The organism is Mucilaginibacter sp. P2_A5, assembly GCF_056404995.1.
Window position 1 is genome coordinate 230,686 of the sequence record NZ_JBFUCY010000003.1, and the last position, 57,671, is coordinate 288,356.

The 57,671-nt window shown below is 43.6% G+C and carries 48 protein-coding genes (2 of these 48 only partly in view); 30 read left to right on the forward strand and 18 right to left on the reverse strand.

The genetic code is table 11. The features are described 5' to 3' along the window. Positions 1 to 564, reverse strand: partial view of an anhydro-N-acetylmuramic acid kinase gene (locus AC1DXF_RS04240; RefSeq protein WP_477446449.1) — the 5' end (the start) only. 624 nt of this gene lie to the left of the window's left edge; 564 of the gene's 1,188 nt are visible here — the first part of the coding sequence; the start codon lies at positions 562 to 564; its stop codon lies off the left edge, out of view. 102 nt (positions 565 to 666) lie between these two features. On the opposite strand from AC1DXF_RS04240, the gene nagB reads away from it, so the two are divergent. From nagB to AC1DXF_RS04270, 6 genes are all read left to right on the forward strand, one after another. Further along, on the forward strand, positions 667 to 2,589 hold the full coding sequence (nagB, locus tag AC1DXF_RS04245; RefSeq protein ID WP_477446451.1) for a glucosamine-6-phosphate deaminase: 1,923 nt from the start codon (positions 667 to 669) through the stop codon (positions 2,587 to 2,589). 81 nt (positions 2,590 to 2,670) lie between these two features. Next, positions 2,671 to 3,033, forward strand: coding sequence for a four helix bundle protein (locus AC1DXF_RS04250; RefSeq protein ID WP_477446453.1), 363 nt, complete (start codon positions 2,671 to 2,673; stop codon positions 3,031 to 3,033). 25 nt (positions 3,034 to 3,058) lie between these two features. Beyond that, positions 3,059 to 4,165, forward strand: coding sequence for an acyltransferase family protein (locus AC1DXF_RS04255; protein WP_477446456.1), 1,107 nt, complete (start codon positions 3,059 to 3,061; stop codon positions 4,163 to 4,165). A gap of 3 nt (positions 4,166 to 4,168) precedes the next feature. Further along, complete coding sequence (locus AC1DXF_RS04260; protein WP_477446458.1) at positions 4,169 to 4,669, forward strand: DUF2059 domain-containing protein; 501 nt, start codon at positions 4,169 to 4,171, stop codon at positions 4,667 to 4,669. A 68-nt stretch (positions 4,670 to 4,737) separates the two neighbouring features. Then, on the forward strand, positions 4,738 to 7,602 hold the full coding sequence (locus AC1DXF_RS04265; protein ID WP_477446460.1) for a M16 family metallopeptidase: 2,865 nt from the start codon (positions 4,738 to 4,740) through the stop codon (positions 7,600 to 7,602). Between the two features lie 271 nt (positions 7,603 to 7,873). Continuing rightward, a complete protein-coding gene (locus AC1DXF_RS04270; RefSeq protein ID WP_477446462.1) occupies positions 7,874 to 10,510 on the forward strand; it encodes a ligase-associated DNA damage response DEXH box helicase in 2,637 nt (878 codons plus the stop codon). A gap of 1,267 nt (positions 10,511 to 11,777) precedes the next feature. On the opposite strand, the gene AC1DXF_RS04275 is transcribed toward AC1DXF_RS04270, so the two are convergent. Next, on the reverse strand, positions 11,778 to 12,866 hold the full coding sequence (locus AC1DXF_RS04275; protein WP_477446464.1) for an MORN repeat-containing protein: 1,089 nt from the start codon (positions 12,864 to 12,866) through the stop codon (positions 11,778 to 11,780). Between the two features lie 410 nt (positions 12,867 to 13,276). Between AC1DXF_RS04275 and AC1DXF_RS04280 the strand changes: the two genes are divergently transcribed. The 10 genes from AC1DXF_RS04280 (at position 13,277) to AC1DXF_RS04325 (ending at position 21,253) form a co-directional block, all read left to right on the forward strand. Beyond that, the gene (locus AC1DXF_RS04280) at positions 13,277 to 13,783 is read left to right on the forward strand and encodes an REP-associated tyrosine transposase (protein ID WP_477446466.1); all 507 of its coding nucleotides are present in this window, start codon (positions 13,277 to 13,279) and stop codon (positions 13,781 to 13,783) included. A 504-nt stretch (positions 13,784 to 14,287) separates the two neighbouring features. Then, positions 14,288 to 15,586: a hypothetical protein gene (locus tag AC1DXF_RS04285; protein WP_477446468.1), complete on the forward strand. Its 1,299-nt coding sequence runs from the start codon at positions 14,288 to 14,290 to the stop codon at positions 15,584 to 15,586. A 459-nt stretch (positions 15,587 to 16,045) separates the two neighbouring features. Further along, positions 16,046 to 17,164: a metallophosphoesterase family protein gene (locus AC1DXF_RS04290; RefSeq protein ID WP_477446470.1), complete on the forward strand. Its 1,119-nt coding sequence runs from the start codon at positions 16,046 to 16,048 to the stop codon at positions 17,162 to 17,164. Between the two features lie 204 nt (positions 17,165 to 17,368). Then, positions 17,369 to 17,509, forward strand: coding sequence for a hypothetical protein (locus AC1DXF_RS04295; protein WP_477446472.1), 141 nt, complete (start codon positions 17,369 to 17,371; stop codon positions 17,507 to 17,509). A gap of 52 nt (positions 17,510 to 17,561) precedes the next feature. Beyond that, positions 17,562 to 17,783, forward strand: a complete 222-nt coding sequence (locus AC1DXF_RS04300; RefSeq protein WP_477446474.1) for a hypothetical protein — start codon at positions 17,562 to 17,564, stop codon at positions 17,781 to 17,783. Then, entirely contained in the window at positions 17,783 to 18,070 is a 288-nt protein-coding gene (locus AC1DXF_RS04305; RefSeq protein WP_477446476.1) for a type II toxin-antitoxin system RelE/ParE family toxin, read from the forward strand. The genes AC1DXF_RS04300 and AC1DXF_RS04305 overlap by 1 nt, the downstream gene beginning before the upstream one ends. Before the next feature lie 356 nt (positions 18,071 to 18,426). Then, positions 18,427 to 19,107: a hypothetical protein gene (locus tag AC1DXF_RS04310; protein ID WP_477446478.1), complete on the forward strand. Its 681-nt coding sequence runs from the start codon at positions 18,427 to 18,429 to the stop codon at positions 19,105 to 19,107. Between the two features lie 542 nt (positions 19,108 to 19,649). After that, the gene (locus tag AC1DXF_RS04315; RefSeq protein WP_477446480.1) at positions 19,650 to 20,084 is read left to right on the forward strand and encodes a hypothetical protein; all 435 of its coding nucleotides are present in this window, start codon (positions 19,650 to 19,652) and stop codon (positions 20,082 to 20,084) included. 121 nt (positions 20,085 to 20,205) lie between these two features. After that, positions 20,206 to 20,607, forward strand: a complete 402-nt coding sequence (locus tag AC1DXF_RS04320; RefSeq protein WP_477446482.1) for a hypothetical protein — start codon at positions 20,206 to 20,208, stop codon at positions 20,605 to 20,607. 160 nt (positions 20,608 to 20,767) lie between these two features. Then, positions 20,768 to 21,253 carry a hypothetical protein gene (locus tag AC1DXF_RS04325; RefSeq protein WP_477446484.1) on the forward strand — a complete coding sequence of 162 codons (486 nt, stop codon included), beginning with the start codon at positions 20,768 to 20,770 and terminating at the stop codon, positions 21,251 to 21,253. Positions 21,254 to 21,638: 385 nt separating this feature from the next. On the opposite strand, the gene AC1DXF_RS04330 is transcribed toward AC1DXF_RS04325, so the two are convergent. The 5 genes from AC1DXF_RS04330 to AC1DXF_RS04350 all read right to left on the reverse strand — a co-directional run bounded on the left by AC1DXF_RS04330 (position 21,639) and on the right by AC1DXF_RS04350 (position 27,260). Continuing rightward, positions 21,639 to 22,457, reverse strand: coding sequence for a DUF4249 domain-containing protein (locus AC1DXF_RS04330; protein WP_477446486.1), 819 nt, complete (start codon positions 22,455 to 22,457; stop codon positions 21,639 to 21,641). 4 nt (positions 22,458 to 22,461) lie between these two features. Next, positions 22,462 to 25,194, reverse strand: a complete 2,733-nt coding sequence (locus AC1DXF_RS04335; RefSeq protein ID WP_477446488.1) for a TonB-dependent receptor — start codon at positions 25,192 to 25,194, stop codon at positions 22,462 to 22,464. 26 nt (positions 25,195 to 25,220) lie between these two features. Further along, on the reverse strand, positions 25,221 to 26,216 hold the full coding sequence (locus tag AC1DXF_RS04340) for a FecR family protein (protein WP_477446490.1): 996 nt from the start codon (positions 26,214 to 26,216) through the stop codon (positions 25,221 to 25,223). A 191-nt stretch (positions 26,217 to 26,407) separates the two neighbouring features. Continuing rightward, positions 26,408 to 26,623, reverse strand: coding sequence for a hypothetical protein (locus AC1DXF_RS04345; protein ID WP_477446492.1), 216 nt, complete (start codon positions 26,621 to 26,623; stop codon positions 26,408 to 26,410). A 31-nt stretch (positions 26,624 to 26,654) separates the two neighbouring features. Then, complete coding sequence (locus tag AC1DXF_RS04350) at positions 26,655 to 27,260, reverse strand: RNA polymerase sigma-70 factor (RefSeq protein WP_477446494.1); 606 nt, start codon at positions 27,258 to 27,260, stop codon at positions 26,655 to 26,657. Between the two features lie 438 nt (positions 27,261 to 27,698). Between AC1DXF_RS04350 and AC1DXF_RS04355 the strand changes: the two genes are divergently transcribed. From AC1DXF_RS04355 to AC1DXF_RS04365, 3 genes are all read left to right on the forward strand, one after another. Beyond that, positions 27,699 to 28,052, forward strand: coding sequence for a YciI family protein (locus tag AC1DXF_RS04355; protein ID WP_477446496.1), 354 nt, complete (start codon positions 27,699 to 27,701; stop codon positions 28,050 to 28,052). Between the two features lie 4 nt (positions 28,053 to 28,056). Next, on the forward strand, positions 28,057 to 29,328 hold the full coding sequence (locus AC1DXF_RS04360) for an RNA polymerase sigma factor (protein WP_477446498.1): 1,272 nt from the start codon (positions 28,057 to 28,059) through the stop codon (positions 29,326 to 29,328). Between the two features lie 161 nt (positions 29,329 to 29,489). Next, positions 29,490 to 29,852, forward strand: a complete 363-nt coding sequence (locus AC1DXF_RS04365) for a TfoX/Sxy family protein (RefSeq protein ID WP_477446500.1) — start codon at positions 29,490 to 29,492, stop codon at positions 29,850 to 29,852. 206 nt (positions 29,853 to 30,058) lie between these two features. Here the strand turns inward: AC1DXF_RS04365 and AC1DXF_RS04370 are convergent, their stop codons facing one another. Together AC1DXF_RS04370 and AC1DXF_RS04375 are read right to left on the reverse strand one after the other, a co-directional pair. After that, positions 30,059 to 30,436, reverse strand: coding sequence for a hypothetical protein (locus tag AC1DXF_RS04370; RefSeq protein WP_477446502.1), 378 nt, complete (start codon positions 30,434 to 30,436; stop codon positions 30,059 to 30,061). A gap of 213 nt (positions 30,437 to 30,649) precedes the next feature. Continuing rightward, complete coding sequence (locus AC1DXF_RS04375; RefSeq protein WP_477446504.1) at positions 30,650 to 31,693, reverse strand: helix-turn-helix transcriptional regulator; 1,044 nt, start codon at positions 31,691 to 31,693, stop codon at positions 30,650 to 30,652. A gap of 145 nt (positions 31,694 to 31,838) precedes the next feature. Here AC1DXF_RS04375 and AC1DXF_RS04380 point away from each other — a divergent pair, with 145 nt between their 5' ends. The 3 genes from AC1DXF_RS04380 (at position 31,839) to AC1DXF_RS04390 (ending at position 34,208) form a co-directional block, all read left to right on the forward strand. Beyond that, positions 31,839 to 33,293: an RtcB family protein gene (locus tag AC1DXF_RS04380; protein ID WP_477446506.1), complete on the forward strand. Its 1,455-nt coding sequence runs from the start codon at positions 31,839 to 31,841 to the stop codon at positions 33,291 to 33,293. A gap of 80 nt (positions 33,294 to 33,373) precedes the next feature. After that, complete coding sequence (locus AC1DXF_RS04385) at positions 33,374 to 33,874, forward strand: hypothetical protein (protein WP_477446508.1); 501 nt, start codon at positions 33,374 to 33,376, stop codon at positions 33,872 to 33,874. Between the two features lie 154 nt (positions 33,875 to 34,028). Next, a complete protein-coding gene (locus AC1DXF_RS04390; RefSeq protein WP_477446510.1) occupies positions 34,029 to 34,208 on the forward strand; it encodes a hypothetical protein in 180 nt (59 codons plus the stop codon). A gap of 312 nt (positions 34,209 to 34,520) precedes the next feature. Here AC1DXF_RS04390 and AC1DXF_RS04395 read toward each other — a convergent pair whose 3' ends face one another. Continuing rightward, positions 34,521 to 35,678 carry a glycoside hydrolase family 130 protein gene (locus AC1DXF_RS04395; protein ID WP_477446512.1) on the reverse strand — a complete coding sequence of 386 codons (1,158 nt, stop codon included), beginning with the start codon at positions 35,676 to 35,678 and terminating at the stop codon, positions 34,521 to 34,523. Positions 35,679 to 36,134: 456 nt separating this feature from the next. Here AC1DXF_RS04395 and AC1DXF_RS04400 point away from each other — a divergent pair, with 456 nt between their 5' ends. Continuing rightward, positions 36,135 to 36,446 carry a hypothetical protein gene (locus AC1DXF_RS04400; RefSeq protein WP_477446514.1) on the forward strand — a complete coding sequence of 104 codons (312 nt, stop codon included), beginning with the start codon at positions 36,135 to 36,137 and terminating at the stop codon, positions 36,444 to 36,446. Between the two features lie 43 nt (positions 36,447 to 36,489). Then, positions 36,490 to 36,783 carry a hypothetical protein gene (locus AC1DXF_RS04405; RefSeq protein WP_477446516.1) on the forward strand — a complete coding sequence of 98 codons (294 nt, stop codon included), beginning with the start codon at positions 36,490 to 36,492 and terminating at the stop codon, positions 36,781 to 36,783. A gap of 106 nt (positions 36,784 to 36,889) precedes the next feature. Here AC1DXF_RS04405 and AC1DXF_RS04410 read toward each other — a convergent pair whose 3' ends face one another. From AC1DXF_RS04410 to AC1DXF_RS04430, 5 genes are all read right to left on the reverse strand, one after another. Then, on the reverse strand, positions 36,890 to 41,044 hold the full coding sequence (locus AC1DXF_RS04410; protein WP_477446518.1) for a two-component regulator propeller domain-containing protein: 4,155 nt from the start codon (positions 41,042 to 41,044) through the stop codon (positions 36,890 to 36,892). Between the two features lie 650 nt (positions 41,045 to 41,694). Next, complete coding sequence (locus AC1DXF_RS04415; RefSeq protein WP_477446520.1) at positions 41,695 to 42,294, reverse strand: hypothetical protein; 600 nt, start codon at positions 42,292 to 42,294, stop codon at positions 41,695 to 41,697. Beyond that, on the reverse strand, positions 42,291 to 44,435 hold the full coding sequence (locus tag AC1DXF_RS04420; protein WP_477446522.1) for a xanthine dehydrogenase family protein molybdopterin-binding subunit: 2,145 nt from the start codon (positions 44,433 to 44,435) through the stop codon (positions 42,291 to 42,293). The genes AC1DXF_RS04415 and AC1DXF_RS04420 overlap by 4 nt, the downstream gene beginning before the upstream one ends. Continuing rightward, on the reverse strand, positions 44,432 to 44,908 hold the full coding sequence (locus tag AC1DXF_RS04425; protein WP_477446524.1) for a (2Fe-2S)-binding protein: 477 nt from the start codon (positions 44,906 to 44,908) through the stop codon (positions 44,432 to 44,434). The genes AC1DXF_RS04420 and AC1DXF_RS04425 overlap by 4 nt, the downstream gene beginning before the upstream one ends. A 150-nt stretch (positions 44,909 to 45,058) precedes the next feature. Next, positions 45,059 to 46,633, reverse strand: a complete 1,575-nt coding sequence (locus tag AC1DXF_RS04430) for a Na+/H+ antiporter (RefSeq protein ID WP_477446526.1) — start codon at positions 46,631 to 46,633, stop codon at positions 45,059 to 45,061. 233 nt (positions 46,634 to 46,866) lie between these two features. Between AC1DXF_RS04430 and AC1DXF_RS04435 the strand changes: the two genes are divergently transcribed. The 5 genes from AC1DXF_RS04435 (at position 46,867) to AC1DXF_RS04455 (ending at position 50,810) form a co-directional block, all read left to right on the forward strand. Further along, on the forward strand, positions 46,867 to 47,448 hold the full coding sequence (locus AC1DXF_RS04435; RefSeq protein WP_477446528.1) for a Crp/Fnr family transcriptional regulator: 582 nt from the start codon (positions 46,867 to 46,869) through the stop codon (positions 47,446 to 47,448). Positions 47,449 to 47,581: 133 nt separating this feature from the next. Further along, positions 47,582 to 48,421 carry an MBL fold metallo-hydrolase gene (locus AC1DXF_RS04440; RefSeq protein ID WP_477446530.1) on the forward strand — a complete coding sequence of 280 codons (840 nt, stop codon included), beginning with the start codon at positions 47,582 to 47,584 and terminating at the stop codon, positions 48,419 to 48,421. Between the two features lie 67 nt (positions 48,422 to 48,488). After that, positions 48,489 to 48,878 carry a nuclear transport factor 2 family protein gene (locus AC1DXF_RS04445; protein ID WP_477446532.1) on the forward strand — a complete coding sequence of 130 codons (390 nt, stop codon included), beginning with the start codon at positions 48,489 to 48,491 and terminating at the stop codon, positions 48,876 to 48,878. A gap of 105 nt (positions 48,879 to 48,983) precedes the next feature. After that, positions 48,984 to 49,880, forward strand: coding sequence for an NAD(P)H-binding protein (locus tag AC1DXF_RS04450; protein WP_477446534.1), 897 nt, complete (start codon positions 48,984 to 48,986; stop codon positions 49,878 to 49,880). Between the two features lie 12 nt (positions 49,881 to 49,892). Continuing rightward, entirely contained in the window at positions 49,893 to 50,810 is a 918-nt protein-coding gene (locus AC1DXF_RS04455) for a helix-turn-helix domain-containing protein (RefSeq protein WP_477446536.1), read from the forward strand. 29 nt (positions 50,811 to 50,839) lie between these two features. On the opposite strand, the gene AC1DXF_RS04460 is transcribed toward AC1DXF_RS04455, so the two are convergent. From AC1DXF_RS04460 to AC1DXF_RS04470, 3 genes are read right to left on the reverse strand one after another with little or no spacing between them, the layout of a single operon-like run. Continuing rightward, positions 50,840 to 52,528, reverse strand: coding sequence for a hypothetical protein (locus AC1DXF_RS04460; protein WP_477446538.1), 1,689 nt, complete (start codon positions 52,526 to 52,528; stop codon positions 50,840 to 50,842). Between the two features lie 5 nt (positions 52,529 to 52,533). Then, entirely contained in the window at positions 52,534 to 55,464 is a 2,931-nt protein-coding gene (locus AC1DXF_RS04465; RefSeq protein WP_477446540.1) for a glycosyltransferase family 2 protein, read from the reverse strand. 53 nt (positions 55,465 to 55,517) lie between these two features. Then, positions 55,518 to 56,843 carry a glycoside hydrolase family 2 TIM barrel-domain containing protein gene (locus tag AC1DXF_RS04470; RefSeq protein WP_477446542.1) on the reverse strand — a complete coding sequence of 442 codons (1,326 nt, stop codon included), beginning with the start codon at positions 56,841 to 56,843 and terminating at the stop codon, positions 55,518 to 55,520. Between the two features lie 269 nt (positions 56,844 to 57,112). On the opposite strand from AC1DXF_RS04470, the gene upp reads away from it, so the two are divergent. Next, on the forward strand, positions 57,113 to 57,671 hold the 5' portion of the coding sequence (gene upp / locus AC1DXF_RS04475) for a uracil phosphoribosyltransferase (protein ID WP_477446544.1). 86 nt of this gene lie beyond the right edge of the window; 559 of the gene's 645 nt are visible here — the first part of the coding sequence; it begins with the start codon at positions 57,113 to 57,115; its stop codon lies off the right edge, out of view.

A 57,671-nucleotide genomic window follows, 5' to 3' on the forward strand; every position in this document is an offset into this window, starting at 1 on the left:
TTCTTCGCCGGGTTTACTGCCCAATAGCACATCGCCATATAGGGCCAACGGTGCGCCTTCCCCGCCTGCGGCAATATGTTTTTGCCTGAAATCGCTTATGGTCAATATTCCCGTTTTTATTGCCAGGTGATCGCCGTCGCCAATTTGCAGGGTGGCATTCGGATAGCCTGCCTGTTTATGTAACCGTTTGGGTGCATGGTAAATAGTTTGGCCATGGCTGGCAATAAAATCAACTGTACTTGGTTCGATATTCCATTCAGAGAGCGCCTGAAGCACCAGTTGTCCGTGATAGTTGCCGATGAAGGCATTTAGTAAAGTCAGTTTCTCCAGGTCGATTGTTTTTTGGGCGAATACCTGCTGCACTTCTGCTTTAAAATTTTCGGGATATGGTATCGTGATGAATTGTAGTAATTCAAATTGGGTTTGTAAGCCATTGCCCGTAAACCTGCATAAAGCGATATCCAGCCCATCTAATGATGTGCCCGACATTAAGCCAATGCCGGTTTTGGTAGTTTTCTGTGCGACATCAAAAAGCTTTTGCAAATTTTGGTTTAACGGTAACATCCGGTTAAATTACTATTTGTTGGCCGTTTACAAAAGTTAAAATAATGGATACACTCCATAAATATCTGATATATTTGTTTTCAACCAAATTCACCCCATCCCATGGCCCGATTAAATTTATTGGAAGAGACCCGGTACGAGAAGCTGCCGGTAAGCGTTTATGGCAACCAGCAGGAGGCATCTATTGCCGTAGCAGGCAGGATAGCCAAACTTATCCGCGATAAGCAGGCAAAAGGCGAGCAGGCAGTGCTTGGCCTGGCAACAGGTATTACCCCCATCCGTGTTTATGCCGAGCTGGTACGCTTACACAAGGAAGAAGGTTTATCATTCAAAGATGTCATCACCTTTAACCTGGACGAGTACTATCCCATGAAGCCCGATGCCGCCCAAAGCTATGTTACTTTCATGTATGAGAACCTTTTCAGCCATGTAGATATCGAACCGGCCAATGTGCACATACCCGATGGCACTTTGGATAAAGACGCCGTAGTGGCCTTCTGCCTGGATTATGAAAAGCAGATTGAAGAATTAGGCGGTCTGGATTTACAAATATTAGGTATCGGGCGTACCGGCCACATCGGTTTCAACGAGCCGGGGTCTGCGCCAAACTCGGGCACCCGGCTGGTTACCCTGGATGATTTGACCCGCAGCGATGCCGCGCGCGATTTTGGTGGTAAGGCCAATGTGCCTACCAAAGCCATCACCATGGGTATTGGCACCATTTTTAAAGCCCGCGAAATTATCCTGATGGCCTGGAGCGCCAAAAAAGCGCCCATTGTTAAGAAAGCAGTTGAAGGTGAAATATCAGGCGAAGTACCTGCTACTTATTTGCAATTATCAGAGCATGTTGAATTTGTGCTGGATGAAGCGGCCGCATCTGAACTTACCCGCTTTGATACCCCATGGCTGGTAAAAGATTGTTCATGGGATGATAATATCCTGAAAAAGAAAGCCGTGATCTGGCTGGCTGACACCATAGGCAAACCAGTATTAAAACTTACCGAAGAAGATTATAACAACCACGGTATGGCTCAACTTGCCGTAGAGCAAGGCCCGGTTTACAATATCAATATTGATATTTTTAACCAGATACAACATACCATTACCGGCTGGCCGGGTGGTAAACCAAATGCGGATGATTCACAACGGCCTGAAAGGGCTTTGCCGGCGAAAAAGCGCTCGGTTATCTTCTCCCCCCACCCTGATGATGATGTGATTTCGATGGGCGGTACCTTTATCCGCCTGGTTGACCAGGGACATGATGTTCATGTGGCTTACCAGACATCGGGCAACACTGCAGTTTGGGATGATGATGTACTGCGGTACATGGAATTTGCCATCGACTTTACCAACAGCATTGGCGAAGACAGCGACCACCTGACTTCGTTATACGAAGAAATGCGTGCCTTCTTCCCGCAGAAACAACCCAACCAGATTGATACCCGCGAAATCCGGAATGTAAAAGGTTTTATCCGTAAAACAGAGGCGATTTCGGGTGCTCGTTATGCAGGCTTGCCGGATGATCATATCCATTTTATGGCCTTGCCGTTTTACGAAACCGGCAAAACCAAAAAGAACACCGTTGGCGAGGAAGATATCCAGCTGACCATCGACCTGTTACAAAAAATAAAGCCACACCAGATCTTCGCAGCCGGCGATTTTGCCGACCCTAACGGCACCCACCTGGTTTGCTTTAACATTATTCTTGCCGCCCTCGACCGTTTAAAGGCAACCGAAGAATGGGTAAAAGACTGCTGGTTATGGATGTACCGCGGCGCATGGCACGAGTTTGAAACCTATGAAATTGAAATGGCCGTACCGCTTTCTCCGCAGGAGGTTATCCGCAAGCGTAATGCTATTTTCAAACATCAATCCCAAAAAGACAGGCCGGTATTTCCTGGCGACGATGCAAGGGAATTCTGGGTTCGTGCAGAAGACAGGACACGAGATACTGCTAAGAAGTATGACAGATTAGGATTGGCTGAGTATGAGGCAATGGAAGGATTTAAGCGTTATAAGTTTTGAGAGGTTGTATGTTTTACGTGGTACGTTATACGTCAGATAGCAACAAGGTAATCCTATCGCCTATTTATTTCGATCCTATTTATGCAGAAATTTAAGGATTTAATTCTATGGAAAGAGGCCCATCAGCTTACCGTTAAAGTTTATGAGGTATCCAAAAAATTCCCGAAGGAAGAACTATTTGGTGTTACATCTCAATTAAGGCGAGCGGCAACATCAATCTCTTGCAATATAGCAGAAGGTTGCGGAAGATACACTTCAAAAGATTTTGCAAATTTCCTTCAAATTTCACTCGGTTCAACTAATGAAACTGATTACCTGACAATATTGGCAAAAGATCTAAACTATCTTTCCGAAGTCGATTTCGATATATTACAGGAAAAAATCAACAAAATTAGAGCAATGAATATTAACTTACTCGAAAAAGTAAGAAACAAAAACGTATAACTTAAAACGTCCAACGTATAACCTAATGATCTCGCAGGAAAAAAAAACAAGGCTCCTCTCCCTCGATGTAATGCGTGGGGTTACCATCGCAGCAATGATATTGGTGAACGATCCCGGCGATTGGGGCCACATTTACGCACCATTGGAGCATTCCAAATGGAATGGCTGTACGCCTACAGACCTGGTGTTTCCATTCTTTTTGTTTATGGTTGGGGTATCGGTTACCTATGCTATGGAAAGCAGGAAAGCAACTGTTTCTCATTCTAAACTAATTCTTAAAGCCCTACAACGCACCGCTATCTTAATTGCCATCCCCTGGATAACGCAATTGATATTTCATTGGGATCGTGGGTTTTCGCATTTGAGGTTTCCCGGCGTATTGCCCCGTATAGCCCTGGTTTATTTTATTTGTACCATCATCTATTTAAAAACGTCACAAAAAACACGCGATTGGATTTTTGCCGGCGCGTTGATTGGTTATTTCATTATCATGACATTTATCCCCGTTCCGGGTGTAGGCCATGCCAACCTGGAGCCAGCGACCAACATGGGGGCCTGGATAGACAGGCTGGTTTTTACCACCAATCACCTCTGGAGCGAATCGCGCACCTGGGACCCGGAAGGCTTATTGGGTACCTTACCGGCTGTGGCAACCGGGCTGTTTGGTATCAGGGTTGGCACCTGGCTAAAGCGAAAAGATATAGACGACAATGTTAAAGTTAGCTGGATGTTTACCTACGGCGTTATAGCTGTTGTTGCAGGGCTGGTTTGGGATTTGTTTTTCCCGATCAATAAAGCCTTGTGGACAAGCTCCTTTGTGCTTTATACCGGCGGCCTGGCTACCATTGCGCTTGCACTAAGCTACTGGCTTGTTGATGTGCAGGGGCGTAAACGGTTTACTTATCCTTTTGTGGTATTTGGTACAAATGCTATCGCAGCGTACGTGCTATCGGGCTTTATTCCCCATTATATGGGGATGATTAAAATTGGCGGTTCATCAATTTATCAAACATTTTTTGCGCCATATTTCTCCCCGGTGAACGCCTCGTTGGCAAGCGCCATATTTACAGTTATTATATTATGGCTGGTGATGTGGATATTGTATCTTAGAAAAATTTTTATCAAAATATAATAAATGAACCTTAAACTAACCCTTATCGCGTTAATTGGTATTTTACTAATAAGCACAGCAAATTCAAACGCACAAACTACCTCCGCTACTTTTAGCGCATCGCAATTAAAAGCGGCCGAACAACTTTTAATAGCTACCGGCATAAATAATCAATTTGGAGGAATTGTTGACAATATGATAAGCGCATCAAGCGCACAAATTCCCGAAGCACAACGAGGTGAATTTATAAATGTAATGAAGCGCTTCATGGTCAAATATTATTCATGGGACGCATTGAAGGTTGAATTTGCAAAAATGTACGCTTCCGAATATACCGAAGACGAGCTCAATCAATTAACGGCTTTTTACAATTCGCCGCTTGGCAAAAAGGTAGGTGCAAAAACTCCTGTTTTAATGCAAAAGGGCATGGCCTTAGGACAAAAAACAATAGCAGATCACCGGCCTGAGTTGGAGCAAATGATGCAGGATGCTTTTGCGAAAAAAGAAACGCCCGCCAAACAATAAATAGGTCCCCACAATTTGTAACTAATACTTTCGTTTAGCATCTTAGCATAATATATTCCCTTAATAATATGAATTTAAACAAACAGCTTTCTGTAGCGGCTTTAGTTTTCCTTATAGCCTCAGGAAGTGCTTTTGCACAAGTTAAAAAAAAGCCGGCACCATCGCCTAAAAGTAAACCGGTAGCATCGCAATTGCTTGCAAAAGCAGATGTATTGCCCATAGATAGTAAGGTGATCATTGGTAAACTACCCAATGGCCTAACCTATTACATCAGGCAAAATGTTGAACCTAAAAACAAGGCAGAACTTTACCTGGTAAACAAGGCAGGATCTGTTTTAGAAACTGACGATCAGCAGGGTCTTGCCCACTTTACCGAGCACATGGCCTTTAACGGCACCCGCGATTTTCCTAAAAACCAAATGGTTGATTATCTGCAAAAAGCAGGAGTAAAATTTGGCGCGGATTTAAATGCCTATACTTCTTTCAATGAAACTGTTTACCAGTTGCCTATCCCTACCGATACCGCGGCTATTTTTAACAATGGCTTCAAAATATTGGCCAACTGGGCCGGCTATGTAAGCTTCGACCCTGCCGAAATTGATAAAGAACGTGGTGTTGTTTTAGAAGAGCAGCGTTTACGTGGCAAAAACGCCCAGGAACGTTTGCAACAACAGATATTACCTGTATTACTCAATAATTCACGGTATGCATTGCGCTTGCCCATAGGTAAAGAAGATATCCTTAAAAACTTCAAGCCCGAAACAATAAAAAGCTTTTACCATGATTGGTACCGCCCGGATTTACAGGCTGTAATTGCTGTAGGAGACTTTGATCCGAAACATGTTGAAGAACTGATAAAACAAAACTTCGCGGGCCTGCAAAACCCGGCTGCCGAAAAACCACGCACCAAGTATACCGTGCCTGCTACCCCGGGGACTGCTGTTAAAATAGCTACAGATAAGGAGTTCCCTTATACGCTGGCCGAAATTATTGTAAAACACCCGGGTACTACCGTTAAAAATACGGTTGATTATATGCAGACCGTTAGGGTGCGCCTGTTTAACCAGATGCTGAATGCCCGTTTAGGCGAATTGATGCAAAAGCCGAATCCGCCGTTTTTATTTGGCCGTTCAAGCTATGGGGGCTTTTTGGGCGAACAGGATGCCTTTACTTCAATTGCCGTTGCAAAAACGCCTGCGGAGTTAGAAAGTGCAATTAAAGCCGTTGTTGCCGAAACAGAACGAGCCCGTAAATTTGGTTTTACCCTTACCGAACTGGAACGTGCTAAACAGGATGCTCTTGTTCAAATGGGGAATGCCTTTAAAGAGCGCGACAAAACACGATCAGCAAACTTTGTACGTGAGTATCAGCAACACTTTTTGGAAGGCGAAGCAATCCCCGGTATTGAGTATGAGTACAATTTTTATGTAAACAACATCAACAAGATCACTGTAGATCAGATGAACGCCTTGGCCGGTAAATTTATTGGCGACCAAAACAGGGCTGTTATTGTTGAAGCCCCCGAAAAAGACAAAGCCACCTTACCAACCGAAGCTACATTATTGCAATGGATAAGCGCGGCCGGACAAGGTGTTACCGCTTACATAGATAATGTATCGTCGGAGCCATTATTGAGTAAATTACCGGAGGGCACCAAGGTTGTCAATACGGTTGCCGATTCGTTAATTGGTACTACCACTTTAACCCTGGGCAATGGCCTTAAGGTGATATTAAAACCAACCGATTTTAAAAACAACCAGATCCTCATCAACGGTTATGCCTTTGGTGGTTCGTCGCTGGCAAGTGACGATGATTTTACGTCTGCTAATTTGGCTTCTTCAATCATCAGTAACAGTGGTATTGCCCAATTTAACCAGGGCATGCTCGATAAAAAAATGGCGGGCAAAAATGTGAGCATTACGCCTTACATCAGCGAGTTTGCCCAGGGCATCTCGGGTAATTCCTCACCGGCAGATTTTGAGACGGCTTTACAATTAATATACCTGTACTTTACCCAGCCACGTAAAGATAACGACATCTGGCAATCAACAATTGCCCAAACAAAATCTGTATTGATCAACAGGGGGCTCGATCCGCCGAGTGTATTCCAGGATACGGTATCAGCTACGTTAAGCAACCACAATTTCCGGGGGATGGTTACCACGCCTGAAAGGCTGAGCAAAGCTTCATTGGATAAAGCCTACAGCTTTTATAAAGCCAGGTTTGCCGATGCAAGCAATTTTACCTTCACCTTAGTGGGTAATTTTGACGTAGAAACGGTAAAACCATACCTGGAGCATTATTTAGGTGGTTTGCCATCAACCAATAGCAAAGAAACCTACAAAAACCTGAACATTCAACCACCGGCCGGTGAGATCAGCAAAATAGTTAACAAAGGCCAGGCCGAGAAAAGCAACGTTCAATTGGTATTCAGTGGCGATTATGAGTACAACGACGCCAACAATATCCAGATGGACGCCCTGGAGGAAGTACTGAACATTAAGCTAATTGAGCGCCTGCGTGAGCAGGAAAGCGGTGTTTATGCGCCTGGCGTAAGGGCCGGTTACCATAAAATCCCAAGCGGCCGGTACAGCATCACCGTTTATTTTGGATGCGCACCAGAGAATGTAGACAAGATGATTGCATCTACATTGGATGAAATAGCTAAGCTTAAACAAAATGGCGCCCAACCTACCGACATCCAGAAATTTGTCGCCGAGGAAGCCCGCACCACCCGCGAGCAAATGAAAGAAAACATTTTTTGGGCCGGATACCTGGCATCGTCAGCACAAAACGGCGAAAACCCAGACCAGATTTTGCAGCATGTAGGTAACCTTGAACAGGTAACTGTACAAAGCACCAAAGATGCAGCCAACAAATACCTGAGCGGTAAAAACTTTATTAAACTGATTTTACTGCCCGAGAAGAAATAATTTTCCCTGCTGATATTTAGCAACGCTCTGCCGTATAAACTGGTAGGGCGTTTTTTTTGCCCTTCAGCCTAATGAAAGTTGATATAAGTACTGACACACCTTTTTTGAAGTCATTGGCAGCTATTTATTTTTGAATTGATTGATTACAGGCCAATGGATGATAATATTATAACGCCATTCTTTAAGTAGCTAACCGGATTTATCGCTTAATTTGCTGGTATGTAATTGGCGCCCCAAATAACCAAACGCATATATAATTGTTAAGCAAAGGATGATTACAAAAGGCAGGCAGGTTATACAGCAGTGGTACAAGCAAAAAAAATGGCAGCAATTCCCCTTTCAGCAGGAAATGGAGGCGGCTTACCTTGGGGGCTATTCCGGCTTGCTCAACGCGCCCACCGGCAGCGGTAAAACGTTTGCCCTGTTTTTGCCCTTCCTGGTCGATTTTATTAACAAACACCCCGATACTTACACCACGCAAAAAAATAATGGCTTGCTCATGCTATGGATAACCCCATTGCGTGCGCTCACCAACGATATCCGCAAAGCCATGCAGGAAGCCTGCGACGAAATGGGCCTGCCCTGGCAAATTGCCACCCGAACCGGCGATACATCGGCAGCCGAGAAAGCCGCGCTCAAGCGTAAATTGCCCGAAGTGTTGCTTACCACCCCCGAAAGCCTGCACCTGATGCTGGCCCAAAAAGAATACCCCAAATTGTTTAGCCAACTACAGGTGGTGGTTATTGATGAATGGCACGAACTCCTGGGCACCAAACGCGGCGTACAGGTGGAGCTAGGGCTGTCCCGCCTTAAGGCAGTTGGCAGTCGGCAGTTAGCAGTTGGCAATGTTCGATTAAATGAAAATGGGCTATCTGACAATTCAGATAAGATTGATCTGCAAACTGCCCACCGCCCACTGCAAACTGCTCACTGCCAACTCAAAATCTGGGGCATCAGCGCCACCATAGGTAACCTGGAGCAGGCGGCCGAGGTTTTGCTGGGCAATAATTTTCCACTGGATCAGATCAGGATGGTGCGGGCCAACATGGAGAAGAAGCTGGATATCCAGTCTATCATCCCCGATAACATCGAGAATTATTCATGGGCCGGCCATATTGGTTTAAAGCTGCTGCCGCAAGTAATGGAAATTGTGGCCAGGAGCAAAACCACGCTCATATTCACCAATACGCGGTCGCAATCCGAGATCTGGTACCATGCCATTTTAGATAATTACCCGGAGTATGCCGGTATTATGGCTATGCACCATGGCTCGTTGGATAATGAGCTGCGCAACTGGGTGGAGCAGGCCCTGCATGCCGAGGCATTGAAATTGGTAGTATGCACGTCCAGCCTTGATCTTGGGGTCGATTTTCGGCCGGTAGATTGCGTGGTGCAGGTTGGTAGTCCCAAAGGCGTTGCCCGTTTTATGCAGCGCGCCGGGCGGAGCGGGCACCACCCCGGCGCCGTATCAAAGGCGTATTTTGTGCCCACCCACTCATTGGAGTTACTGGAAGGCGCCGCGTTGAAAGCCGCCATCAAACGCGGCATATTTGAAAGCCGCGACCCCATGCTACTTACCATGGACGTGCTTATCCAATACATGGTTACGCTGGCTGTATCCGACGGTTTCAGGGCCGATGAACTGTTTAATGAGGTAAAGGGGACCTACGCCTTTGCCGATCTTACCCGCAACGAATTTGGCCAGTTATTGGAGTTTATAACCACCGGCGGCAAAACGCTGGCGCAATACGACGAGTTTTTAAAGGTAGAAATAGAGAACGGCCTGTACAAAGTAAACAGCCGACGGGTAGCCATGCGACACCGGCTAAGCATAGGCACCATCACCAGCGAACTGAGCATCCGGATAAAATGGCTCAGCGGTGGCAGCCTGGGCACTATCGAAGAATCCTTTGTATCAAAGCTTAAGCCGGGCAATACCTTCTGGTTTGCAGGCCGGAGCCTGGAATTTATCCGGGTAAAGGAGATGACAGCCTATGTCAAAAAATCAAACTCCACCAAGGGTTTAATACCCAGCTGGAATGGTGGCCGGATGCCCCTGTCGTCGCAATTGGCTGCCGTGTTCAGGGATAAGCTGGACGAGGTGGCGCATGGCATCGAAAAAGATGTGGAGGTGCTTGCCCTCAAACCTTTATTCAAATTGCAGCAGGAGTTATCGCATCTGCCACAAAGCCACGAGTTTTTGATCGAGTCGTTCAAATCGCGCGAGGGGCACCACCTGCTGTTTTATCCTTTTGAGGGGCGACTGGTACATGAGGGGATGGCATCATTGCTGGCCTTCAGGATCAGTAAGACCAGGAATGCCAGTTTCAGCATCGCCATGAACGATTATGGGTTTGAGCTACTTACCGACGAGGATGTACCCATTGAGGATGTACTGGAAGATGCCAGCTTTTTTTCGATAGATAACCTCATTGATGATATTCAGCATAGCCTGAACGCCAATGAGATGGCCCGAAGGCGGTTCAGGGATATAGCCCATATCGGCGGGCTGGTATTTACCGGCTACCCTGGCCAACAGGTGAAGAACAAGCATTTACAGGCCTCAACCTCCCTGCTGTTCGAGGTATTTAGCGAGTATGAGCCAGACAACCTGTTGGTGCGCCAGGCTTATAACGAGGCGTTGGCCTTCCAACTGGAGGAATTCAGGCTGCGGGCGGCTTTGCAGCGGATAGCCACCCAAACCATCATCCTGAAAACCATTGAGCGCCCTACCCCGTTTGCCTTCCCCATTATGGTTGATAGCCTGGGCCGCGAACGGCTCACCACCGAAACCATGGAAGAACGCATTGCCAAAATGGCCCGCAGCTACGGCGCCGAAGGCGTTGGCGAAGTTGATGAAACCCGCAAAAACCGCAAGCCCGGTATCACCCGGAAGAAGGGGTTTTAGTGGTGGCCGGCATGCACACGGTGTTCCACCGGAACGCGTGGATCGCATGGAACGCTTTGGAACGCATATGCACTGACAATCAACATGTTGCATTTTTGTAAAATACCAGCATGGAACACCTTTCTATTTGTGTATCAACGAGTTGATATTTTAAGGGCGAAATACTGTCTTGTCCTAAATTTATAAAAAGGTTATACAGGTTCCATTTATATCGTCAAACATATCGCTCAATAAACAGCAAAAAATAAGCCGGTTAAATTCAGATTTCCGGTAAAAAAAGTTCATTTTTTTTCAAAAAAATTACAAAAATCCACACAAAAATACGATTGAGGTTTTTGTCAATCCTGAGTGATAAAATCCGTGGATTCTGAAGGGGGATGACCTCATAAAAGGGCTGTCATGCTGAGCCTGTCGAAGCATAGTGGGCAAAGGCCTCTCCGCGCGACCGTTCGACAGGCTCAAGGTGACAGGCCTACGCATCCTCGTAGCTACCCTTGACAACTCAAAAAACGGAAGTCATCCCGTCTGTTAGCTAACGGATCGGGATCCCACAGGACAGGTGACCCGCATGAAGTACACTTAGCATGTGGGGTGCTGATCCGTTAGCTAATGGACGGCATGACATTGGGGATTAAATCGTTGTCATTTCCCCCCTCATAATCTCACAAAATCCATGAAGGTTTTTCCCATCACGAAAACTACGGCCTTATGCTAAATCGTTATTTTGCAGTAGTTTTCCTCCGCCGCTGCCGAAGATAATTAACAAATAAAAATACCTTCGGCAGGTAAATACATCATCGCATATTTTTATATTTATGAGCAATAAGTCACCTCAAAAACCTTGTCGCCATGGCCTCAAAAATCAGCTTCAATACCGGTAAAATACCGCGTTTAAATACCTTTCAGCCTGTGGTCGGTGTTATCACCGCACCACCTCCGGTAAGTTCGTTTTGTCCCAAGCTTTAAGTCATTATCAAAGCAATATTTTTTTTGCTTATTTTAGGAGATGCAGAATGGGATAGAGTTTTTTACGGCCACTTGTTTAAACTGGCAGCCTTTATTACAAACAGAAAGTCATAAACAAATTATTCAGCCGGTGGTCGGTGTTATCACCGCACCACTTCCAGTTGGCCTTACGGAAACCCGGTATTATATAGATTTGCAACTAAAGCATATGTAAAATACAAACTTTGGCTGGTGCGGTGATAAACACCGACCAGAAGCTAAATGGCGTGCATTTAGCATGTGGGCGGGTAGGGACAATTTGTTACAGTTCCTTTTCGACATATTGCCCCAAATAAAAGTATTCTTGCCTATAGTAAGAACCTGTGATATCAACGAACTTTTGGTTAGGCAAATACCTGTAATTTTTCATTACTTTTTCCCCTGGCTTGACGACAAATGAATCGTCTACGTACTCTATCACATCCCTGTCAAAAGGATGTATTTTTCTGTAGCCTTTAATATAAATATTGTGTGCGGTATTATTTATAAAGCCTGGCACATCTTTGTCTTTGAGATTTAGTTCATCGTGAGTTTCTTTGCCATCATATTCTGATTGGATACCCACATATCTATTATAAGTGACTCTGTCAACGCCGAGATATAAAAATGTTATTGTGGTAGGTGCCAATTCGTCTACCTTTTTATATTTAGCAAAATTCGTATCCAGGTGATGCGTCATTACTTCCAGTGGAAAACCCTGGTAACTGCCGTCATCGTATTTTGTGTCGCAATAGCACAACCGTGTTAACCCATCTTTAGTACGCTTTCCCAAACCGTGCATCTTGTGAGTTTCTGTATTGACAATAAATGTTTCATTGTCCCATGTTAAGAATTTCACCAGTCCACTCACATCTCCATTAGCAAAATTCCCCTCATAAGATCTGATCGTAAATGACCTGTTTTGTGATCCCCAATAGTAGGTGCCATGCCCTTTAAACCCATTTTGAGAAAACATACCCCGATAGAAATCGCCAACTGAGAAAATAACAGTTCCGTATCCATCAAACTTCCCATCCTTAAAATCCCCTTCGTATTTGTATTTAGACGATTCCTTTTTACCGTGACCATTTTGGCAGTCGCCGCTAACGCAGACTTCCGCATCACTTGTCGGAAAATTCATTTTATTGGCCGAGTTGTTAGTCGACTTTGTTGCTGAATTATTTGTGTTGGTGTTAACGCTGTCTTTATTGTTATTAATGTCGAGATTTGTGTGAATGTCTACTTTAACAGCTTTTTTTGCCTGATCTATGAACTTCTTGAAGATTTGTGAATGTGCAGTTTGGCCGAAAGCCACAAATAGCAAAAAGCACACTAAACAAAAACAGTAAATTCTTGGGGAATAATTTTTCATTGTAAATTGATACGGTTAAGTTGTTGATATTTAAACTGCAATATCCCATTTAAATGCCAATAGTAAGGTAATTAACAAGTTAATATTTCACAATATAATTTTTTAATATTAAAATGTCGAGCACAATTTTTTTTATTCAATCCCCCGGCTGCCGCAAGCGTTTTTCGCTGCCGCAAGCCTCCAGGCTTGTGACCCGCTGATAGGTAAACGCTATGCTAAGCAATGAATACAAAAACTCCCGGATGTACGTTTCATCCGGGAGTTTTTGTATTTTTAAACGGTGCAAAGGAGTAATGCGAAAGTATTCAGCCTGTGGTCGGTGTTATCACCGCACCACCTCCGGTAAGTTCGTTTTGTCCCAAACCTTAAGTCATTACCAAAAGCAATATTTTTTTTGTTTATTTTAGGAGATGCAGAATGGGATAGAATTTTTTACAGCCACTTGTTTAAACTGGCAGCCTTTATTGCAAACAGAAAGTCATAAACAAATTATCATGGATAGTTTAAGGTTTTTGGTTGATGATAAAAGGATCTGGTTGTATGGATATGTAATTATGGATAACCACATCCATATACTTTGGTGCAAACAACCGGAATGGCTGGATAAAAATGTGCAACAACACTTTAGCAAGTTTACAGCGCAGCAACTCAAATTTAGTATAATTAATAATTCGGCTAATCTGGATAGCTATAAAAGTACTCAGGCCGATAGAGCGTATCAGTTTTGGGAAAGACGGCCCTTCAAGGCTACAATGTACAACCGTAAAGTGCTTGAACAGAAATTGGATTACATTCATTACAATCCTGTTAAAGCCGGTTTATGCCAGTATCCAGAAGATTACCTGTATTCTTCTGCATCATACTATTTACTAAATCAAGACAACGACTTGCTTACGCACTATATGGAACATATTTGAGCGGATTTAAGGAATACGAAAAGCCAACTGGAAGTGGTGCGGTGATAACACCGACCACAGGCTAAATGTCGAGCACAATTTTTTTTATTCAACCCCCCGGCTGCCGCAAGCGTTTTTCGCTGCCGCAAGCCTCCAGGCTTGTGGCCGCTGACAGGTAAATGCTAAGCAATGAATATGCAACTCCCGGATGTTTAATTCGTCCGGGAGTTTTTGTATTTTTAAACGGGGCAAAAGAATAATGCGAAAGTATTAAGGTTAACAACAAACATTGTTGATTGTCCTAAAGGCATGGCGTATACTTAGCATATGGGCGCACAGGCCCCGAGGCTCGGCGGCGGAGAATTCTCGGTCAGCCTGATAACACCGGCCACAGGCTGAAAAATCAATCTTTAGCCTTGATCAACAACGAATCTTTCTTGCTCATTAGTTATACTTGTGTACATAAGCAATGATTGATGAACATTATATCATAAACAGCTAATAATACATTAAACCAACCGTATCATGAAAAAAATCTATTTAACTTTTGTTGCATGTTTTGCAATAATCTCCTGCTCATTTGGTCAATGGACCAACGTGCCAGGAACCGGTCACTATGTGCTAAACTCGGGGAATGTTGGGATTGGGATTGGGAATTCCACACCAACAGGATTGCTCACGGTTGGCGGCGGCCGTTCCGCACCAGCCTGGGGAGTGAGTGGGATTAATTTGCAGGCGTTAGGTGGAATTTATACCGATTCCACTACGCTTGCCACTTCAACTGTCTCAACCAACGCGATAAATTCCTTTGGAATCCCGACGCTGGCAGCCACTAACTCAAGTGTAAATTATACAAATGCAGCCACGGTTTATATTTCCGGTGCGCCAAAAGCAGGAACAAATGTTTCTATAGCAAACCCGTATTCGCTCCTGGCGTTGGGTCGATCCTATTTTGGTTCGATAAATATCGGCGCTAATACTTATGCTTCCTCTGCTGCCAGATTACTCATTGGAGGTGGTATCAACCAGCCCGCCTGGGGAACAAGCGGGCTTGGCATTCAAGTACACCTGGCAAATGGCGTTATCGACAATAGCAGTTCAGGCTTAGTTGCTAACACGGTTATTAATTCGTTAAGCTCTACCGCGATTTCAGCCACAAATCCGACTACTTATACCAACGCGTCGACCTTGTATATCGGGGGAGCGCCAAGAGCATCAGCAAATGTTGCAATAACGAATGCTTATGCCTTAGATGTATCGGGGCCGATTAGTTTTTCGTCGGGTAGTTTGCATTTTAATAGTTTAATTCCAAACGTGAGCGTAAACGGAGATGCCAAATCTTTACGTTTTCAAACCAACACGACTAATTCAACAGAAGGAATTGATTTCTATAATGCAAATACAAGTAACGATCTCCTGTTTATTAGAAATGACGGAAACGTAGGTATTGGAATAAGCACTCCAAAAAACAAGTTAGATGTTAATGGCACTATTCATAGTAAAGAGGTAAAAGTTGATTTGAACGATTGGGGCGACTATGTTTTCAATGAGAAATACAAACTCCCAACTCTTAGCGAAGTAGAACGCTATATCCAACTGAACCAACATCTGCCTGAGATTCCATCGGAGCAGGAGATGGTAAAGAACGGACTTAATGTAGCCGAGATGAATAAGCTGATGATAAAGAAGATAGAAGAACTGACCTTATACTTAATTGAGAAAGATAAGAAAGAAAAAGAACAGGAAACAATTAATCAAAAACTACAAAATCAAATCAATCTACTTATGCATCAAGTTACTGAACTATCCCAAAAAGGTCAATAAATAGAAAACAGCAATTGCACCTCCGGCTCCGGCTCCCGCAAACGTTTTTCGCTGCCTCTTGGCTTGTGCGCCCACTGACAGGTAAACGCCTTACACGGTAATAAATATACAACACCCGGATGTTTAATTTCATCCGGGTGTTTTTGTATACCGGCGGTTCGCAATAGGGATAGCAGCGAATACCGGCCTCGCGCTTAATGCCTGGGGCCGTATAAGCGAATAGCCCGGGCCGCAGGCATTGCCATAATTTTCAAGTCACAAAACATTGTTCGGGAAGAAAGTGCCGGGCAGCGCCTGCGATATTAAAGTGTTACCTGCGCTATTTTAACCATCGGCGGTGGCAGCTAAAGTATAACCATGAACTAATATTGCCCTCTTCCTTTGATTATACATAACCTTTAAGTACCTTGGCTATACCCAACACTTAAATCTGCATCCAATCACAAAATTCAATTCAATATGAAAAAGCTGCTTCTATTGTTGCTTACCGCGCTGGCGTTGCCGGGCTATGCTCAAACCAACTCCATACTTGTATTATCAGATGTGCATGTTAATTTAAGCTTAGGCAATGATAACTCCTATCATTTAGACGCCGACAGTACGCTTTTTCTTTCGGCAATTAACAGTGTTGGCTCCCAAAAATTTCCCTTCATCATTTTGCCCAGCGATATGCTGTGGCACGAGAAAGGGCAAACAAAAAAACATGATACTACCATCATGAAACAAACATTTAAGTATGTGCTTGACCATTTGAAGAAATTAGATAAAAATGCGGTTATTTTACCTGCCCTGGGCAATAATGATTGCATTAATCATGATAGTTCTGACAGGGCGACCAATGCCTTGTTTTATAAAGCTATGCTACGCCCGATAGACCATAACCATGCGATATACAGGGATTTTATGGATGGTGGCTATTACAAATACAGCAAAGGCGATTGGACGTTCATTATGCTTAACACGGTGATTTTTTTAAGTTCGGCATCCGACCCGGATTTAAAGGCAAAAAAAGAATTATCATGGCTGGGCGCGGCGTTACAGGATGCTAAACGGACGCACAAAAAGGTTTGGATGGTTTATCATGTTCCGCCTGGAATGGACAGGTACGGCAATACACCGTCATGGCACAATAACGTCGAAAACATGTATCTGGACACCATAAAGAAATATGCCCCGGTTATCAGGTTTCAATTGGCCGGACATACCCATATGAACGACTACAGGCTAATAACAAATAAAGGAAGGTTAATTTCCTACATCGATATTGCTCCGGGACTATGTTCAAGAAATGGAAACAATCCCGCTTACCAGGTTATACAATATGATAGCATGAGTAAGGTTGTAAACAAAGTGAATACTTACTACACAGATTCTTTACATCGTGACTGGCATGCCTTCAGCTTTAAAGATTTCAGTTTTAAATTCCTGATGTCGGCCTATGATACTGCAAGTGTGGAAGGCAAGCGTTTTGTAGAAAACTATTTCACAAACAGGAAGCAGAAAGCGCCAAAAACCGGCGAGGCTGTAATAGCCTGGGACCCGCGCTTCTACAAACAATCAACAATTAAAATAAAGTAGTTTTTACAAAGCCGGGATTGTTGGTGCATCATTTTTCTTGGACTTCGTTGGAGTTGTCTCCATAGGTGTTCGGAAGAAATAAAAAAAAGCGCAGGGAATGCGCGATTCCTTCCTTGGGGAAGGAGGAGGTAGGGGTTAAATCAGGCGGGTAGGATTTGGAAGCGTTTAACAAGCAAAAGATGGCATGGCTTAATTGGTATAAAAATGAAAAAGAGCTTCCTGGTAATATTACTGCTGAATATCGCGCTATACAAAACTTCTTTTGCACAGCACTTTAAAGTTAGCATATGGGCGGGTAAGCCAGGCGGCAGCGAGTGGCGGAGATTACAAATCCCGGCGATGTAATATATTAATTAACGACTTTTTCAACTCAAGTACAATTTCTTATATTTGTAATATGACCATCGTAGTTAACCCCCATAACCCACAGGAAGAACAGGCTTTACTGGCATTTCTGGATAATATGAAGTACGACTATAGCCGGGAAGATGAAACTTTTATTTTATCTGAAACCCAGCAAAAGGAGATATTGGCACGCGACAGGGAGTACGAATCCGGAGAAACCGAAACCTATTCAATCGACGAGATCATCGCTCACTTCAACATCAAGGAAAAATAGTGTACCACCTGCAAGTTCTTCGCAAAGCGAGGGAAGACATGCAAAAATCTGCCGAATGGTATGAAGAACAACAAGCCGGCCTAGGCGACAGGTTTTTGCTGAAAGTGATTAGTACATTCAGATCGATTGAAACTAACCCTTTACATTGCCAGGAAAGATTCTCAAAAAAATTCAGGTTCGCCAAAGTACACGATTTTCCATTTGTAATTGTTTTCAAAATTAAAAAGCAATTGGTTGTTGTGAATTCGGTATTTCATACCAGCCGAAATCCTAAACGGTTTGTTTAAAAAGTATTAAATCTGCATTTATTGTTGCTTTGTTTCAGACTCTCCGTTTTTTGTGTTCCCCGCCGCACTTTGTTGGCGCCGTGTCCATAGGTGTTCGGAAGAAATAAAAAAGTGGAGAACGTGCGATTCCTTCCTTGGGACGGAGGAGCCAGGGGTTAGATCAAGCGTTCACAGGTGCATTTTACAGCCGTATGGTACTCCCCTCACCATCGGGAGGGAACTAAAAATCTTCCGAACACTTATAGAAACAAACTCCAGCAACGGCTTTGGATTTACCTGATGCCGACTAAAATATTTAACTTTTATTAACAAAACAGTTTAGCAAAAATCAAACTGCAGATAGCTATATTGTACCAATGAAGCTAACCTTATTAACCCTTTTGATAGTTTTTGCCAGTAGGGTAACTGCAATAGCCCAGGATAAAATGGTTATAAAAACAGACTATGGGGGCACTACGGGGTATGAAGATTGCGATAGAGAAATATCTTCATTAAATAAGCTACCTCATTTTATAAGGGTAGATATTGATAGCCTGTTAAAACACACCTTAGGAGAATTTGCTGCCGGAGTTAAGTTTTCGCATGGACAGATTGTAAATGTAAAAAAGTATTTTTCCAAAGACGATGGACAGCCATCCGACTATAAATGGGTGGTCCCGAAATATGACCTCAAATTTGCCTTACAGGATACTACAATAGGGATAACAAACTATTGCCTTGAAATACGGCTTGATCAATATGGCCAGTTACTTAAAATAAACTGGCCGGGAAGGGGTTATAAATCCAAATCCATATTTTTAGACAGGAACCTAATCAAGGATTTTGCGTTAAGCAAGGCGGCGGACTTGAATTTTTATCAAAAAGGTTACGAGGTTAATTTCCAGTACGATAACCAAAAAGAACAGTTTTATTGGGTATTTTTATTTCCTGCTGATTTATCGAATAAAGACAATAAACAATACTATTGTATTGAAGTTAACTGGGCTAACATGAATGATTTTATAGTAACCATAGTTGACAAAACTATCTTTTATTAACCCTTCATTCAGCCTGTGGTCGGTGTTATCACCGCACCACTTCCAGTTGGCCTTCAGCCTGTGGTCGGTGTTATCACCGCACCACTTCCAGTTGGCCTTACGGAAGCCCGGTATTATATAGATTTGCAACTAAAGCATATGTAAAATACAAACTTTGGCTGGTGCGGTGATAACACCGACCAGAAGCTAACTGACTTCAATGATTGTTACGTTGAACGTGCAGATGTGGATAATCAATTAGTGTTTATTACCGAGAATAAGGTTCATTGGCAGGATGTTGAATTTGTGAAGGTTAAATAAAGGTAGCTTGTTACCATAGACGCGTAGCTGCAACAGGGCCCGCATGGTAACAAAAAATGCCGCATTGCCTGGTTAATAAATTGCTCCGGTAACCTTAATCACCGTAGTTATAAACTACAAGCATACCCATTCGGAAATCGAACAATGGAAGACTAAAGGCAGCAGGGGAAACGAAAAGAGAAAGAAAAAAAGCCAGGGACGAATTAAGGAAAGAACTTAATAAAGAGTCAGGATAATAAACGATGAAAATTATATTAAGCGTGATTTTGTGCGTCTTATGTCAAACACAAAACCAATTAGAGGTTGGACAAAAGCTAAATAAAGACATAAAAATAATTGACTATAACCAATACATTATGGATAGTTCTGGAAGTATCAAAAAGGGATATGAAGTTTTATACAACCACTGTAAATTTAATATCACATTTGATACCGAACATAAAGTAGAAGCTATATTCACAAATGACAGGAAGTTTTTAACAGATGACAGTATCAGGGTTGGAATGTTATATGGCGACATTAAGCAGAAACTTGCCGGTAAAACGCCTCATATTCAACCTGGGTGGGCACATTATTGCATATCTCAATCAGGCTGGAAGATTGCCTTTGATTACAATTCTATTGTTTGCGATACATCAAAAGTAACTTTTATTTTTAAGTCTAAAAATGTTAGATAACCTTTTAGAGCGTCGTATGGTACAAGCAAAGACGGTACCGAATATGTTTACACCAAGAATGGCTGGAATGCAAAACCAACCAAAATGAAATTAACAGATTTACAATCAAAAATTCCTATATATGGTACTATTAAAGGCATTGTTAGTTCTGATAGCGGCTGTTACCAACCCAAGCCTTAAAAGCGTGGTACCCAACAATAACGAAGTTTGTGAAAACAAGCAATTAATGTTCTATAGCAAATCAGATACTGTTGTTTTAAAAGAGAAAGAGTATGCGGTCAAAATAAACCCAATCGGCTTTCAGTTCGTATTTCTGAATAAAGCTAAATTGAAGAGGATTTATAAACTTTACGACCCCACTTTTAGGGCATGTTTAGACGGGAAATTAATTGTGGCCAAAGGAATATTTGTACTTAGTTCCGCTGTACCAGAAGGGGTGGACTACTTCTTTACATTTGGTAAAGACAAGCGAATTCTTAAATATGATACCTTACTATTCAGGAAAGCCCCTTGTTGTCCTTAGTATTCTCCTTTGGTGCGACGCGTATCGCGGGTAGCCAGCTGACAGGTAAAAAAAGCTATGTAATGAATTAAAAAGTCCGGATTTGAACGTTTATCAGGGCTTTTCTTGTAATCTGGTGCGGTTAGTACCAGATACAGGGGCTTTCTAAATAAATAGGTTTATGAAAAAAAAATTAAACGAAAAGCAAGAAGCGGAATCCATATTTATAACCAAATGGTGTTTAACCATTATCGATTTTATATATTCTAATAATTCAGTTAATCCTCATCTTATCAAGCTTAGAAAGCAAGCCTTTAGCGATGAAACAAAAACAAAGTACCTGGAACAAACTAGCCCTGGAATATATTTAAAGGGAATAAGGCAAGCGTATATAGATGTTAATGAAATGGCCAAAGATGCACCAAGACAAATATTAGAGGAATTGAATAAGATACTTCGTAATAAGTTCGGGAAAGATTTAAGTACCTATTCACAAAATATTTCAAGCCGAATTGAAGAAATATTAAAACGAGGAAAAATTATTGATGACGATGAGTTTAAAATTGTGGAGGAAAAAGTAAGTGAATTATGTCAGGTTGATCCTCAGTTACTCGAAGTGACTACTTTTAATAATTTACTGTCGGTTTACCATGAATTGAGAAGGTAGAATTTATTGTATCAAAGTTCTGGTTCCTCTGTCGCTGCCGCAAGGCTCCAGCCTTGTGGCCCGCTGATAGGTAAACGCCATGCTAAGTAATAAATATGCAACACCCGGATGAAAATAAACATCCGGGTGTTTTTGTATACCTGCAATTCGCGTTAAGGATTGCAGTGAAAAGCCCACAGCGCGGGCAAGCCGGGGCGGCAAAAGCAAAGCGAGGACTTGTAACGGAAAGCCAGACCGCCGCTTCTACCAGCGGGGGGGAACGCCCAGTTTTAAGTCAAAAGTAAAAATTCAAAAGTCGAAAATTCTATTGCGGGGTGGCTGACTGATTAGCCGGTGTATTTTGGGCCCGCGCTAAATATCAACATTTCTGCCCTCCCCCCCCCTTTTACGGCGCGGTCATCGTTTTCCTGGAAATTGGGTGTACGCTAAAATAGCCCAAGGCGCCGCCGGTAACGTTGCTAAGCGGGTTGGCCGGGGCGGCGTTGTTGCCGTCGCCGGTGGCGCCTGCTGTAAGGCTGAAAAAGTATTTGTACACGGCGGGGTCGATGCTTTGCATCTCGATGGTAACCTGGTTGCCCGGGCGGATGTCGCGGGCCGGGTCGTCATTATTGTTGTCGAAATTAAGGCGGGTGTTTACTTCCTGGCCGTTGGTAAATTCATCGTTATCCAGCAGTACCGATTCTTCTTTGCGGTTGTTTACGTATTGCACAAAACGGTAGTAGTTTTTGGTAGCCACCGGGTCGTGGTATTTTACGGTTACAAATTTACGGATGCTGCCATCCTTATTATTTTCAAAATCGCTTTTAACCAGGTAAATGCTATCCAGGGGCACAGCAGCCGGCATGGCGCAGGTTGAAGCGAATGTTTTGCCCGCAACCTGCACATTCAATTTATAAATATGGCCGTAAGCACCTTTCAGGGTGTTGTTTTTATAAATACCGCCGCCCGCTGCGGTAAGCGGGTAAACGGTATTATCGTCGGTAATGGTTACCTGTGCGCCATCAATACCTACTATATCGTTATTATCGGTAAAGTTTTTGGTTTGGCTTAGGGTTACTTTGCACCCGCCGGTTTCGTTGGTGAGCACGCCTTCAACAACGTATTGTGGCGTGGTATCTTTCAGTGTAAGGTTGATCGCCTTTTCGCACGAGCATAGCGCTATGGCAAACAGGGCGGGTATCATATATTTTATAGTGGTGTGCATACAGTTAAAATTTAAAGTTATAGGTGATGGAAGGCACAAAGGTGAACAGGGTAGTCCTCACGGCTTCGGTGCGGCTGGCATCATCTTTATTATTGCGGAAATAAATGCGATAGGCATTATGGTTACCCAGGGCATTGTACAGGCTAAAAGTTAAGTCCGTTTCAAATTTGCTGGTCTTTTTTAACTGGCGGGTGGCGCCAAGATCAAGCCGGTTGTATGCCGGCATCCTGTCGGCATTCCGGCTGGTGTAGTAGTAATAATTTGCCCCATCCACCTGGTACTTGCCATTGGGGAAGGTTACGGCATCGCCGGTGTAGTATATAAAATTGGCCGATAGGGTCCACTTTTCGGTGGCTTTGTACATGGCTACAATGGCCAGGTCGTGCGTGCGGTCTTGCCGGGCATTGTACCATTGGTTGTTATTAATGCCATCAATCCGGCGTTCGGTTTTGGCCAGGGTATAGCTTACCCAGCCGGTTAAGCGTCCTGTTTTCTTTTTAAACAGCAACTCGGCCCCATAAGCGCGGCCTTTGCCATAAAGTAGTTGGGTTTCAATAGCCTGGTTGGTAAAAATATTGGCGCCGTTGCGGTAGTCGACCTGGTTTTGCATTTTTTTATAATAAGTTTCAAAGGTGAACTCATATTTATGGTCGCTAAAATCGCGGTAATAGCCTACCGAAAACTGGTCGGCCAGTTCGGGTTTAATAACGTTGGTGCTGGCCACCCATTTATCCGTTGGCGAACCTGAGTTAGAATTAGAAATAAGGTGCAAATTTTGCGCGTTACGTGCATATGATGCCTTTACCGAACTGTAATCATTGAGCGAATAGGCTGCAGCGATGCGTGGCTCGGGGTTAACATAGGTTTTAACCGCCTGCCCTGATGAATAGTGTTTTGAACCGGTGATGTTTCCATCGGCATCAAAGGTATAATAATCGCCCTGCCCCAGGATGGTAAAGGCCGACAGGCGAACGCCGTAAGTAAGGTTAAAACGATCAGACGCTTTCCAGGTATTGGTGGCGTACAGCGAATTTTCAAGCGCGTACCTGTTTTGCAGGCTCTGCGATATAATGCCCGAGTTGCCGGTTGATGAAATTTCGCCGGGCTTAATGGTATGATAAATGGCGTTAAAGCCAAAGCTGATGGTGTTTTTATCGCCGGCGTAGTATTGCAGGTCCTCTTTCAGGTTAAGGTCTTTTATTTGCGAATAGATCAGGAACTCGTTTACATCCTCTTTTATATTGATTTTGTAATCATAATCGCTGTAAATAAGCGAGGTGTTTGAAAACAGCTGGCTGTTAAAAATGTGGTTCCAACGGAGTGTACCGGTGGTATTGCCCCAGTTAATGCCTGCTATATCGCTGGCCTTTAGTACATCTTTACCAAAGTATCCGGATAAAAATATCCTGTCCTTATCGCCCAGGATATAATTGGCCTTGGCGTTGATATCATAAAAATACAGCTGACTCTTTTTGGCGATAGAATCTTTAGAAAAAGCCAGGAAAGCATCCGCATAAGTGCGGCGGGCCGAGATAAGGAACGATGATTTATTTTTTTGGATGGGGCCTTCCACATTAATCCGGGCGGCTATCAGCCCAACGCCGCCGCTTACGCCAAGCTTTTGGTTGTTGCCCTCATTCATTTTAATATCCAGCACGGATGATAGCCTGCCACCGTATTGGGCCGGCATATCGCCTTTATAAATGCTGATGTTTTTGATGGCATCGGAGTTAAAGGTTGAGAAGAACCCCAACAGGTGCGATGCGTTATAAACAGGCGCTTCATCCAGCAGGATCAGGTTTTGATCAGATGCGCCGCCGCGTACATAAAAGCCGCCGCTGCCTTCGCCCGCCGATTTGATGCCAGGCAACAGCTGAATGGTTTTGATGATATCGCGTTCGCCCAGTAAAACCGGGATGTTTTTGGTTTCCTGCACGCTTAAATGTTCAACCCCCATTTGCGGGCTGGCCAAATCGCGGGTGCCGGGTGCTTTGGCGCTGATGGTAACTTCCTGCAAGGCCTGTTCATTATTATCCATGCTGATATTGAGCTGTTGGCTGGCGGTGAGGTCTACTTGCACAAAAGCGCTTTTTTGACCAATAGCGCTGATGGCCAGCTGATGATTGCCGGCCGGCAGGGTAATGGAGTAAAAGCCGTACTCGTTACTTGAAGTGCCCTGGCTTGCATCGGGAACCCTGATGGTGGCGCCAATAATGGTTTCGCCGCTTTGTTTTGATTTAACGGTACCGCTTAGGGTGAATTTGCCGCCTGCCACGGCGGCCGGCAACTTTTTTATTTTAGCCGCATCATATTTAATCATGATGTCCTGGTCCAACACCGAAAAGCTGAAGGGGGCTGATGCAAAAGCTTGTTTTAATACATCGCCTAAAGGCTGGTTTTTGGCATCGATGCTGATTTTTGCCGGGCTTTGCGCAACGGTTTGGTTATAGGTAAACCTAACACCGCAGGCAGCGGTTATTTTATCTAAGGCTTGTTTAACCGGTTCATTATTTATGCTGATGGTAACGGATTTATCCAGCGGGCTTTGCGCATAAACCTGTTGACTTGCTATAAGTAAAACGATGGCGCAAAGTAACGTTCGGAACAGGATAGGTATTTGCAGTACAGCGCAAATCAACATGGATAACCATGTGGGTTTGGTTTTATTCATTTTGTGTAGGTCTTTTAAATGTGGGTAAGCCGGTAAAAAGCTTACGTGGTTTGAGTTGATTTTCATACCCGGTAATTAGCCGGATCAAAAGGTTAATGTTTAGCTATAATTTCCCGGATGTAGTACTGGTTGCCCACTTTTTGCCAGCGGGTGTTGTCCATTACGGTACAAAGCACATCAAGCTCGGTGCCGATAAGGCGTGTGGTGTTTAGGTGCCCGTAGTATAAACTATTGGCAATGCGCGGGTCAACGTTTATCTGCACGCCATATTGCCTGCCAAGTTCATCGGCAACATTTTGCATTGATGCACCTTCAAAATCATAATTGCCATTGCGCTGGCTAAGGAATTTTGCGGCATCGGGATAGTTTTCTTTCACGAGCGAGCCATCTGTTTTATTAAACACTGCCCTTTGCCTGGCCGTCATGATTTGCTGCCGGCTTTTGCCGCCGGCCGATGTAAGCACGCCCACCTTGCCGCTTATTACGGTAACTTCGGCCGTTTTTGCGTCGGTGTAGGCCCTTACATTAAAGCTTGTACCCAACACAACGGTTTTGATGGCACCCGATTGAATGATAAACGGATGATTGGCATCGTGCTTTACGTCAAAAAAGGCTTCGCCATCCAGTTTTACCAAACGCTGTGCCCCCCTGAAATTATCCGGGTAACTGATGTGGGTTGAAGGGCTTAGCCATACCCTGGTACCATCGGGCAAACTGATTTGCCTGTGCTGGCCCGCTTTGCTCAATAAATCCACCTGTTTTACCGGGTCGATAATATCAAGGATGGCGTTTTTGTAAAAGGCCGCGAAGGCAACCAATACCACAATAGCCGCTGCAGCAGCAATGTTGCGCCATAAGGGAATTACCTTACGTTTTGGTTGCGCAGGCGCTTCCATTTGCGATGCAATACGATTAAAAATGCTATCCTTAAGCTCATTGATGCCGGAGTGCCTGCTGCCCGCAAGCAGTACTTCTTCATCATTAAACCCCTGGTACCACTGCTCAAACCAGGCCATTTCTTCGGGAGTAATGGTGCCGTTTTCAAGCTTATGGGCAAGCTCTTTAACATCGTAGGCTTTGTTTTCCATCGTAAAATATATCTACCTTTTGTACATATAGTCAACGGCGGGGCCGGATACCCTTAGTGAGAAATGAAATTTATTTTGAGGGGGAGTAAGTTAGGGGAAATATGAGCGTTTTATTTTCGCGCAAAGATCGCAAAGGCGCTAAGAGAAAATAAGTAAACCACTTTGCGCCCCTATTATCTTGCATGGGACATTCAAGAAACAAGCTTTTTGGATGCTGTTTCCCAATCCAACAGTAGGTGAGGATTTGTATCAGATTTGCTTTTCCTATCCTTAACTAATTTTTGATATTCAGAGGGAATAGCCATATCATCCTTCCAAATCATCTCATTGAGTTCGAGTTTTTCGGAGGGTGATAATTGCTTTACAGCATCCATCAATTGTTTCAGTGATAATTCTACAGTTATCATAAATCAAAAATAATAAAATCATTACCAAGCCCTACAAAAACCGATCTGCATTGAGCAATATGAAAGCCAATACGGGTGCCGATACGCCCAGGGTTTCCCTTAATTCGCGCAGGGCTTTGCTCATGTGTGCTTCTACTGTTTTTTGCGATATGTTCAGTTCGGCGGCAATTTCGGCGTAGGTTTTATTTTCGTCGCGGCTGAGCAGGAAAACAATGCGGCATTTTTCGGGGAGCTGGCTGACGGTTTTCTCTAACAGTTGCCGCAATTCTTTTTCATGCAGCCAGTCGGCAGTGCTATCGGCAACAATTGGCGATGTCATGGTAAGCTCATCATGCTGCAATTGCCTGCGGTATTGTTTGGCCAGGTGGTTAATCACTTTATATTTTACAGCAACAGCAAGGTAAGTAGCCACCGTATGTGTAAGCTGTAGTGTAGCCCGCCGCAGCCAGATACTTAAAAACACTTCCTGTACCACTTCTTCGGCCTCGTGCTCGTCGTCAAGGCGGTGCAGGGCAACGGCATAGGTTTTATCCCAGTAACGGTTGTACAGTTCGGTAAATGCACCGCGGTCATCCGTCCTGATCAAATCCAGGAGCTGCTGATCGGTATAGGGCTTAGCGAGGGTCAAAATGGGCATGTTTTACGCATAGGATGCCCCAATTTGTTATTGGGTGATGTGTTGGATATGACAAAGGTAAATGGCTAAAGTTACACTAAACGTAAATAATGGTAATTTTATATGCGTTACCACAAAAAATATCGGGCCCGGCGTTTGCCACACGGTGATAAACGTATCCTATGTAACATAACGGGCGCGGTCATGATCGTTCATGTAGCCCATCCATACACGGAAGATTATACTGTAATACGTTTCTTAAACTCCTTCGAACGACATGCCCTTGTTTTGTTTTCGTTGTTTAGATACGGGATTTTTTAAAATGCTACATTTATTTTTCGATTACAAATTTGGTGTATCTTGAACCGGTAATTGAAATTAAAATATTTTTCTGGCCAACTGTCCTATTCCATAAAACCTGGTCGTCTTATAGCTTTAATCACCAAAATTTAAATCATCATGAACGAATTTTTATTGATCTTCAGACAACTTGAAGAAACCGCAACTGAGTCACGCTCACCAGAGCAAATGCAGGCAACCATGAAATTATGGATGGATTGGCTGGGCAGCATTGCCGCTCAAAACAAACTGGTAAGTAACGGCAACCGCCTGTACGGCGGCACCGGATCGGTAGTAAAGCCGGGCAACGTAGTTACCAACGGCCCTTATGTTGAAATAAAAGAATTGATAGGCGGCTACTCCATGATCAAATGCGATACCTTGGAAGAGGCTACCGAAATTTCAAAAGGCTGCCCCATTTTGCTGGTTGGCGGCAATGTTGAGGTACGCCAGATTGTGCCCATGAATATGTAATTTTATGCTGCCACCTCCTGCACCGGGAGGTGGCATTATGCTTGCCATGAACAATACCCAACTGCTGCCACATTTATTCCGTACCGAGTATCGCAAAATAGTATCGGTACTATACAAGCACTTTGGTTTTGAACATCCCGAAATTGCCGAAGACATTGCCAGTGAAACTTTTTTAAGCGCCGCCGAAACCTGGGGGCTTAAGGGTTTGCCCGATAATCCCATAGCCTGGCTTTACGCCGTAGCCCGCAACAGGGCAAAAGATTATTTGAAGCGGAATAAGATCTTCGACCAAAAGGTTACCCCCATTTTGCAATCGGCACATGCAGACTGCCCGGAATTTGAGATTGACCTATCAGACAAACACATTAACGACAGCCAGCTACAGCTGATGTTTGCCATTTGCCAGCCGGTATTACCCGCCGAGGCACAGGTGAGCCTGGCATTAAGAATTCTTTGCGGGTTTGGAATTGATGAAATTGCCGATGCTTTTTTATCCAACAAAGCCACCATCAACAAGCGGCTGTTCAGGGCGAAGGAAAAGCTGCGGGAAGAAAAGGTGAAGATAGAATTCCCGGCCAGGGCAGAAATTGGCAAGCGCCTGCAGGCCGTTTTAACCACCTTATATTTATTGTTTAACGAAGGCTATTACTCTACCAGCCAGGATATCACCTTGCGTAAAGACCTTTGTTTAGAGGCCATGCGGCTCACCTACCTGCTCATAGAAAATGAGTTGACAAACCTGCCCGAAACTTATGCCCTGATGGCGCTGATGTGCTTCCACTCCTCGCGTTTTGACGCCCGTACCGACGAGCATGGCGAGATGGTACGTTATGACGACCAGGATACCAGCCTTTGGGTTGATGAGCTGATTGATAAAGGAAAACACTACCTGGAACTGGCATCCAAAGGGAACCAGGTAAACAAATACCACCTGGAAGCTGCCATTGCCTACTGGCATACTGTTAAGGAGGATACTATAGAGAAATGGGAAAGCATCCTGCAATTATACAACCGCCTGCTCCAAATTGCCTATTCGCCCGCCGCAGCGCTCAACCGCACCTATGCCCTGTACAAAGCCCGTGGCAAACAGGATGCCATTGTTGAAGCGGAAAAACTCAAATTGAACGACAATCACCTGTACCATGTTTTATTGGGCCATTTGTACAAAGATGCTGATAACACGCTGGCCATAGCCCATTTGCAAACCGCGCTAAACCTGGCCAAAACAGCAAGCGAGAAAAACCGGATCAAAAAAGATTTAGGGCAATTAAAGTAACCCGAGTTTCATTAATTTTATACCTACATATATGATAATATCTATTACTTTGTTAATCATGCAATTACGGATAGTCTTTAGCCGAAAGTCTTAAGTTCTCAGTAAAAAAAGAATAAATCCGACTTTTGACTCAAGACTTAGTACTATTAACTTAACACAACATGGCCTACAACGAACAATTAACCAACCGCGTGCGCGAAGCATTAAGCGAACAGTCCAAAATTGACGAGATTAAAATGTTCCAGGGTTTGTGTTTTATGGTTGATGATAAAATGTGTGTTTGCGTACGCGACACCGGCCTGCTTTTCCGCATTGGCCAAAACCAGGCAGCCATTGAATTAGAAAAAGGCGATTGCCGCCAGATGATAAACGGCGATCGGGTAATGAAGGATTATGTTTGGGTTGATGGGGATGACATTAGCGCCAATAAAAAGTTTAGCCATTGGATAGGTTTGGCTTTGGAGTTTAATAAGGTAGCGAAGGCATCGAAGAAACGGGGAGAGAAGGTGAAGGGCAAAAGGTGAAAGGTTAAAGGTGCCCCCCGATAGTCGGTTTACTCCCCCAGATGATTGTCCTCACAGGCATCTCCCCAACATGCCATCGGCTTATCTGGCCAAAACATACCGCCGGAATAGCGGTTTGTGAAGACACACCCCCCTGGGGAAGGGCTAAAACCGCCACGATACGCGTGCGCCAACTTGGAGCCAAAATCAAATATCTCCATCCTACCTTATTCGTAAAGAAAGGAAAATGATTTATTACACTGTGGATCTTCCTTCAAGAACAGAATATATAAACTGTCGCCAACCGCATATTTTTCGTTAGTTGTAGATCCAAAATAAGTATTCCCGTCCAATTTAAATAAGTAGTTGATTTGTATAGTACCTTTTCCGCCCACTTTATATTTATCGGTAACTATTCCCCTAATTTTATTATTTTCAGATTTTAGTTTATTATTTAACAGCGTTTGTTTAAGCGAACTCCAAACCAGCCAACCACAACTTACGATGAATAATATTGCAGGAATATTTATCTTAAAACCTTTTATAAATACATTCAATCCTGAAATTTCAATCGTCGATTTATTTACATCTTTTCTCTTTTTCATCACCGTTGTTTTTGTAAATCGTTGTCATTTGCTCGTTTTCTGATTTTTTGCTTTACTACAGCTTTTCCCCCCGATGACTGTGTCCTCACCGGCATCTTCCCGACATGCCGTCGGCTTACCTGGTCCCCACATACCGCCGGAATAGCGGTTTGTGTCCCCACAAACCGCGGGGGAAGAACTTCACGAAATTTTACAACTCAGCGTCTCACTTTATTATTCTTCCGAACTATCCTGTATAGCCGATGGCGTTTCGTACCTGTTCAAAGATTTTTGTAATAATATTTTCATCTGTTTAACCAAAATTCTTGGCCCCAATACTTTTATTTTTGACCCGAAACCCAGCAGTTCGCGCTCCAGTTCAAAATTCATGATCACGCGGATGGTAAAAACTTTGCCGCCATTCTCTTCGCTCACTACTTTTTGGGTATGGTGCAGGGGCTTGGTAATCACGTAGGGCGCGTTGGCATCGTCAATCCAAAATACCACTTGCGTATTGCGCTGTCCCGGCGATTTGGTTACGCCGATAACATCATTATAATAGCTGCCAAAATCTATCGATTTATTTTCGCGGTACTCGTCGGCATGTTCTTCTATAGCTTGAATCCTGTCCAACGCCAGGTTTAACATTTGGGCGTTTCTTGTATGTGGCATACCCAATACAAACCAACGGTTGCGATACTCTTTAAGCAAATACCCGCTAAAGCAAAAGCTACTGGCTTCGCGTGCCTTGAATGATTGATAAGTTACGCACATGGTTTTTTTAGCTACGATGGCCTTGCGGATAACCTCGATATACTCCAGCCCCTTCAGGTTGTCGTTTTTTTCAAAATCGATAACCGGGGTGCTGTGTGTTTTTTGGGAATAGATTTTATCCTCCAGCTTGCTCACCATTTCGTTCAGGTCGGTAAAGTGATTAAAGCCTTTAAACTGTTTTAGCAGGCTTGATACCTCGCTCAGCACTTTTAAATCCTGCTGGTTGATGGGGCTGTTGGTAATGCTGTAATTTTTATCGGCATAGGTGTAGTATTTTTTATCAACCACAATAATGGGAGCCTCGTAGCCCAGCTTATTGCTGCGCATCATCTCGATATCGGCCTGTACCGATCGGCGGCTCACCCCTTTATCAATACCTTCAAATTCATACAAGGCATCCGAGCAGGCATCAATTAAATCATCAAGCGTCCATTTTTTATAGCGGTTTTGCAGGCAATTGTCAATGGTGCGGTAGCGGATAAGGGCATTGCGGTTTACAGGCATGTTTGTTGATTTCGGAATTGGGATGTTCGGTTTCGGATTTATTTTTGAATTTATTTTGCGATGAATTTATGATTTATTTTTTACTGCGCAAAAAGACTGCGCAGTGGCTGTTTTATTTTGTATCATCAAAAAGATAATAATGGTCATGGAAAAAGAAAAGATCAGCAACAACGAGCTAAAAAACCTTGGTATTAATGACGTGGAGATATTGGTAAGCTTTGGCCGCGTGGCATCGGGCTTATTAAAAAACGAGGTAATGAGCAAAGCGGATATACTGGCCAACCTGGAAGCCTTAATTAACGACCCTGCACCCTACCTGTTTAACAACGATGGCAAATTTAAAAACCTTGCCGAAAGTGTTATCGCTTTGCGTAAAGAGGGGAAATTTTTAAAACAGGAAAGTAACGCATTTAAACTAAAAGAAGAAACTGCCGATTTTCCGGTTTGGGGATTGGAACATATAGAGTCAGGTGCACTGGCCCAAATGCGTACCGCTGTAAAACTGCCTATTGCCGTAGCCGGCGCTTTAATGCCCGATGCGCACCAAGGTTATGGCCTGCCTATTGGCGGTGTGCTGGCCACCAGGGCCAACACCATTATACCCTTTGCGGTGGGCGTGGATATTGCCTGCCGGATGTGCCTGAGCATTTTTGATTTGCCGGCCCAAATGATAGATATCGAAACGGATAAATTAAAAAACATGCTGGGCGACCATACCTATTTTGGTATTGGATGTACCACCAAATCGCATTTCGATAGCTCGTTGTTTGATAGCAATACCTGGAAGGAAACAAAAGTGATCCGTTCATTGAAAGATAAAGCTTATGCGCAATTGGGGACAAGCGGAACAGGTAACCATTTTGTGGAGTGGGGCGAGCTAAGTATTGCCGATGGAGCTTTAGACGGAATACCGGCCGGTAATTACCTGGCTTTACTATCGCACTCCGGTTCTCGTGGTTTTGGTGGTAGCGTAGCCGGCCATTACTCTAAAATAGCCATGGACAAAACCAGGCTGCCGGCCGAAGCCAAACACCTGGCCTGGCTTGATTTGGATAAGGATGAGGGCCAGGAATACTGGATTGCCATGAACCTGGCCGGCGAGTATGCCAGCGCCAACCACCACGAAATCCATAGCAAGGTAGCCCGCGTGCTTAACCAGCAACCGGTTATGATGATTGAAAACCACCATAATTTTGCCTGGAAAGAAAAGCTGGCCGATGGTACCGAAGTAATGGTGCACCGTAAAGGTGCAACCCCGGCAGGCAAAGGTGTGCTGGGTATCATCCCGGGATCTATGAGTACGCCCGGTTTTGTGGTACGTGGTAAAGGCGATGCGGCCAGCATCAATTCGGCATCGCACGGCGCGGGCCGGTTAATGAGCCGGAGCGCCGCCTTTAAAACATTGGATAAAGCAGCCATTGCCGCCAACCTGGTTGATAAACGCATCACCCTGATAGGTAGCGATATGGACGAAGCCCCAATGGCCTATAAGGACATCCACACCGTAATGGCCGCCCAAAGCGATCTGGTTGAAGTACTGGCCAAATTTGAGCCGAGGATTGTGAGGATGGCAGATGCAAGGGAGAAGCCGGAGGATTGAGGCATATCCTGTACAATTATTAACAAATTAATTCCTAAACCTGCGTTGGTTCGTTTCACGGGCCAGCGCTAATTTTATTTATGATGAAACCTATCCCATCAACTGCCGAAATATTGGCTTATAAAGTACTTAACAGAAATGGGGGCGGAATATGGATCAACTGGGCTGTTGATATGCTAATAGCAGGATTTGATACTGAACACCTGGTAGAACTCGCCGGTGCAAGCGTTCATGATAGTCATTTTGAATTGCAGGCTTTGGCTACTAAAGCTTTACATGAATTAAACCTTGATTATACAGATAAGCACCAAATAATCAGGAATTATGCCAGTTATTCAATCTTGCTTTCTTTAGATGGGACTACGCCGCCGATAAAAGTATTAAACATTTTGTATGACATCCATTTCGAGCTCGACGAGGAATCATATCTTGAGCACTTTACTCATCTTTATTATGCTAAGGAGGAGGAGCTACTTAATAATGGCGTTCAATGGTATTTCACATCCATAGACAACAGCGATATCGATTCTATCATCCACGATTATTTTGTTCAATGGCTATTAAAAAATCCCGTTAAGTGAGGACAGCCTGTTTATTGTGGATTGACTTTTTCCCTTCGGCAAGCCATATTATTTAATACTATTTTTTCTACCTAACCCTATTGTAAATGAGCAATTTTCTACTTAACTTGGTACTACCAATTTCAAATAAACCAAATAATCAGGAGAAGTCGTCATGAAGAAAAAAGTAAACGTAGTTGATCAGCCTGAGAAGGCGGAAGCTACAAAATCTGAATCAGTACCCTGCCAAAGTCTTAACCCCAAAATGTACCGCGATCACACGCGTTGCGACCACTCGTATGGGCGGGTTAATAAGTTCCCGTTCGGCAGCAGCCACGGGCCGTTCTCATTTTAAGAAGAACTTTATAACGACCTCTTTGCGCAGGCAGGCCATCCCTTGGTCTGTGTGTTTAAGGGTGCACACTTAAGTGCTTAAAAAGTATGCGCCCTTAAATTTTTAGTCTTAAGTTTTATTGTGATGTAAATCGTGTAACGTTGGATAGTCGTAAGTCTAAAGCCTTAAGTTCTAAGTCAGAAAGAATAGATTAGCTTTTGATTATACACTTTAATACTACTAAACGGACGGCCTTTCGTCGACATCCTCAGGTTCTACATCAACAAGAATAAATTGACTTTGGACTTAGAACTTAAGGCTTAAGACTTAGCCCTAATTCCCTCCAACCGGGTCGGGCTTAGCCGGATTGGCCGGATCATAAACCGCCACCCCTACCCTCGAATCGGCGCAGCCATAGTACAGGTACCATTTCTTTTTAAAGTAAACCATCCCCTCAATAAACACCGTTCCGTTAACATACTGCCCGCTTTTTTCGAAGGGTTCCATCGGCCGCAAAAAAGGCAGATCAAGTCGGGTGATATTCTTAGACGGATCTTTACTATCAAACAAGGCCTGCCCCGCGCAGTACGAGTTTGGGTTAAACCTGGTATCCCGGCCTTCGGCAGGTTTGTTTTTTCCGTTATAAAATAAAATGATACCCTTGTCGGTCATTAACGCGGGCGGGCCGCACTCGGTAAGGTCGCTGTCGAAAAAGCCGGGGCGTGGCGAGATCAACTGTTTCAATTCCATATCTTTATCTACCACCGGCGCCCAGTCAACCAAATTGGTTGATGTAGCTGCGTATACATGCTGCTCGCCCCAATACAGCCAGTATTTGCCATTTATTTTGATAATCACCTGTTTGCCATTCACCACCTTAGTGAGTATGGATGCTGACTTACTGGCAATATTAAAAAACTTGCCATGGTAAGCCGTTTCAAAAATAGGCCCGTGCTTTTTCCAGTGGATGAGATCAGTAGATGTAGCTACGCCCAGGTGGGGCAGTTTGCGGTTCCATTCGGTATAAAACACAACGTAAGTACCGCCAGGGGTAACGGCCACCCGCGGGTCTTCACAGCCACCGGGCCATTCATAGGGTTTAGCCATATCATTGGCCGGGTAAAGCACCGGGGCTTTTCGCCTTGTAAAATGCAGGCCGTCGCTACTCTCGGCATAACCCAGCCGGGATGTGCGAAAACCGATGCCAATACCAAACTTATCTTCGGCCCGGTATAAAACCACTACCTTGCCATTTTTAACCGCTGCACCAGGATTAAAGGTATCATTGGCTTCCCAGGCCACCGGCTTTTTACTCATCGGGTCAATAAACGTCAGGTTGGTGTCGGGCGAGATAATAGGGTTCAACTTTGCTGGCCTGGCAAAACCGCCGAAAGCCCAGGCTGGCAATACATTGGTTGCGGCTTGCCCAAAACATGCCTGGCTTAACAGCAGCAAAACAAAAGCCCTGGCTATTTTTAAAACTGGTTTCATAAACGGATTATATTGGTTTACAATAGTACGTGGTATTACGGGGAATAAAAATTAAATGTTTGAGGGGGATAGCTATTGGTTAATCCTGATATGTATCGTGTTACATAAGCATCGGCTTTGAACGCTGGCCAAGACTCACCCGCCAGCCCCGACTTCGTCGGGACGGCACCCTCTCTGCTACGCAAAGAGGGGCTTGAAAGCGGGTTATTAAAAGGCTGATAAAACAATTCATCAACTTTCAAGCCCCTCTTTTCTGCGCAGCAGAAGAGAGGGATGTCGGGCGTAGCCTCGACAGGGTGAGTCTTCGCCGCCATATTAAAGCGCCGTTCATACACCTAATAAAATTATAATTCATAACTTTTCTCCCTCACTACGCAAAAAGACAGCGCACTCCCTCTTTTACTTTGTATCATATTACAAAACATCAATAAATAATTATACATTAAGCGGAACGATTTGCGTTACCAAAGCACGCTGGCGCACGGCAAAAGCTACGATGCCAAAAACATGATGCACACCTTCCGCCTGCTTAATATGGCCGAAGAAATAGCCCTGCACCAACAAGTAATGGTAAAACGCAACGACCGTGATTTTTTACTCAAGATCCGCAACGGCGAATTTGAGTTTGATGATCTGATGAAAATGGTTGAAGAAAAAATGGAGCGCGTAAAAGCAGCCTATGAAACATCAAGCCTGCCCGAAAGGCCGGATATAGATAAAACCGAATTGCTTTTGGTGCAGATGAGAGAGGCTTTTTATAAAGGCTGAATTTTAATAAAAATTAAATCGTAGCTTAAAGTGCGAAGAAAATATGGCTATAGATTTTTATGACTTGTTGGACGGGAACAGAAAAAAGATATTATTTGAAATCAGCCAGGATGATTTTGATGAAATTGAATTTGTTTTTTCATATCTCAAGAAAAAAACAGGGGTGTATATAGATGCCTATAGCAAAGGCAGAATTTATAGGGACCATGTTGAGATGCTTGTTTCTTTTATGACCGAAATCATGAATGAATCAGATCCGACCAAAAGAAAAATTCTATCTGAAATAATAGCAAAGTTTAAGACCGTTGATAAGGGATTTTTAACGGAAGGTGATTAAATGCCCCCGGCAGGCAACCCTGTATAATAGGTATAATAGCCCTGAACTATTTGGAATATTATTATTTGCCAACTACCACCCCCGCAAATCACTATATAATTAACATTCAAAACTTGCCTGGCTTAATATCTACCTTATCCTTCAAAGCCCATTTTTCCAGCTTATTCACCAGGTCATCCAGTTTAAATGGCTTGCTTACATAATCGTCCATGCCGGCATCCATACAAATTTGTAAATCGGTTTGCAACGCGTTGGCTGTCATCGCAATAATAAAGGGGCGTTCGGGGAAACGTTTTTTTATTATTCGCGTGGCTTCCAGGCCATCCATTTTGGGCATTTGCACATCCATTAAAATAATATCGAATGTTTTTTTATTAACCAAATCCAGGGCTTCTAATCCATCTGCCGCCAACTCGGCTTCATATCCCAGTTTACTCAAAACCTTCATAATTAATTTTTGGTTCATCTGGTTGTCTTCGGCAACCAAAATATTCAATGGGTACCTTTCCGCAAAATTATCGGGCAGCTTATGTTTGGCCGCATCGGCCTGCAGCGGTTCATTGCCAGTTGGGCTTATATGTTTGCCAAGTTCCTTTACAATGTGTTTATATAGATTATTTTGCTTGGCAGGTTTGGTTAATATCGAACAAAAAAGACCTGGGTTATCTTTATGGAAAATATAACTTATCGAGCTTAAAAGCATTATTGGTAAGTCGGGATACTTAGCACGTATTAAAGTTGCCAGTTCAATTCCATCCATAAACGGCATTTGCATATCGGTAATAACCAACTTAAAATCGTGCTGTTGCGCCAATATATCAAGTGCCTGTTCGCCTGAATTGGCTACTACCGGGCTTAGCTGCCACTGCTCCAGCTGGCCTTTTAAAATCCGGCAATTGGTATCGTTATCATCAACAATTAAAATCTCGCTTTTCTCAAAGCCATTCATACTGTGGGTTATTTGCACAGGGTCTTGCCGTAAACTCCTTTGGGTATGAATATTAAACCTGAAAGTACTCCCTTTATCAATTTCACTTTCTACACCAATCTTACCACCCATTAGCTTCACCAGCTGTTCGCTTATAACCAGGCCAAGGCCGGTACCACCGTATTGACGGGTGGTTGACGAGTCAACCTGCGAAAAGGCTTTAAACAACCGGTGCAGCTTATCGGCAGAAATACCAATACCGGTATCTTTTATCTCAAAGCTTAATTCGATGTGGTCATCTTCTGAAGCATTAAGCAGGTGAACTGCCACATAAATTTCACCTTTTTTGGTAAACTTAATGGCGTTACTTATTAAATTGATCAGGATTTGCCGAAGCCTTAAACTATCGCCAATAATTTGCGCCGGCACATCATAATCAATCTGGTAAACCAGGTCGAGCTTTAAGTGGGCGGCCTTTAAAGCAAAAACGTCAAAAACTTCTTCAATACAGGTACGCAGGCTAAAGTCTTTTTCCTCCAGCTCCATATTGCCCGATTCTATTTTAGAGAAATCTAAAATATCGTTAATTACCGCCAGCAAATCTTCGCCACAGGTTTGTATCGATTCGGTAAAAGTCCGCTGCTCGTCATCCAAAGGTGTTTCGGCAAGTAAGGAAGCCATCCCGATCACCCCGTTCATAGGCGTCCGGATTTCGTGGCTCATGGTAGCCAAAAAGATACTTTTAGCCTTGTTTGCCTCCTCGGCTTCAAGGGCCGATTTTTTTTCCACTTCTATTGCCCGGGCCAGCTGCTCGGTGCGCTCCGCTACCTGCCGTTCAAGCTCGGCTTTCTGTTTTAATATAGAACGTGTGCGGATAATATAAAATGCCGGGCCGCTAGTAATAAAAGCTAAAGCCACAATTAATTTAAACCACCAGGTGAGCCAAAAAGGAGGCGCGATATAAATAGTAATGGCTGTGCCTTTGTTATTCCATTTTCCGTCGTTGTTTGATGCCTTAACCCTGAATGTATATGTACCCGGATCAAGGTTTGTATAAGTGGCCGTCCGCTTATTGCCAACGTAGTTCCAGTCCTTATCAAAGTTATCCAGCTTATAAGCATATTGATTTTTTTCGGGAATGGTATAATTCAGGGCCGCAAATTCAAATGTAAGTACCGAGTGTTTATAGGAAAGATTTATAGCGCTTGTTTCACTGATATCTTTTTGAAGCGGCGAGTTTTTATCGCCAGGGATAACAGGTTTGTTAAAAATCTGTAGCCCGGTTATATAAACAGGAGGAATAAAGTCATTATCTTTTAAACTATCAGGATAAAATGTGCTGAATCCGTTTACACCGCCAAAAAACATTTGCCCGTCTGCCGTTTGAAAACCAGAGTGGCCTTTAAACTCATCGCCCTGCAACCCGTCAGAAATACCATAGTTTCTGATAACTTTAGTTTTGGGGTTAAACCGCGAAATTCCTTTGTTGGTGCTTAGCCAGAAGTTGCCCTTACTATCTTTCAAAATAGTATAGATCACATTATTGGGCAAGCCTTCCCTTTCGGTGTATATTGTAAATGTTTGGCTACGCTTGTTAAAAAGGTTAAGCCCGCCGCCGTTTGTACCTATCCATATTTCACCGTTATCCGTTTCGGTAACCGACTCGATTGTATTGTTTGATAAACTGCGTTTATTCCCCTCATTGTGCCTGTAATGTGTAAAACGGCCGGTTTTAGGGTTTAATATATCCAGACCGTTATCGGTACCTATCCACATATTGCCCTGTTTATCCTGGTATACGGTAGTAACAATATCGCTGCTTACGGTGTTATCATCCTGCGGATTGTTCCTGTACTGTGTAAAGAGGCCCGTTTTTACGTTATAATAATTAAGTCCCCCTTTCCAGGTACCTATCCATATGTTGCCGTCATGGTCTTTATACATATTGTTGATATCTGAAAGGGAAAGGCTACGCGGATTATTTGCCTCGGGCATGTGATGGATGAAAGTTCCCTTCTTTTTATCAAACAGATCAAACCCGCCAATGTGGTAGCCAATGCCTATAAGGTTTTTATCTATTGGTATTATTGCCATTGGATAATTATTACTTATAGTGTTGGTGTTATCATCACTATGCTGGTAATGAACAAAGGTTTTTTTCTTCCGGTTAAATAAGTTGAGGCCACCCCCATCGGTACCAATCCAAATATTTTCGTCACTTCCGTCGCCGGATATGGCCAGCACATTATTATTGCTTAAACTATTGGGATTGTTTGGATCCTGGCTATAGGAGGTGAATTTATTACCAAACGCAGGCAAAAAGTTAACCCCGCCCGAATAAGTGCCTATCCAGGTGTTCCCCGCATCATCCTTATATAAACAGTAAACAGAGTTACTGCTAAGGCTGTAATGATCATTTGCATCAAATTTGTAACAAACAAACTTTTTGGCCGGATAATCGAGCACACTTATGCCGCCATTTTCGGTCCCAATCCACAATTTTCCATTGCTTTCCAACATCGAAAGGATGTCATTGTGGCAAATACTGTTACTATTATTGGGATTGTGTTTAAAATTTATAAATGAATCGTTTTTACTATTATACAACGCCAGCCCGCCGCCATGTGTACCCACCCAAATATTACCCTTGCTATCTTTGTATACGGCTTTTATCCAACTGGCGCCAATACTGTTGCTGTTTGCAGCATCATGAACATAACGGATAAACTTACCGTTTTGGGGATTAAAATGATACAAACCATCATCAGTTCCTATCCATAACCAGCCATTATTATCTTCGGTAACCTGGTATATAAAATCGTTAATTATACCGTTTGTGGCTTTATCTGTATGCGTAAATTGCTTAAATGAACCGTTTGTAGCATTAAATAAATATAAACCCTTACTGGTGCCCAGCCAGATTCTTTTTTTGCTATCCAGAAAAACAGACTTGACGGAGAAAGTTAAATGATTGGAGTAATGAATAAACGTATTTGTCGCCCGGTCAAATCTCTCAAGGCCGCTATCGGTCCCAATCCATAAATTACCGGCGCCATCTTCCATGATAGCCAATACATAATTATCAATAATGGTTGTCTTGTTATTCTGGTCGTGCTTATAATGGGTAAATTTATAACCATCATATTTATTAAGGCCATCTTCGGTACCAAACCACATAAAGCCATGGCTGTCTTTAATAATGGCAGCTACATGGCTTTGGGAAAGACCTTCATTTGTACTAAGCTGTTTGAATTTAAGGTCGCGTGTTTGCGAATAAGATAATCCGGAAAAAAGCTGGTATAAACATGAGATAAAAAGAAATATTCGCCTCATTTTGTTGTATTGATACTTTTATTGCAGATTAATTTATAATTAATTCATTGAAAATTTTAAGTCCAGACAAATATTATCGGTAAAATAATGCTCTTGAGTTGTGGGGGATTGTTTGGTCAGGAATTTATTTTAACAATTCTGCTGCGAACAGGCTGGCACTTAATATCGATAGGCCCTTCTTTAACATTTCTAATCAATCCCGAATTACCCAAAAGATTATTTTCAAGTTAGTTCTGGTTGCTACTCATACGGTGTTTGAGCCAAATAGTTTCATATAATATCATATCAGGCCATTATCAAATTAATTAATTATTTAACTTACAAGCTATTTGCGGTAGGTTGCATTCACATCTTCAACAAAAAATATAAAAAGGCGGGTAAGTTTGAACATTCCGTTAAAACAGGAGCAGCCACCTCCAGGCGTTGCTGAATGGCCTGATAAGAATGAGGTTTATCAAATTAAACAGCTTAAGCTTCCGGCTGTCAGCGTGTGAGGTCATAACAATACTTGAAACAGTGCAGCAAACGGGTGCCTGTTAACCGCCCTAAAGCAGAAAAAAAGCATTAAGTTTTTGTTGCGATGGTTGTTGCTGTTTAATAATATCGCCCGTGTTGGTCATAAACATCAACACAGGCTATTATTATATTGGTTATTTGGCCGGCGCGTAGGCGCCTGTTGTAAGCCAGGTTATCCATGCTTTTTTGAATGCGGCATGGCTCATGGGCGGAAGCTTGCGGCCTTCGCCCGGGTTCCAGCCAGATAATACCAAGCCATCATCCGCGTGTGCTATCAGTTTTTTCAGGTCCTTATGGCCGTTTTGTTTTGGATCTATCAATTGCTTAGCTAATTGACGCGGCGTTCTGCCCTGGAAAATCATCTTCATATCTGCCGGTGGTAAATGCCAGTTGGGGTTACCCGGCGGCGTATGCAGGCCCGGCGTGTTGGTTGGCTGATGACAGTTGGAACACTTCATGGCATAAACGCCCTTGCCATCAGTACCCCTTTGTGGCGACATGGTATGCAAATGGCTATCATCGCCTTGCAGCGGAATGTTTCCTGATGGGTGGCAGTTCATGCAGCGCGCGCTCATTAATACCGTATACACCTGCTTAAAGGCTTTAACAGAGGCAACGCTATCTTTGATGATCACCGGCCCATTGGCCAGTTTAGCTTTGTCGGCCTTAAACGATAGTAGCACCGTTGAGCCTGTGATAAATAAAGTAACACTGATAAAAATTAGTTTTTTCATGCCTGGGTTAGCTTATGGTTCATGATAGGCAAATTATATATCCGTTTACCGGTAGCAGCAAAAATGGCGTTTACAATAGCCGGGGCAGTTGGCGGCACAGCGCATTCACCGGCGCCACCCATTTTCTCGTTGCTGTCTGCAATAAACACATTAATTTCCGGCGACTCATTCATCCGTGCAATGCGGTAATCATAAAAATTGTTTTGCTGTACTTTGCCGTTTTCCAGCGTTATTTCGCCATATAATGCCATGGTAAGGCCAAAAATAATGCCGCTTTCCATTTGCGCTTTCACACCATCGGGGTTAACAGCCAGGCCGCAATCTATGGCGCAATCAATTTTATGTACGCGTACCTGCCCATTGTTTATACTCACCTCGGCAATAATGGCAACATAGCTGCCAAAAGCCTCATGTACAGCAACACCTTTATATCGGCCATGCGGCGCCGGCTTTTCCCATCCGCCCTTATCGGCAACCAGGTTAAGCGCCGCCAGGTGACGAGGATGATCTTTAAGCAACGCACGGCGGTAATCTACCGGGTCGCGGCCTGCGGCGTGTGCCAGTTCGTCCAGCATGGTCTCCATAACATATCCGGTATGGGTGTTCCCTACAGAGCGGAACCAGAGGATAGGTACTACCTCTTTGGTGGTATGCAGCCCTATATAATGATCTGGTATACCGGCAATATAAGGTGAACCTTTAACCCCCTCTACAGACGTATCATCTACCGGGGGTGGCGGGCCAAACATAGGAGCGCCCCCCATAATTGATTGCCCCACAATATTATGTTTCCAGGCAATGGGCAATCCCTGCGCATCTAAACCAACCTTAACATTATGCACACAAAACCCGCGGTAATAACCACCCTTCATATCATCTTCGCGTGTCCATACCATTTTTACCGGCTTACCGCTGGCTTTGGCAATATGAACAGCTTCGGCAACAAAGTCAGATGTTGGCGTAGCCCGGCGGCCAAAGCCGCCACCCAGGAAAGCAACATTTATTTTAACCTGTTCGGGCTTCATACCCAGTATTTTGGCTGCTGCTGCCTGGTCAATACCAGGCATTTGTGTGCCGGTCCATATCTCGCAGCTATCTTTTTGTAGGTTCACGGTACAATTCATAGGTTCCATAGGGGCATGCGCCAGGTATGGAAATACGTATTCGGATGAAACTATTTTACTTGCTTTGGTTAAGCCAGCCGCGGCATCGCCTTTTTGCTGGGCCGCCAACCCGTTGGTAGTTGCCAGTTTTTTATATGATTCTGTTTGTTTAGTGGTGAACAGTTCTGCACCGGCCCCATTATCCCAGGTTACCTGCAAGGCTTTACGGCCGCGCTGCGCCGCCCAAAAATGATTGGCAATTACTGCTATACCTGTGGGGATTTGTACTACCTGTACAACACCGGGAACCGCCATCGCTTTGCTGACATCAAACGATTGCACTTTACCGCCGAAAACAGGCGCGTGCGCCACAACCGCGGTTAAAAGGCCCGGAAACTGGATATCTATGCCAAATTTAGCTTCGCCATTAGTTTTTACAGAGGCGTCCATGCGGCCGGCACCTTTGCCAATGTATTTCCAATCTTTTTTTGGCCGTAGGGGTACCTGCTGGGGCACCGGCAAAAGGGCCGCTTCTGCAGCCAGTTCGCCGTAAGTGTATTTTTTGCCGGCGGCTATAACATGGCCCTTTTCGGTTTTACAGTTTTCTACCACCACGCCCGATCGTTTGGCCGCCGCCTGGGTCAACAATACACGGGCAGTTGCACCGGCATTGCGATACCTGTCAAACTCCGACCAGGTAGAGCTGGAACCGCCGGTTATCTGGATGCCATAAATGGTATGGTTATAGGACTTGCCAACACCACTGTGTTTAACAGTTACCTGGTCAAGGTCTACATCAAGTTCGTCGGCCAGTAGCATTGGCAGTGTGGTCCATATTCCCTGCCCCATTTCCACATGGCTTAGGTATACGGTTATGGTATTATCAGTTGCGATGTTTAAAAAAGCATTGGGCGCGAAACCAGCGTCGGCCGTTGTTTTACCCAGCGCGGCCAGCTTGTTGGCTTGTGGTATGGTAAAAGAAATAAGCAGTCCTCCGCCCAAAATGGTACCCGACTGTAAAAATGCGCGACGGTTCATGATTTTACTCCTTCCCGCTGCATTTGCGCAGCTTTATGTATGGCGGCCCTTATTCGCGGATACGTACCGCAGCGGCAGATATTGCCCGACATGGCATCATCAATATCCTGGTCAGTTGGGTTGGCATTTTCCCGCAGCAATACCGCCGCCGACATCAGTTGGCCCGACTGGCAATAGCCGCATTGCGGCACATCCAATTCGGCCCATGCTATTTGCAACGGGTGGTCATTACCTTTTGAAAGCCCTTCGATGGTTGTTATTTGCTGCCCGGCCGCCCGGCTTACTTTGGTTACGCATGAGCGTACGGCTTCGCCGTTCAGGTGCACGGTACAGGCGCCGCATTGTGCTACGCCGCAGCCAAACTTGGTGCCGGTAAGGCCTGCCAGGTCGCGGATAACCCAAAGCAGGGGCATATCCGGATCGGCGTTCACCACTTGCTGTTTTCCGTTAATAGTAATGGTTAAACTATCCATATTGACAAATTTGGAAGTAAGTTGAAATACAAGATAAAGTTAAGTATCTGAACGTGTTACAGGTTACAATATTCAAACCAAAAGTTACAATATTCAAACAATTGGCGATGAATGGACTGAGGGGGATTGCGTTGTGATAAAAAACTCAGCCTAAATAAATTGCAGTTTTTCTTCCTCCAGATCAAGGTACAACAGGTGCCGACGGATGATTTCTTCGTCAATATTCACATCTTCCTTATTCTTGTTTATCAGCCATTTCCTTTGCAGGTTCAGCACATCGCGGTAAACGGCTTTAGATTCCTCTGTCATCAATAAACCATCAGCTGATTGATCGTTATTTTGCCACTTAAGCGCCATTTGCTGAAGCATTGGCTGCCTGCTCACTTGCTCGCAACAGTTCGAATTTAAATATAGCAGCGCATGCTGGTTTAACTGTTTCCTGATATCGTTGTAAACTTCTTCATCGGGTGCCACTTCATCGGGGTCGGTTAAGTTCAGTTTCCTGATCAGGTAAGGCAAAGTTAAACCCTGCAATAATAAGGTGGTTAAGATGACTACAAATGTGATGAACAAAATAAGGTTCCGCTGCGGAAAAGCCGATCCGTTGGCCAGGTAAACCGGTATCGATAAAGCGGATGCCAATGACACCACGCCACGCATACCCGACCAGCCAATCAAAAAAGGAAGCTTAAAACCCGGGTTTCTCGGATCGGCAACAGTAATAAAATTCCGGGCTACCAGGGTAACCAGCACGGCGGCAAAGGCTGATAAAATGCGCCCGGCAATTAAAACCCCGGTTACCAATAAACCATAACCAATAGCTGTAGCAATGGATACGCGTTCGAGCCCGGCCGTGATTTGGGGCAGATCGAGCCCTATGATCATAAATACCAAACCGTTGAGCACAAAGCTAAGACTGTCCCAAACGTTTAAACCGCCCAGCCTTGAACTGCTGCTCAGGTACCGTAACCGGTAGTTGGATAGCAGCAGGCCGCCACTCACCACAGCCAGCACGCCCGAACTGTGTACGGACTCGGCAGCTATATACATGATATACGGCGTTAACAGCGATAATGCGATATCTGTATTGGTATCGGTTGGCAGGTATTTATGTGTTTTCATAAACATATAGCCAACAATAAGGCCAATGCCTATACCGCCTGCCAGCATCCACACAAAGCTTAAAGCAGCCTGATGCCAAACAAAGCTGCCGGTTGCCACCGCTATCAGCGCAAAGCGGAAAATGATGAGCGAGGACGCATCATTTAAAAGACTTTCACCTTCCAAAACATATGATAGCCGCTTGGGTACTTTTACAAATTTTAAAATGGCCCCCACGCTTACCGCATCCGGCGGCGAAACTATTGCCCCAAGCAAAAAGCCCAGGGCCAGCGTAAAGCCGGGAATAAAATGATTAACAACCAACGCTACCGCCAGCGCTGTAAAAAACACAACCAGGAAGGCAAAACTTCCGATAATCCGCCGCCAGTGCCAAAGCTCTTTCCATGAAATATGCCATGCCGCATCATATAGCAGCGGAGGTAAAAACAAAATAAAAATCAGTTCCGATTCGATATGCAAGGTAGGCAGGCCCGGGATAAAACTGATCCCCAATCCGGCCAATACAAGCAAAACAGGATAGGCAACTTTTATTTTCCTGCTTAGCATGATTAATAATAATATCACAATAACCAAGCATAAATAAAACGGAAAATCGTCCAGCATTTGTACAGGAGTTAAACAATGGACCAATTTATGAAAAATGCCATTGTGATTTATGGCTGGTAAACAATTTCTGTTAACTGGCCGGTCTTAATTGAAAACAGCCAGGCCTCCGTACGTATTTAGTTCAATATAATAAGTTAGCGTTATCTTTAACCGGGCATTTTTATCCCAGTGTTGATTTAAATAGCAGATTGCTGCTTAAAACGACATTAAGAATTTTAAGCCGATATGCGATGACAACCCTTCTGAAAAAAAATATAAACACGCACACCTCCCTTTCGGATGCCGAAATGGAATCGTTCTGTGATTTGTTTCAACATAAAACCATTAAAAAGAAAAGCTTTTTATTACGTGAGGGTGAAGTTTGCAAATTTGAAGGCTTTGTTGTGAAAGGGCTTTTTCGCGTTTATCATATTGATAAAAATGGCTTCGAACAAATACTATATTTTGCAATGGAAGATTGGTGGATAACGGATATTGACAGCTTCACCAATGGTTTGCCATCTCAACTTTATATTGAGGCGCTGGAGGATAGTGAAGTGCTTTTAATTTCTAAAAAGGATAAGGAATTTGCCTACATAAATTTGCCTAAAATAGAGAAGCTGTTCAGGGTGATGACCCAAAAAACACATGTTGCCTTACAACGCAGAATGATTGACAACCTGGGTAAAACCGCCGACCAGCTTTATCTTGACTTTATCGAAAAATATCCGGGCCTGTACCAGCGCCTTTCTAACCTGCAAATAGCTGCCTACCTGGGCATCAGCCACGAGTTTTTGAGTAAAATAAGACGGAAGATTGCCGGTAAGAAATAAGCCTTATTTCATTTATTGAACTTGTTCAATGTTTTTGAGCTGTGGATGATAGCATCTTTACAGCATCATTAAAAACGATAAAATGAAACGCATTATTTATACAATATTCTTAACAATCTTAATTTCATTCAAAATGGACGTACAAGCACAAAGTTTCAAAACTATTGAAACAGGCAGTTTTAAACTCGAGGTTTATAACGCATCAGAAAACAGTTTTGGAGTAGCATCAGTCATCGTATCGGGAAAAACCGACGCGGTTTTAATCGATGCGCAATTTACATTGGAAGATGCCGAAAAGGTTGCCGGCGAAATTAAAAAATCAGGTAAAAAATTAACAACTATTTATGTTTCCCACGGCGATCCTGATTTTTATTTTGGCCTGGAAGTATTCAAAAAATATTTCCCCGAAGTTACCGTTTATGCGGCGCCAGCAACAGTTGAGCATATTAAAGCTACAGCACAAAAAAAATTGGAAATTTGGGGCGAGCGGCTGGGTAAAGGCATTACATCCAACGTTGTTTTGCCGCAGGTATTAAAAGGCAACAGCATCGAACTGGAAGGTGAGAAATTAGAAATTATCGGACTGGAAGAATTTCCTTCCAAAACCTTTGTCTGGATCCCATCGGCCAAAGCGGTTGTGGGTGGCATTAACGTATTTGGAACAACTTTCCATCTTTGGATGGCCGATGCGCAAACAGCCGATGCCCGTAAACAATGGATAAATGTTTTGGATAAAATTGAAGCGCTGCACCCGGCCATCGTGGTTCCGGCGCACGCCAAATCTGAAAGCGCATTTGACCTGAACGCTGTGCAGCATACTAAAAGTTATATCCAGGCATATGAAGAAGTTTTAAAAACCAACAAAACTTCCGAAACATTAATTGCCGCCTTAAAAGCAAAATATCCCGCGCTTACTTTTGACATCGCCTTACAAATAGGCGCAAAAGTAAATACCGGCGAAATGAAATGGTAAAATTAATAATCATGTTAGGCCTGGCGATGCTTTTGGTATGGCCGGCTATTTTTTAAGCAAACAAAAAATGACAAATCTTGAAATTATAAAAAGCACTTACGAAGGCAAAACTTCGGAAGAGAACGGAAAAAACCTGGCCAAATATGTGGCCGATGACCTGGCCTGGACAGAAGCCAAAGGCTTTCCGTATGCCGGAACTTATATCGGTTTGGCAAATGTTGAAAAAAACGTTTTCAGCCGTTTAGGAAGCGAATGGGTAGATTATAAGTTTACGCCCGAAGATTACGTGGCCAGCGATGATAAGGTAGTTGCCTACGGCACGTATACCGGTACGTACAAAATTACCGGAAAATACTTTGAAGCAAGGGTAGCCCACGTTTGGAAATTAAAAGATGGAAGAATTACGAATTTTGAACAGTTTGTTGATAGCCAGCCGGTAAACAATGCCCTAAAATAGCAGGCCAACTATCTGCCATCATTTTTTGGCTACAACAACAGTAGATTTGGATACACCTTACCATTTTCTGCGACGGAACTTTGACCTAACAAAAACATTACGACAATGAAAATTATAGTAACAGGTTCGTTAGGACACATCAGCAAACCGCTCACAGAAATTTTGGTACAACAAGGGCATTCCGTCACCGTCATCAGCAGCAAACCCGAAAAGCAAAAAGACATTGAAGCATTGGGCGCCACCGCGGCCATAGGCTCGCTGGAAGACGCCGTTTTTTTAACAGCCACTTTTGCAGGTGCAGATGCAGTGTACACCATGATACCGCCAGCCAATTACTTTGACCACAACCTTGACCTGGCGGCTTATTGCGACACAATAGCCAATAGCTATGTGGATGCTATTGAAAAAGCAGGCGTAAAACGTGTAGTCCACCTCAGTAGTGTTGGCGGCCATTTGGATAAGGGCTCCGGCATTATCGTTACCCATCATCAGGCAGAAGTTATATTGGGCAACCTGCACGATGTTAACATCACTTTCATGCGGCCAGTTGGGTTTTATTACAATTTATATAGTTTTTTAGCTACCATAAAAAACAAAGGCTTTATCGCGGCGAATTATGGTGCCGATGAAGATTTGATATGGGTTTCGCCTATAGATATAGCCGCCGCGGTAGCCGAAGAATTGCAAGCCCCGGATGGCAGCGGCAAAGTACGGTATGTAGTAAGCGACGAACTTACCGGCAACCAAACCGCAAGTATTTTGGGCGAGGCTGTCGGCATCCCCGATTTAAAGTGGATACTGATTGGCAATGAAGAAATGCAAAGCGGGTTAGAAGCAATCGGCATGAACCCGGCCATTGCCGCTGGCTTAACAGAAATGTTTGCAAGCCAGCATAGCGGCGTATTAACCGAAGATTTTTATCGTAACAGGCCAAAGGTTATGGGCAAAGTAAAGCTGGCAGATTTTGCAAAAGAATTTGCGATTGCCTTTAATCAAAAATAAGTATCTTGTATTATGCCCAATATGCACCCGAGGCGTTTTAAAACCATAAGCGAATTCCACCGGTTTAGGGAATTGCCTAAGCCTGCGCATCCGTTAATCAGCGTGATAAATATGGAAACAGTTGGGCAGGTGCCTGCCGGTGAAATGAGTTTAGTAAAGGATTTTTATTCTATCGCACTGAAAAGGAATTTTAATGTGCGGATGAAATATGGGCAGCATGAATATGATTTTGACGATGGGGTGATGTTTTTCATGGCGCCTGGCCAGGTTTTCAGGATCGAGGTTGAGCCTGATACTACATTAAAACAGTCGGGGTGGATGTTACTGTTCCACCCTGATTTTTTATGGAACACGCCTTTGGCCAAAATTATCAAGCGGTACGAATATTTTGATTATTCGGTAAATGAGGCCCTGTTTCTGTCAGAGAAAGAAGAAACTATAATCACAGGCATCATGCAAAACATTCAGCAGGAATATCAATCAAACATTGATAAATTTAGCCAGGATATCATCATCGCCCAAATTGAATTGCTGCTCACCTACTCCGAACGGTTTTACCAGCGCCAGTTCATCACCCGTAAAATTGCTAACCACAAAATCCTCGACCGGTTGGAAGCCATCCTTTCCACGTATTTAAATAGCGACACCCTTATCCAAAACGGATTACCTACAGTGGCTTACGTTGCCAGTGCATTAAATGTATCGCCCAATTATTTAAGTAGCTTATTAAAAGTATTAACGGGACAAAGCACCCAGCTGCATATTCACGATAAGCTGATAGAAAAAGCGAAAGAAAAATTATCCACCACCAATTTATCAGTCAGCGAAATTGCCTACGAATTAGGATTTGAACATCCGCAATCGTTCAGCAAATTATTCAAGACAAAAACGAATGTTTCGCCTTTAGAGTTCAGGCAGGCGTTTAATTAATCTCAGTAGGTTATATCTGCCTTATGTCCCTATCTCAACTGGCTGCAAAATTTAGCCATCGATTTGGGTGTCATACTCCAGTCAGGAGCTTTAATGCTGCCCCAGGCTTTGGGATTGTCATATAAGTTAAAGTAGCATATGCCAAAAACATGCGGATTGGCATTTATTGTTTTGGCGGCATCGGCAAGCCACTGGTCCTGAAAACTTTCTGGGCCTTTAACGCCAAACTCGGTTATAAATAAAGGCTTATCCAAAAACCTCATCCTGAAATACTTCCGGTTAAATATGGTACTGAATGCTTCCTGCTTATCGGGGTCGGTAATGTTTTTATCGGGCAGGCCATAAATGGCAATACTTATATAATCAACAACATCGCTGCCGGGCCAAAAATCGGCCGATCCTCTGTCGCCCGCGGGGCCCCAAACCTTTTTTACATTTTTGCCAGGCCCGCCGTTAAACTGCATAAAATAACGGTAGGCGGCAATGTAGGTAACCGGGTCCTGGCTTTGCCATGCATAACGGTGAATTGGGATCTCCATTTCGTGCATCCATCGCAAATAAACCGTTTGGCCTGTGGCCGAAATGATGCTGAATAATTTTTTAATCTGCGAATCAAAAGTACCATTCAGTATTCTTTCTAAAGTAAGGGTATCGGCTTTGTGGGCAGCATCTTTCCAGGGTTCCATGGTAACAATAACGTCATGATGCCGGCCGGTAGCCTCCAAAAACTTCTTTTCAAAATCGCCACGTTCTACCTCGCCCAAATCGGTAAATAAATGCTCTGCGCTAATAGCTTTTTGATTAAGCAGTCGTTTATTTGGGTCAAATACACCAACCATCAAGGCTTTCCTTATAGGTTTAATTTTGCAGCTATCTACATAATTACTATCTGAGTATACCGTTTGGCGATATTTGTTCACGTACGCTTTCTCTTCGGCCAACCACGATGGTTGGAACGCACCTTTTGTAATATTCCCAGCATCCGCTATTAATACCGGCTTATTAATAAACCGTAAGCGGTGCAGTTTTTGCCTGATCATTTCCTGTGGCGTTTTAGCAAGCGGATAATAACTAACGCTATATTCGGATTTGCTGCCAAGGGTGATGCTTACATAATCAACATATTTATTGCCAGGCCAGTATTCGGTATCGCCGGGATAGCCAGATGGGGTCCACACCACCTTAGCACTGGGCGCATATTGCTTTAGCTTTTTTGCAAAATAATTAAACGATGTGATATACGACCCGGGCGATTGGTATTGCCATGGATAAAAATTTGTGGGCACTTCCATCTCAGGGTTCCAGCGGATGTATGCCTGGTGCGGCGCTTTTGAAACTATGGAGGCTAATTCACGTATCTGATCATCAAATTCCCCTTTTTTTAATTCTGTTAAAACGTTGGCGTTGTAGTTAACGCCGGATAGCCAGGTTTCTACAGTTAACATTACATCGTGCTTTGCCAGCTCGTTTTCGATGTCGCCTTTGTCTGTCCAATGCGCGGTATTCCGCCAAACAGCCTTGTATGATGCTACGTTACGGGGTTGTGGATCGCTGCCTGCATTGTTAGCGTAAAAAACGGCAACCAAACGCTCATCTGCCGGGTAATAAATATTAAGATAATACGACCGGTACCAGGGGTTAAGCAGCCAAAGGGCCACAACAAGCAATGCAATGCCCAAACCAATAAATAAATAACGTTTTGAACGGGTACTTTTCAAGGCTGCTAATTTTTAAGTGGCGTATTTAGCGTAACATAATCGTCATTAACATTATTGCCGCTTACCGCTATCATGTATAAACGGTAACTGTTGTTGTTTGGCGGTATATTAACATACACAATGGCACCTTCGCCAACCTTGTTCATGTTTGTAGCGGTACCAAGGGCATCAATTTTAACCAGGTACCATTCAAAACGCAGGTCGGTTTTTAAATAGGCGGCAATATTCCATTTATTATAAGCGTATACCAATGCGCTATAAGGCAATGATGCGCCCGCATTGGTTGTTAAAGCAGGTTTCAAAATCCTTACAGGCGGCAAATTATTAACAGGTTCGGTACCATGCCAGGTTGTGCTTATTTGATGAACATAGGGTTTATTACGGCCCCATACATCTTTTAAACCATCAAAAGTGGTAATTGAGCCACTTTGCTGATCCTGCCAGCTGGCATAAAAAATGCCTCCCTGCGGCCATATAACATCTTTTAAACTTTTTGGATTGGCATTGCTAATAAAGTATGGGGCGCCAATATCGGCGGTAACATATTTTAACGATCTCTTATCGTCTATAATAAGTCCAAAGGCATCTATAGCCGGTATTTGCGCGTGCAGTAAATTTACAGTTGCGGCCAATGCCGGTACCGATAACACATCAAAAGTTACGGGCCTGGCCGGATCGGCAAGTTTTATGCTGGTAACCAATTGCTTTAACCACTTAATATAGCGGTATTGCGCATAATATAATTGGGGTGCGCGGTAAAACCGGTTTAATTGCTGATAGCTGCTATTGCTCAAATTCCAGGCGGTAATGCTGGCGTTATCTTTATTTTTGTTTACCGTTTTTAAAATAAGCCTGGCTATATCATTTAAATTATTGGTATCATCAATAAAGTTTTGGGCATCGGGAATCCAAAAACCGTAATGAATTTTAAGCCCCCGCTGCGCGGCGGCATCAAAAGTTGAATGGTCATAAATATTGGGGCCATATATTTTTACGGTGTTTACACCGGCCTTACGCATCTCCGTAAAATCGTCAATAATTATTTTTTTTGTGAGCGGCGATATGTTTTTATACCAAAAGTGCCCTTTGGTATAAATGACACCCCTAACATCCGTAAAAAAATGCGGGTTTAGCAGCATGTTTTTAACTTCGGCAAGCTTGTCCTTTTCAGTGTTAGCGCTATCAGCAGGTAACAGGGCCGGCCTGGCAACCGGCGCATATAATTTGTTTTGATTAACAATTTGCCATAACCCTGCAGTATCTGTGGTGCTATTTTTTATAATGGAGTTTTCGCCGTTGTGCAAAACTCCGTAGCCGGTCCCGCCATTATCTGCAGCATTGTCTGTATTTTCGTTTGAAACATAAATGCTTATGCAAATAACAAGTACTGTGAGTATCAGGCTAACTTTTCTTACCCCGGTATAAACTTTCCTTCTTAGTAACCAAAAATATTTTTTGCCTGTTTTTAGGTTACTTGCTATGTTGAACATGGTGCTATGGTTGCCCAAATACATTTGCAGCTTGAGCTCAGAACTGGCTATAAGCATAAATACCATAAACATGCAATTAAGCAGTGCAATTGCCGACATAAAAAAGGTAAACGGGCTCCAGTCGGTATAAAGGCCATAAGCGATAGCCGCCAATGAAACTACCAGCACCATGATATTGGGCAGGTTGTTTTTCAAATTTTTCTCGTCCTTAACATCCTTCGGGGTAGGAATATACGGCACATTTTTACGGATGATGGTATAAACAAACCCCAATATAAAAATCCACCAGGTTCCAATAAGTAAAAGCCCGCCAACTGCATGAAATCCCCTTTCGTTATCCTCCATTACCCATTCCTGCACAAAGTGCCGTATTAAAACAACCGAAGTAATAAACGGGACGCTGATAACCAAAAAATCCGAAAAATCAATTTTTAACGGGTATACGTTCATAAACAACGATAATACCGGGATTAAAAAATTGATTAAAAAAATAAAGCCCGATAAATAGAAAAGCGGCAACAACCCGTAATGGATTTTTTGCCGCCAGGTAAATTTTGTAAACAGCTTAACGTAGGAAGTAACCAAAAGCTCGAACACCCCGCGCGACCATTTTATTTGCTGTTTGTAATAGGCTGATAATGTAGCCGGCACCAGGCCACGGGCCAGCACCTGTGGCACGTAAACAGATTTCCATTGTTTGGCGTGTAGCTGCATAGCGGTATGCATATCTTCGGCCAGTCCGGCAGCATGCCCGCCAATTGACTCCAGCGCGGTACGTCTGAAGGTACAGTTGGCGCCAATTGCCTGTACGGTACCATAGCTGTTCATACACATCATCATGGGGCCGTAAAAATGGTAGGTTTGTTGAGCCGCGCCCTTTGATATCCAGCCAATATGTTGGTTGTAATATGCCTGCACTACCTGCACATAACCTATTTCCGGATTATCGAAATGCGATACGATGGGATCAAGGAATTCCGGGAAAGGTACGTGATCAGGGTCGAGCACCAGGCACAACTCGCCTGACGATTGCGCCAAAGCATTGTTGATATTACCTGCTTTGGCATTTGTTTTTTTTACACGGGTAACATGGTGCACCCCCAGTTGCTCACAAACCTCCTTCAGGTACGGATCGTTGGCTTCATCGCATAAATAGGTTTCATGGGGATAAGTTATATTTTGGATAGCAGTAAGGGTTTCCAAAATCATTTCATAAGGTTCGCCCGCGCAAAATGTTGTGAAAATATCTACCGTATATTGCCTGGTTATGGGTGGTGTATTCGGCACGCTGATAGCCCAATAGTGGTACCATTCATAAATTACTTTAAAAAAGGTGTAAACAAAAGTTACAATAAGCAGCCAGTAAAGTGGCTTATAACCAATAACTGATGTCTGGAGTAAGCTATACATGAAAAAAAACATGCAGGCCAGCCCTATCATTATCATTAGCCTTAAATTAAGCAGCTGCTTTTTTGAAGGCGGTTTTATATTACTACTATTCATGGATTATTCAGCACGTAAAAAGGCGTATTAGCAGTTGCAAAATAACCGTTATTATTATAAACGTACACGTATAAACGGTACGGCCCCTCATTAACAGGCGTTTTAAACTTTACCATCCGGCCGGTATTTTCAATAAATGAGCCTTTGATATCTTTGGGCGGTTTTTCGCTAAAAATACCATTTGGCTTAAACCAATCTTCGGCAAGCAGTTGCCATTTATACGTTAGTTTAGCGGTATCCGTTCCATTCATATAAACTTTGGCATAACCTATGGCTTCGGGGGCCAACAAAATATTATCGCGCCCGCCTTTATCGTTCAACAGCATATATTTTACATCCGGCGCCTTAGCGGGCGGCTTTTTACCCGTCCATAAGTATTGCATGGTATTAACTATTTCGGTTTGGGCCCCGTGCTCATCAAAAAAGCTGAACCAGGTTGGCGTAAGCTCCTGTTTTTGCCCCCAGTAAAAAACCATCGAACCTAAAAACCTTGGGTTATCTGCCGGCATATAATCACGGTAAGTGGCTAAATATTGCTCGGCTTTTTTTGTGCTGCTATCTTCAACGTAAGCGCCCCATGCATTTTGCTTGGCGGCTACCCATGGCCCTTCAATAGACCATTCGGCTACTAAAAACGGACCGCTCCAAAGCCAGTTATATTTTTGCAGGTCCCGCTTTAAGGTTTGTATGGAGCCAAAAATATTGAAGGAAATAAAATCAATATTTGTACGATACCTTATATTAAAGATATTTTGTTTTTGAAAGGTCATAACCGTTGTGGTAACCGGGTGCTGCGGATCATTCTGGTGAATAACATCAACCAGCTTGTTAAAAACGGTATAAAACCTGTTAAACCGGGGCCTCAAGGGGAATGTAAGCTCGTTACCCAGGCACCAGCACAAAAGCGCCGGATGGTTTTTATATTTATTAATTACAGCAGTAATCTGTTTGGTAAAAACAGTGGCCTGTGGAGTATTGTAAAACTCATCCATCTTTAAGCTTGGCGGCATGGGCAAACCCACTATTACCGCTAAATTGTTGGCCTGTGCCGAATCTAAAATATTGGCCAGGTGCACGGTATCCCAAACCCTTATGGTATTGCCGCCCGCTTCTTTTAAACGTTTAAGATTAGTATAACCAGCCGCCCCTTTTACCAAAAAAGGCTCGCCATTGCGGTATAAGGTATATTTACCATTTTCATTTTTAATGTAAACTGTTTTACCGGCATTATTAACAGGTTGCGTGTTATTACAGGCAAAGGAAAAAAAGCATGATACTAAAATTAAATAAGTGACTACTAATCTGAAAGAGTAAAATTTCATAAATTTTAGGCCAATACGCTTAAAAATGGAGTTTTGGTTGGTGATTAAGGTTGATTGCAGACGTTATATTTTTGAAACTAAACATACAGCTTTTTACGGGATTTAAACGTTTTATGTTGTGATCGGGTTTTAGCTGCGCCAATGGTTTTAAAAATTCAATAGCGGCCGGTTCAATACCACAATCTGTTTTTTAATTAAACAGGTTGCTACAAAACACTTACGCCAAAATAAATCAACCGGTTTTCATCTTAAATAGCTTAATTTTAAACATGATTTTCGTACTTAACAAAACCAATACTATTGCCAACCAGTTTTTGGCCGAACTACGCGATGCCGAAATACAGCAGGACAAAGCCCGCTTTAGGCGTAACCAGGAAAAACTGGGCGAAATTTTGGCTTATGAGCTGAGCAAAACCCTGCATTACCAACCTAAGGAGGTGCAAACCCCTTTAGGCATAGCCAACATCAGTACCCCTGCCGACCAGCCCGTGTTGGGTGTCATCCTGAGGGCCGGGCTGCCATTTCACCAGGGCTTTATGCATTATTTCGATCAGTCGGAGTCGGCATTTATAACCGCCTATCGTAAGGTAAAAAGAGGAGGCTCGTTCCTGATCCAGGTAGACCACATTTCGACCCCGAACCTGGACGATAAAATCCTGATCCTGTGCGATACCATGCTGGCTACAGGCCAAAGCCTGGTATCTGTTTGTAAGGAGCTGATGGCACAATACAACATTAAAGAGCTGCACATTGCCGCCGTAATTGCCAGCACTGTGGGCATAGCGCATGTACGTGCCAACCTGCCTAAAGCCAAACTATGGGTGTGTG

What these genes read in the sequence shown, in the direction of transcription:
- AC1DXF_RS04465 (WP_477446540.1), bottom strand. Translation starts at nt 55,464, where the DNA reads ATGATAATGATAGGGCTGGCCTGCATGTTTTTTTTCATGTATAGCTTA.
- AC1DXF_RS04285 (WP_477446468.1), top strand. Translation starts at nt 14,288, where the DNA reads ATGAAAAAAATCTATTTAACTTTTGTTGCATGTTTTGCAATAATCTCC.
- AC1DXF_RS04440 (WP_477446530.1), top strand. Translation starts at nt 47,582, where the DNA reads ATGGACGTACAAGCACAAAGTTTCAAAACTATTGAAACAGGCAGTTTT.
- AC1DXF_RS04250 (WP_477446453.1), top strand. Translation starts at nt 2,671, where the DNA reads ATGCAGAAATTTAAGGATTTAATTCTATGGAAAGAGGCCCATCAGCTT.
- AC1DXF_RS04340 (WP_477446490.1), bottom strand. Translation starts at nt 26,216, where the DNA reads ATGGAAAACAAAGCCTACGATGTTAAAGAGCTTGCCCATAAGCTTGAA.
- AC1DXF_RS04395 (WP_477446512.1), bottom strand. Translation starts at nt 35,678, where the DNA reads ATGAAACCAGTTTTAAAAATAGCCAGGGCTTTTGTTTTGCTGCTGTTA.
- AC1DXF_RS04320 (WP_477446482.1), top strand. Translation starts at nt 20,206, where the DNA reads ATGGTACTATTAAAGGCATTGTTAGTTCTGATAGCGGCTGTTACCAAC.
- AC1DXF_RS04405 (WP_477446516.1), top strand. Translation starts at nt 36,490, where the DNA reads ATGGCTATAGATTTTTATGACTTGTTGGACGGGAACAGAAAAAAGATA.
- AC1DXF_RS04360 (WP_477446498.1), top strand. Translation starts at nt 28,057, where the DNA reads ATGCTGCCACCTCCTGCACCGGGAGGTGGCATTATGCTTGCCATGAAC.
- AC1DXF_RS04375 (WP_477446504.1), bottom strand. Translation starts at nt 31,693, where the DNA reads ATGCCTGTAAACCGCAATGCCCTTATCCGCTACCGCACCATTGACAAT.
- AC1DXF_RS04365 (WP_477446500.1), top strand. Translation starts at nt 29,490, where the DNA reads ATGGCCTACAACGAACAATTAACCAACCGCGTGCGCGAAGCATTAAGC.
- AC1DXF_RS04420 (WP_477446522.1), bottom strand. Translation starts at nt 44,435, where the DNA reads ATGAACCGTCGCGCATTTTTACAGTCGGGTACCATTTTGGGCGGAGGA.
- AC1DXF_RS04325 (WP_477446484.1), top strand. Translation starts at nt 20,768, where the DNA reads ATGAAAAAAAAATTAAACGAAAAGCAAGAAGCGGAATCCATATTTATA.
- nagB (WP_477446451.1), top strand. Translation starts at nt 667, where the DNA reads ATGGCCCGATTAAATTTATTGGAAGAGACCCGGTACGAGAAGCTGCCG.
- AC1DXF_RS04335 (WP_477446488.1), bottom strand. Translation starts at nt 25,194, where the DNA reads ATGAAAATCAACTCAAACCACGTAAGCTTTTTACCGGCTTACCCACAT.
- AC1DXF_RS04290 (WP_477446470.1), top strand. Translation starts at nt 16,046, where the DNA reads ATGAAAAAGCTGCTTCTATTGTTGCTTACCGCGCTGGCGTTGCCGGGC.
- AC1DXF_RS04425 (WP_477446524.1), bottom strand. Translation starts at nt 44,908, where the DNA reads ATGGATAGTTTAACCATTACTATTAACGGAAAACAGCAAGTGGTGAAC.
- AC1DXF_RS04385 (WP_477446508.1), top strand. Translation starts at nt 33,374, where the DNA reads ATGATGAAACCTATCCCATCAACTGCCGAAATATTGGCTTATAAAGTA.
- AC1DXF_RS04455 (WP_477446536.1), top strand. Translation starts at nt 49,893, where the DNA reads ATGCCCAATATGCACCCGAGGCGTTTTAAAACCATAAGCGAATTCCAC.
- AC1DXF_RS04355 (WP_477446496.1), top strand. Translation starts at nt 27,699, where the DNA reads ATGAACGAATTTTTATTGATCTTCAGACAACTTGAAGAAACCGCAACT.
- AC1DXF_RS04410 (WP_477446518.1), bottom strand. Translation starts at nt 41,044, where the DNA reads ATGAGGCGAATATTTCTTTTTATCTCATGTTTATACCAGCTTTTTTCC.
- AC1DXF_RS04470 (WP_477446542.1), bottom strand. Translation starts at nt 56,843, where the DNA reads ATGAAATTTTACTCTTTCAGATTAGTAGTCACTTATTTAATTTTAGTA.
- AC1DXF_RS04275 (WP_477446464.1), bottom strand. Translation starts at nt 12,866, where the DNA reads ATGAAAAATTATTCCCCAAGAATTTACTGTTTTTGTTTAGTGTGCTTT.
- AC1DXF_RS04450 (WP_477446534.1), top strand. Translation starts at nt 48,984, where the DNA reads ATGAAAATTATAGTAACAGGTTCGTTAGGACACATCAGCAAACCGCTC.
- AC1DXF_RS04270 (WP_477446462.1), top strand. Translation starts at nt 7,874, where the DNA reads ATGATTACAAAAGGCAGGCAGGTTATACAGCAGTGGTACAAGCAAAAA.
- AC1DXF_RS04435 (WP_477446528.1), top strand. Translation starts at nt 46,867, where the DNA reads ATGACAACCCTTCTGAAAAAAAATATAAACACGCACACCTCCCTTTCG.
- AC1DXF_RS04260 (WP_477446458.1), top strand. Translation starts at nt 4,169, where the DNA reads ATGAACCTTAAACTAACCCTTATCGCGTTAATTGGTATTTTACTAATA.
- AC1DXF_RS04415 (WP_477446520.1), bottom strand. Translation starts at nt 42,294, where the DNA reads ATGAAAAAACTAATTTTTATCAGTGTTACTTTATTTATCACAGGCTCA.
- AC1DXF_RS04280 (WP_477446466.1), top strand. Translation starts at nt 13,277, where the DNA reads ATGCAGAATGGGATAGAATTTTTTACAGCCACTTGTTTAAACTGGCAG.
- AC1DXF_RS04430 (WP_477446526.1), bottom strand. Translation starts at nt 46,633, where the DNA reads ATGCTGGACGATTTTCCGTTTTATTTATGCTTGGTTATTGTGATATTA.
- AC1DXF_RS04310 (WP_477446478.1), top strand. Translation starts at nt 18,427, where the DNA reads ATGAAGCTAACCTTATTAACCCTTTTGATAGTTTTTGCCAGTAGGGTA.
- AC1DXF_RS04265 (WP_477446460.1), top strand. Translation starts at nt 4,738, where the DNA reads ATGAATTTAAACAAACAGCTTTCTGTAGCGGCTTTAGTTTTCCTTATA.
- AC1DXF_RS04330 (WP_477446486.1), bottom strand. Translation starts at nt 22,457, where the DNA reads ATGCACACCACTATAAAATATATGATACCCGCCCTGTTTGCCATAGCG.
- AC1DXF_RS04390 (WP_477446510.1), top strand. Translation starts at nt 34,029, where the DNA reads ATGAAGAAAAAAGTAAACGTAGTTGATCAGCCTGAGAAGGCGGAAGCT.
- AC1DXF_RS04255 (WP_477446456.1), top strand. Translation starts at nt 3,059, where the DNA reads ATGATCTCGCAGGAAAAAAAAACAAGGCTCCTCTCCCTCGATGTAATG.
- AC1DXF_RS04380 (WP_477446506.1), top strand. Translation starts at nt 31,839, where the DNA reads ATGGAAAAAGAAAAGATCAGCAACAACGAGCTAAAAAACCTTGGTATT.
- AC1DXF_RS04445 (WP_477446532.1), top strand. Translation starts at nt 48,489, where the DNA reads ATGACAAATCTTGAAATTATAAAAAGCACTTACGAAGGCAAAACTTCG.
- AC1DXF_RS04315 (WP_477446480.1), top strand. Translation starts at nt 19,650, where the DNA reads ATGAAAATTATATTAAGCGTGATTTTGTGCGTCTTATGTCAAACACAA.
- AC1DXF_RS04295 (WP_477446472.1), top strand. Translation starts at nt 17,369, where the DNA reads ATGAAAAAGAGCTTCCTGGTAATATTACTGCTGAATATCGCGCTATAC.
- AC1DXF_RS04370 (WP_477446502.1), bottom strand. Translation starts at nt 30,436, where the DNA reads ATGAAAAAGAGAAAAGATGTAAATAAATCGACGATTGAAATTTCAGGA.
- AC1DXF_RS04350 (WP_477446494.1), bottom strand. Translation starts at nt 27,260, where the DNA reads ATGCCCATTTTGACCCTCGCTAAGCCCTATACCGATCAGCAGCTCCTG.
- AC1DXF_RS04345 (WP_477446492.1), bottom strand. Translation starts at nt 26,623, where the DNA reads ATGATAACTGTAGAATTATCACTGAAACAATTGATGGATGCTGTAAAG.
- AC1DXF_RS04300 (WP_477446474.1), top strand. Translation starts at nt 17,562, where the DNA reads ATGACCATCGTAGTTAACCCCCATAACCCACAGGAAGAACAGGCTTTA.